The sequence below is a fragment of the Pseudomonas sp. GV071 genome, from assembly GCF_003050835.1.
Taxonomy (GTDB): domain Bacteria; phylum Pseudomonadota; class Gammaproteobacteria; order Pseudomonadales; family Pseudomonadaceae; genus Aquipseudomonas.
Genome location: NZ_QAOJ01000004.1, coordinates 223,043 through 279,942, shown reverse-complemented (window position 1 = coordinate 279,942; position 56,900 = coordinate 223,043). Strand labels below are relative to the sequence as shown.

The 56,900-nt window shown below is 61.4% G+C and carries 50 protein-coding genes and 1 pseudogene (2 of these 51 running past the window's edge); 30 read left to right on the top strand and 21 right to left on the bottom strand.

From position 1 onward, the window contains the following. Positions 1–599, top strand: the 3' portion of a protein-coding gene (locus C8K61_RS10035) for a TetR/AcrR family transcriptional regulator (protein ID WP_108096102.1). The gene continues 76 nt to the left of window position 1, outside the view; the window shows 599 of its 675 coding nt (coding positions 77–675); its start codon lies beyond the left edge, outside the window; it ends in the stop codon at positions 597–599. A gap of 68 nt (positions 600–667) precedes the next feature. Continuing rightward, entirely contained in the window at positions 668–1,609 is a 942-nt protein-coding gene (locus C8K61_RS10030) for an alpha/beta fold hydrolase (protein ID WP_108096101.1), read from the top strand. A 202-nt stretch (positions 1,610–1,811) separates the two neighbouring features. Here the strand turns inward: C8K61_RS10030 and C8K61_RS10025 are convergent, their stop codons facing one another. Next, complete coding sequence (locus C8K61_RS10025) at positions 1,812–2,648, bottom strand: metal-dependent hydrolase (protein ID WP_108096100.1); 837 nt, start codon at positions 2,646–2,648, stop codon at positions 1,812–1,814. A 242-nt stretch (positions 2,649–2,890) separates the two neighbouring features. Between C8K61_RS10025 and C8K61_RS10020 the strand changes: the two genes are divergently transcribed. Continuing rightward, entirely contained in the window at positions 2,891–3,910 is a 1,020-nt protein-coding gene (locus C8K61_RS10020) for an AraC family transcriptional regulator (protein WP_108096099.1), read from the top strand. A 16-nt stretch (positions 3,911–3,926) separates the two neighbouring features. Here the strand turns inward: C8K61_RS10020 and C8K61_RS10015 are convergent, their stop codons facing one another. Next, on the bottom strand, positions 3,927–4,145 hold the full coding sequence (locus C8K61_RS10015) for a type II toxin-antitoxin system MqsA family antitoxin (RefSeq protein WP_108096098.1): 219 nt from the start codon (positions 4,143–4,145) through the stop codon (positions 3,927–3,929). Positions 4,146–4,253: 108 nt separating this feature from the next. Between C8K61_RS10015 and C8K61_RS10010 the strand changes: the two genes are divergently transcribed. The 7 genes from C8K61_RS10010 to C8K61_RS09980 all read left to right on the top strand — a co-directional run bounded on the left by C8K61_RS10010 (position 4,254) and on the right by C8K61_RS09980 (position 15,223). Beyond that, the gene (locus tag C8K61_RS10010; protein WP_108096097.1) at positions 4,254–4,889 is read left to right on the top strand and encodes an MBL fold metallo-hydrolase; all 636 of its coding nucleotides are present in this window, start codon (positions 4,254–4,256) and stop codon (positions 4,887–4,889) included. Positions 4,890–5,040: 151 nt separating this feature from the next. Beyond that, positions 5,041–5,571 carry a helix-turn-helix domain-containing protein gene (locus C8K61_RS10005; RefSeq protein WP_108096096.1) on the top strand — a complete coding sequence of 177 codons (531 nt, stop codon included), beginning with the start codon at positions 5,041–5,043 and terminating at the stop codon, positions 5,569–5,571. Continuing rightward, positions 5,568–6,695, top strand: a complete 1,128-nt coding sequence (locus tag C8K61_RS10000; RefSeq protein WP_108096095.1) for an HlyD family secretion protein — start codon at positions 5,568–5,570, stop codon at positions 6,693–6,695. Before C8K61_RS10005 ends, C8K61_RS10000 begins: the two co-directional genes overlap by 4 nt. A gap of 32 nt (positions 6,696–6,727) precedes the next feature. Continuing rightward, on the top strand, positions 6,728–8,272 hold the full coding sequence (locus tag C8K61_RS09995) for a DHA2 family efflux MFS transporter permease subunit (RefSeq protein ID WP_108096208.1): 1,545 nt from the start codon (positions 6,728–6,730) through the stop codon (positions 8,270–8,272). 89 nt (positions 8,273–8,361) lie between these two features. Beyond that, positions 8,362–9,054 carry an OmpA family protein gene (locus C8K61_RS09990; RefSeq protein WP_108096094.1) on the top strand — a complete coding sequence of 231 codons (693 nt, stop codon included), beginning with the start codon at positions 8,362–8,364 and terminating at the stop codon, positions 9,052–9,054. A 291-nt stretch (positions 9,055–9,345) separates the two neighbouring features. Next, a complete protein-coding gene (locus C8K61_RS09985; RefSeq protein WP_108096093.1) occupies positions 9,346–13,110 on the top strand; it encodes a PAS domain S-box protein in 3,765 nt (1,254 codons plus the stop codon). Then, positions 13,091–15,223, top strand: a complete 2,133-nt coding sequence (locus C8K61_RS09980) for a bifunctional diguanylate cyclase/phosphodiesterase (RefSeq protein ID WP_108096092.1) — start codon at positions 13,091–13,093, stop codon at positions 15,221–15,223. Before C8K61_RS09985 ends, C8K61_RS09980 begins: the two co-directional genes overlap by 20 nt. Positions 15,224–15,365: 142 nt before the next feature. Here the strand turns inward: C8K61_RS09980 and C8K61_RS09975 are convergent, their stop codons facing one another. From C8K61_RS09975 to C8K61_RS27200, 4 genes and pseudogenes are all read right to left on the bottom strand, one after another. After that, positions 15,366–16,274, bottom strand: a complete 909-nt coding sequence (locus tag C8K61_RS09975; RefSeq protein WP_108096091.1) for an acyltransferase — start codon at positions 16,272–16,274, stop codon at positions 15,366–15,368. 193 nt (positions 16,275–16,467) lie between these two features. Then, on the bottom strand, positions 16,468–18,546 hold the full coding sequence (pta, locus tag C8K61_RS09970) for a phosphate acetyltransferase (RefSeq protein WP_108096090.1): 2,079 nt from the start codon (positions 18,544–18,546) through the stop codon (positions 16,468–16,470). An 88-nt stretch (positions 18,547–18,634) separates the two neighbouring features. After that, positions 18,635–19,819, bottom strand: coding sequence for an acetate kinase (locus C8K61_RS09965; RefSeq protein ID WP_108096089.1), 1,185 nt, complete (start codon positions 19,817–19,819; stop codon positions 18,635–18,637). After that, positions 19,819–20,171: pseudogene (locus C8K61_RS27200) on the bottom strand (DUF3565 domain-containing protein). The gene C8K61_RS09965 and the pseudogene C8K61_RS27200 overlap by 1 nt, the downstream one beginning before the upstream one ends. Here C8K61_RS27200 and C8K61_RS09955 point away from each other — a divergent pair. Then, positions 20,140–20,625 carry a peptidylprolyl isomerase gene (locus C8K61_RS09955; protein ID WP_108096087.1) on the top strand — a complete coding sequence of 162 codons (486 nt, stop codon included), beginning with the start codon at positions 20,140–20,142 and terminating at the stop codon, positions 20,623–20,625. The pseudogene C8K61_RS27200 and the gene C8K61_RS09955 sit on opposite strands and share 32 nt — an antisense overlap. A gap of 93 nt (positions 20,626–20,718) precedes the next feature. Beyond that, on the top strand, positions 20,719–21,201 hold the full coding sequence (locus C8K61_RS09950) for a glutathione peroxidase (protein WP_108096086.1): 483 nt from the start codon (positions 20,719–20,721) through the stop codon (positions 21,199–21,201). Between the two features lie 198 nt (positions 21,202–21,399). Here the strand turns inward: C8K61_RS09950 and C8K61_RS09945 are convergent, their stop codons facing one another. Next, positions 21,400–21,678 carry a hypothetical protein gene (locus C8K61_RS09945; protein WP_108096085.1) on the bottom strand — a complete coding sequence of 93 codons (279 nt, stop codon included), beginning with the start codon at positions 21,676–21,678 and terminating at the stop codon, positions 21,400–21,402. Positions 21,679–21,881: 203 nt separating this feature from the next. Here C8K61_RS09945 and C8K61_RS09940 point away from each other — a divergent pair, with 203 nt between their 5' ends. Both C8K61_RS09940 and C8K61_RS09935 read left to right on the top strand, forming a co-directional pair. After that, entirely contained in the window at positions 21,882–22,490 is a 609-nt protein-coding gene (locus C8K61_RS09940) for a TetR/AcrR family transcriptional regulator (RefSeq protein ID WP_256589400.1), read from the top strand. 54 nt (positions 22,491–22,544) lie between these two features. Next, entirely contained in the window at positions 22,545–23,654 is a 1,110-nt protein-coding gene (locus tag C8K61_RS09935) for an NADH:flavin oxidoreductase (RefSeq protein ID WP_108096083.1), read from the top strand. A gap of 208 nt (positions 23,655–23,862) precedes the next feature. Here the strand turns inward: C8K61_RS09935 and mqo are convergent, their stop codons facing one another. Then, the gene (gene mqo / locus C8K61_RS09930) at positions 23,863–25,377 is read right to left on the bottom strand and encodes a malate dehydrogenase (quinone) (protein ID WP_108096082.1); all 1,515 of its coding nucleotides are present in this window, start codon (positions 25,375–25,377) and stop codon (positions 23,863–23,865) included. 521 nt (positions 25,378–25,898) lie between these two features. Here mqo and C8K61_RS09925 point away from each other — a divergent pair. Further along, positions 25,899–26,483 carry a YajG family lipoprotein gene (locus tag C8K61_RS09925; protein WP_108096081.1) on the top strand — a complete coding sequence of 195 codons (585 nt, stop codon included), beginning with the start codon at positions 25,899–25,901 and terminating at the stop codon, positions 26,481–26,483. 74 nt (positions 26,484–26,557) lie between these two features. Here C8K61_RS09925 and C8K61_RS09920 read toward each other — a convergent pair whose 3' ends face one another. The 3 genes from C8K61_RS09920 to C8K61_RS09910 form a co-directional block, all read right to left on the bottom strand. Beyond that, positions 26,558–27,496: a GGDEF domain-containing protein gene (locus tag C8K61_RS09920; protein WP_108096080.1), complete on the bottom strand. Its 939-nt coding sequence runs from the start codon at positions 27,494–27,496 to the stop codon at positions 26,558–26,560. Between the two features lie 313 nt (positions 27,497–27,809). Next, complete coding sequence (locus C8K61_RS09915) at positions 27,810–29,723, bottom strand: acyl-CoA synthetase (RefSeq protein WP_108096079.1); 1,914 nt, start codon at positions 29,721–29,723, stop codon at positions 27,810–27,812. 27 nt (positions 29,724–29,750) lie between these two features. Then, positions 29,751–30,407, bottom strand: a complete 657-nt coding sequence (locus C8K61_RS09910; RefSeq protein WP_108096078.1) for an alpha/beta hydrolase — start codon at positions 30,405–30,407, stop codon at positions 29,751–29,753. A 565-nt stretch (positions 30,408–30,972) separates the two neighbouring features. Here C8K61_RS09910 and C8K61_RS09905 point away from each other — a divergent pair. From C8K61_RS09905 to C8K61_RS09890, 4 genes are all read left to right on the top strand, one after another. Continuing rightward, entirely contained in the window at positions 30,973–32,001 is a 1,029-nt protein-coding gene (locus tag C8K61_RS09905) for an amino acid ABC transporter substrate-binding protein (RefSeq protein ID WP_108096077.1), read from the top strand. A gap of 111 nt (positions 32,002–32,112) precedes the next feature. Further along, the gene (locus C8K61_RS09900) at positions 32,113–33,291 is read left to right on the top strand and encodes an amino acid ABC transporter permease (protein ID WP_108096076.1); all 1,179 of its coding nucleotides are present in this window, start codon (positions 32,113–32,115) and stop codon (positions 33,289–33,291) included. Between the two features lie 10 nt (positions 33,292–33,301). Beyond that, a complete protein-coding gene (locus C8K61_RS09895) occupies positions 33,302–34,399 on the top strand; it encodes an amino acid ABC transporter permease (protein WP_108096075.1) in 1,098 nt (365 codons plus the stop codon). An 11-nt stretch (positions 34,400–34,410) separates the two neighbouring features. After that, the gene (locus C8K61_RS09890) at positions 34,411–35,175 is read left to right on the top strand and encodes an amino acid ABC transporter ATP-binding protein (RefSeq protein ID WP_108096074.1); all 765 of its coding nucleotides are present in this window, start codon (positions 34,411–34,413) and stop codon (positions 35,173–35,175) included. Positions 35,176–35,237: 62 nt separating this feature from the next. Here the strand turns inward: C8K61_RS09890 and C8K61_RS09885 are convergent, their stop codons facing one another. From C8K61_RS09885 to C8K61_RS09875, 3 genes are all read right to left on the bottom strand, one after another. Further along, on the bottom strand, positions 35,238–35,654 hold the full coding sequence (locus tag C8K61_RS09885; RefSeq protein ID WP_108096073.1) for a GNAT family N-acetyltransferase: 417 nt from the start codon (positions 35,652–35,654) through the stop codon (positions 35,238–35,240). 4 nt (positions 35,655–35,658) lie between these two features. Further along, positions 35,659–36,606, bottom strand: a complete 948-nt coding sequence (locus C8K61_RS09880) for a sensor domain-containing diguanylate cyclase (protein ID WP_108096072.1) — start codon at positions 36,604–36,606, stop codon at positions 35,659–35,661. A gap of 121 nt (positions 36,607–36,727) precedes the next feature. Beyond that, positions 36,728–37,714: an NAD(P)/FAD-dependent oxidoreductase gene (locus tag C8K61_RS09875; protein ID WP_108096071.1), complete on the bottom strand. Its 987-nt coding sequence runs from the start codon at positions 37,712–37,714 to the stop codon at positions 36,728–36,730. A 338-nt stretch (positions 37,715–38,052) separates the two neighbouring features. Between C8K61_RS09875 and hemH the strand changes: the two genes are divergently transcribed. Together hemH and C8K61_RS09865 are read left to right on the top strand one after the other, a co-directional pair. Continuing rightward, the gene (gene hemH / locus C8K61_RS09870; RefSeq protein WP_108096070.1) at positions 38,053–39,093 is read left to right on the top strand and encodes a ferrochelatase; all 1,041 of its coding nucleotides are present in this window, start codon (positions 38,053–38,055) and stop codon (positions 39,091–39,093) included. 333 nt (positions 39,094–39,426) lie between these two features. Continuing rightward, positions 39,427–40,791 (top strand): MFS transporter, encoded by a 1,365-nt coding sequence (locus tag C8K61_RS09865; protein WP_108096207.1) that lies wholly within the window; start codon positions 39,427–39,429, stop codon positions 40,789–40,791. Between the two features lie 180 nt (positions 40,792–40,971). On the opposite strand, the gene C8K61_RS09860 is transcribed toward C8K61_RS09865, so the two are convergent. The 7 genes from C8K61_RS09860 to C8K61_RS09830 form a co-directional block, all read right to left on the bottom strand. Next, positions 40,972–41,580, bottom strand: coding sequence for a putative glycolipid-binding domain-containing protein (locus tag C8K61_RS09860; RefSeq protein ID WP_256589399.1), 609 nt, complete (start codon positions 41,578–41,580; stop codon positions 40,972–40,974). Between the two features lie 146 nt (positions 41,581–41,726). Next, positions 41,727–42,068: a HopJ type III effector protein gene (locus C8K61_RS09855; RefSeq protein ID WP_108096069.1), complete on the bottom strand. Its 342-nt coding sequence runs from the start codon at positions 42,066–42,068 to the stop codon at positions 41,727–41,729. Next, the gene (locus C8K61_RS09850) at positions 42,068–42,358 is read right to left on the bottom strand and encodes a DUF1244 domain-containing protein (protein WP_108096068.1); all 291 of its coding nucleotides are present in this window, start codon (positions 42,356–42,358) and stop codon (positions 42,068–42,070) included. The genes C8K61_RS09855 and C8K61_RS09850 overlap by 1 nt, the downstream gene beginning before the upstream one ends. 108 nt (positions 42,359–42,466) lie before the next feature. Next, complete coding sequence (folX, locus tag C8K61_RS09845) at positions 42,467–42,838, bottom strand: dihydroneopterin triphosphate 2'-epimerase (RefSeq protein WP_108096067.1); 372 nt, start codon at positions 42,836–42,838, stop codon at positions 42,467–42,469. A 20-nt stretch (positions 42,839–42,858) separates the two neighbouring features. Further along, complete coding sequence (folM, locus tag C8K61_RS09840; RefSeq protein WP_108096066.1) at positions 42,859–43,566, bottom strand: dihydromonapterin reductase; 708 nt, start codon at positions 43,564–43,566, stop codon at positions 42,859–42,861. A 69-nt stretch (positions 43,567–43,635) separates the two neighbouring features. Beyond that, positions 43,636–44,211: an antibiotic biosynthesis monooxygenase gene (locus tag C8K61_RS09835; RefSeq protein ID WP_108096065.1), complete on the bottom strand. Its 576-nt coding sequence runs from the start codon at positions 44,209–44,211 to the stop codon at positions 43,636–43,638. 145 nt (positions 44,212–44,356) lie between these two features. After that, positions 44,357–44,962: a hypothetical protein gene (locus tag C8K61_RS09830; protein ID WP_108096064.1), complete on the bottom strand. Its 606-nt coding sequence runs from the start codon at positions 44,960–44,962 to the stop codon at positions 44,357–44,359. A gap of 213 nt (positions 44,963–45,175) precedes the next feature. Between C8K61_RS09830 and C8K61_RS09825 the strand changes: the two genes are divergently transcribed. The 9 genes from C8K61_RS09825 to cptA all read left to right on the top strand — a co-directional run. Then, positions 45,176–45,631 (top strand): flavodoxin, encoded by a 456-nt coding sequence (locus C8K61_RS09825; RefSeq protein ID WP_108096063.1) that lies wholly within the window; start codon positions 45,176–45,178, stop codon positions 45,629–45,631. Between the two features lie 268 nt (positions 45,632–45,899). Further along, on the top strand, positions 45,900–46,667 hold the full coding sequence (locus tag C8K61_RS09820) for a class II aldolase/adducin family protein (protein ID WP_371919984.1): 768 nt from the start codon (positions 45,900–45,902) through the stop codon (positions 46,665–46,667). Next, positions 46,667–47,563 (top strand): alpha/beta fold hydrolase, encoded by an 897-nt coding sequence (locus C8K61_RS09815; RefSeq protein WP_108096062.1) that lies wholly within the window; start codon positions 46,667–46,669, stop codon positions 47,561–47,563. The genes C8K61_RS09820 and C8K61_RS09815 overlap by 1 nt, the downstream gene beginning before the upstream one ends. Positions 47,564–47,590: 27 nt before the next feature. Continuing rightward, a complete protein-coding gene (locus tag C8K61_RS09810) occupies positions 47,591–48,139 on the top strand; it encodes a hypothetical protein (protein ID WP_108096061.1) in 549 nt (182 codons plus the stop codon). A 133-nt stretch (positions 48,140–48,272) separates the two neighbouring features. After that, a complete protein-coding gene (locus C8K61_RS09805) occupies positions 48,273–49,187 on the top strand; it encodes an SDR family oxidoreductase (RefSeq protein WP_108096060.1) in 915 nt (304 codons plus the stop codon). Between the two features lie 338 nt (positions 49,188–49,525). Then, positions 49,526–51,322 carry a DUF1302 domain-containing protein gene (locus C8K61_RS09800; RefSeq protein ID WP_108096059.1) on the top strand — a complete coding sequence of 599 codons (1,797 nt, stop codon included), beginning with the start codon at positions 49,526–49,528 and terminating at the stop codon, positions 51,320–51,322. 37 nt (positions 51,323–51,359) lie between these two features. After that, positions 51,360–52,727 carry a DUF1329 domain-containing protein gene (locus tag C8K61_RS09795; protein WP_108096058.1) on the top strand — a complete coding sequence of 456 codons (1,368 nt, stop codon included), beginning with the start codon at positions 51,360–51,362 and terminating at the stop codon, positions 52,725–52,727. Positions 52,728–52,916: 189 nt separating this feature from the next. Beyond that, a complete protein-coding gene (locus C8K61_RS09790; RefSeq protein ID WP_108096057.1) occupies positions 52,917–55,520 on the top strand; it encodes a LuxR C-terminal-related transcriptional regulator in 2,604 nt (867 codons plus the stop codon). 158 nt (positions 55,521–55,678) lie between these two features. Then, positions 55,679–56,900: the 5' portion of a phosphoethanolamine transferase CptA gene (gene cptA / locus C8K61_RS09785; protein WP_108096056.1), read on the top strand. Its footprint extends 512 nt past the window's final position; only the first 1,222 of its 1,734 coding nucleotides appear in the window; its start codon is at positions 55,679–55,681; its stop codon lies beyond the right edge, outside the window.

The window sequence follows — 56,900 nt, the reverse complement described above, 5'->3', positions numbered from 1 at the left end:
GGCAACAGGGTGAAGTGGCGGACGGGCCCCTGGTCGGTCATCTGCAGCGGATCAATATCCAACTGACCGCCATTCCCGTGTTTGCCCGCAAGGGTTTGAACGACACCACGGTCAACGACCTGCTGGCCGCCGCCAACGTGTCGCGGCGCACCTTTTACAAGTACTTCGACAACAAGATGGACGTGCTCGAAGGCATCTACCAGACCGCCGTGATCCTCCTGCTGGCGCGCTTTCGCGACATGCAGCAAGGCGCCGGCAGCCCACAGGAATGGCTGCGTAACATGGTCGGCTGTTTCTTCGATTACCACTCGGCCGTGGGCCCGATCATTCGCCTGATGCAAGAAGAAGCGCTGCGCGCCGATTCACCCCTGGCTCGCCATCGCCAGCGGGCCCATGTGGAGATGACCGCGCTGTTGGTGGAGCGCTTGAAGCAGAGCGACGAGCCGCGTGACCCACTGACCTACCGCGCGCTGATATGGGCACTGGAGGCCACGTCGCTGGAGCTGCTTGGGCGCAGCGCCACGCGGGTAGAAATCGAACACGCGAAGACCGTGCTGAGCGAGTTGCTGATCGCCTCGCTGTGCCCCGTCACAACCTAGGTTGGGCGCCACGGGCACAGGCCCATGCTTTGATGCGGGACCTATAACAAGACTGTCGAGGTCCCCGCATGACTGCTTCCAGCCTGACTCTGACGCCACCTCTGGCGGTCGGTTTTGCCCGTTTGGGTTTCGGTGCCTTGCCCCTGGAACGCCTGAAATCCCGCTACGCCAACGCCGACAGCGGCTCGCGGTTTATCGAGCTGGACGGCTTCAATGTGCACTACCGCGACGAAGGCACGCGCGACAAGCCGGCGCTGGTGCTGATCCATGGTGTGGTCGCCTCGTTGCACACCTGGGACGGCTGGATCAGCGCCTTTGCCGACCAGTACCGGATCATCCGTTTCGACGTCCCTGGCTTCGGCCTCACCGGCCCGGCGCGTGACGGCGAATACAGCGCCGAGCGCATGGTGCAAATCTTCAGCCTGCTGCTCGATCACCTGGGGGTGAGCAAGGCGGTGGTGGCGGGCAACTCCCTGGGCGGTTACATCGCCTGGAACTTCGCCTTGGCCCAGCCGCAACGGGTGGAAAAATTGATACTGATCGACCCAGCCGGTTATCACATGCACAAGGTGCCCTTGATGATCGCCGCCGCTGCCTTGCCAGGGGCGACCTGGGCGATGCCGATGTGGATGCCGCGGGCCTTGATTGCCCAAGGCATCAAGGAAGTCTATGGCGAACCGGGGCGGATCAAGGCGGGCGTGGTCGACCGTTACTACGACCTCAGCCGCCGCCCGGGCAACCGCCGGGCGATGATGGATATCTTCCGCGTGCTGCTCAAAGTAAACCGCGAAGAACTGCACGGCACCCCGGCGCGGGTGGCGCAGATCACCACGCCAACGCTGCTGATGTGGGGCGAGCGCGACCGCTGGATTTCGCCCAAGCATGTGCCGCTTTGGCAGCGCGATTTGCCGGGGATTCAGGTGAAGACTTATCCAGGTGTCGGGCATATTCCGATGGAGGAAATCCCCGAGCAGAGTGCGGCGGATGCGTTGCGCTTCCTTCAAGGTTAAAAGCAGCAGGGTTGAACCGAACGTTGCAATGAAAGCACCGTCATTCCGGCGTAGGCCGGAATCCAGAATGGATGAGGGAGCGGTGATCGTTCCGGAACTCTGGGTCCCAGCCTGCGCTGGGACGACAAAGTTAAGGTTGAAAAATTCGGCCAATAAAAAACGCCGCCAACGTGAAGGTTGGCGGCGTTTTTTATTGGGTTACTCAAGCCGTCTGCGCCACCGGCGCATCAAACTCATCCCGCGTGCTATGCAGCAAATCGATGTTGTTGTGCTGCCACGGATGGAAACCGTCCTTGAAGAAGTCCAGGTAGGTTTTGATCAGCGGGCGGAACACGCCGTTCTTGCCCCACATCCAGGTGATGCCGTCGCGCCACACGCGCCAGTTCCACAGCAGGCCGTCCTGCTTGAGCATGTGGGTCATGCCGCGGAAGGTGTCGAAGACAAAAAAGAAGGTTCCCATCATCATCGCCCTGCGCAGCAGTTTGCGGCTGCCGCACACCTGGTTGTATACGTCGAAAGCCACCGCTTTGTGTTCGGTTTCTTCCAGCGCGTGCCAGCGCCACAGGCGGATCAATTCCGGGTGCGCGCCTTCGAGGTGACGCGGCTCACGCAGCAGGCCGTCGGCCATGATCGCGGTGATGTGTTCCAGTGCTGCGGTGGCCGCCAGCTGCCGTTGTGGCGAGAACTTTTTCTGGGTGTAGCGGATGCGTGCCTGGGCACGTTTTTCGATGCGGGTGATGTTATAGCCGAGGTCGCGCAGGCGGTTGCTGTACTCCGCATGCTCGCGGCTGTGGTGACCTTCCTGGCCGATGAAGCCGCGGATCTGCTCCTTCAGCGCCGGGTCAGTGATCTGGTCGCGGAACTGGCGCACCGAGTCGATAAAGAAGCGCTCGCCATCGGGAAACAACACCGACATGGCATCGAACAGGTGAGTCTTGAACGCATCGCCGCTGTGCCAGTGCCGTGGCAGTGGATTGGGCAAATCGAAATCCAGATGGCGTGGGCGAATCTGCAGTCCTTCGGGTGTGGTGCTGACCATGCTGACTCCCTGAGTCGTTGCTTAACCATGGTTGTCACTATGGGCGGCGAGGGCAACGGCGCACAGGTTGAGAGCTGCCAATGTGGCGGTCATATGTGGCCATTGCTGGTCTCCCGAGCGCAATTCCAAACCTTTGGGAGTGGTAGTGCGCCTTGTCACGCCAGACTATCCATGGGGCGCGCGTCATTTCTGGCCACGGCAACGGTGCCCAAAAACAACAACAACGATGAAGTCTAGTCACGATGAAGCAGTCCATGAATTTCGCTGCCGAGCTGGTGCCCATCGCCTATGCCAGCGCCCTGATCGACCTGGCTGCCGAGCTGGGTGTGCCCCGCGATGAGCTGCTGCAAGCGGCACGGATAAAACCCCAGGTGCTGGAAGCGCCCAACGGGCGGCTGTCGTTTATCGACTTCAACCTGCTCGCCAGCGCCGCCCTCACACGCTGCAACGAACCGGCGCTGGGTCTGTTACTGGGGCAGCGCTTGAACGTCTCGACCCACGGCATTCTCGGCTACGCCGTGCTCTCCAGCGCCACCCTCGACAAAGCCATCCAGTTCGCCCTCAAGTACTACCGCGTGCTCGGTTTGGCCTATGAACTGGAACGCATCGAAGGCGACGAACGCTCGGAACTGCGCGCCAGCGAATCGATGCCCCTGGGCGCGCTAGGACGCTTCGCGGCAGAGGGTTTGATGTGCAGCCTGCACAGCATTGCGCAGTTTCTGCTCGGGGAAAAAATGCACGGCATCGAAGTCGGCTTCGCCTACCCGGCGCCGCTCTACGCCGAGCGCTATCAGCAGGTGTTCGGTCCACGCGTGCAGTTCGACCAGCCGTACCACCGCATCAGCATTCCGCAACACTACCTGCAGCGCCCCATGGCCCTGGCCAACCCGGCCACCGTGCAAATGTGCGAACAACAATGCGAAGCCCTGCTGGCCAGCCTCGATGTGCAGGACGCCTTGCTCACCCGCGTGCGCCGCCTGCTGCTGGCCCGCCCCGGCGACTTCCCCGACCTCAGCAGCGCGGCCAAAGCGCTGCACACCAGCGGGCGCAGCTTGCGCCGGCACCTGTCGGCGATGGGCACCAGTTATCAACAGGTGCTGGATGACGTGCGCAAACGGCTGGCCCTGCAATACCTCAGCACCACGCAGCTGCCGTTGTACGAGATCGCGTATTTGCTCGGGTTTAGCGATGCCTCGAATTTTCGTCGGGCGTTCAAGAAATGGACGGGGAAATTGCCGAGTGATTATCGGGGGGAGGAGTAGCCACTCACCGAGAGCTTCAAACAGGATCAACCAGGGAGGAGTTGATCTGTTTGGCGAGCGCTCTCATCGCGGCAATTACGCGATCTGACTCTTCGAGCATCGTGAGTGATTCGTTGCAGGCTGGGCAGTAGTCTGCGGTAACGGCGGCAATAGTCGTTGTTTGGCCTTTGTAGCTATAGGTGTGGTCGCGGGTGTCGCGCCCGAGTTCAGCAGCGCCGCATTCTGGGCATTTCATTGGCGTGGTTCCTTCAGGGGGACGGTCAGCGACCGTGAGCTGCCAGTTAACGCTTGAAGCCCCAATCTATGAACCGGAGAATGGGCCGGATTACTTGAAGGAGATTTCATGAACACCGCCCTGATCCGCGAAACCTTCCCCGTCGGCCCGTTGCAGTGCAATTGCACGATCATTGGCGACCCGGTTACCAAGAAGGCCATCGTGGTCGATCCGGGTGGCAATCCGGACCTGATCATGGCGCGCCTGGAGGCCCATGGGCTGAAGGTGGTGAGCATCATCCACACCCATGCGCATCTGGATCACTTCCTCGCTTCCGGGCAGATGAAGGAAAAGACTGGGGCGACATTGCATCTGCATGAAGAGGACGGTTTTCTCTGGGACAACCTGGAGATGCAATGCCGGATGTTCGGCGTGCCGTACACGCCGGTGCCGGCGCCGGATCAGTGGCTGCGTGATGACGAGGAACTGGCCTGTGGCTGCGGGGTGGCGCTGCACACGCCGGGGCATACGCCGGGGTCGATGAGTTTCTGGTTTCCCGAGGCCAAGCTGCTGATTGCCGGCGATACGCTGTTCCGCCGTGGCATCGGTCGTACCGATCTGTGGGGCGGGGATTACCCGACCATCGAGCGCTCGATCAAGCAGCGTCTGTACACGCTGGATGAGGACGCCACGGTCGTCACCGGCCATGGTCCTGACACCCGCCTGGGTGATGAAATGCGCGAAAACCCCTATATCCGCGCCTGACCGCTAAAGCCCCTTTCCCTTGCTGAATAACCCGCGCCTTCGAGTGCGGGTTTTGCCGTTGGTCCCGAAAGCGCAAAAGGTTACTTGCATGATGCAAGTGACAAGTTATATGTTGACTGTAATTTAAAGATGAGCGCCGTCAGGTGAAGCGATGAAACGCACGAGTCTGCACAGTCGACAATGCCCGGTAGCCCGCAGCCTTGAGCGGGTAGGTGACCAGTGGAGCATCCTTTTGCTGCGCGATGCCTTCTACGGCCTGACCCGTTTTGATGAGTTTCTGAAAAGCCTCGACATCGCTCCGAACATGCTCACCCGGCGTCTCAACCAGATGGTGGAAGACGGCTTGTTCGAACGCCGTCAATACAGCGATAGGCCGCCGCGTTACGACTACCTGCTAACGCCCCGTGGCTGGGATTTCCGCCCGGTGATGCTGACCCTGATGAACTGGGGCAACCGCCATTTCGCTCCCGAGGGCACCAGTGTGTTTCTCGCCGAAAAAACCAGTGGTGCGGCGGTGCAGTTGCAGTTGATTGATGCCATCAGCGGCCAGCCGATCAGCAGTCAGCACGCCATTACCGCCGGCCCCGCCGCCAACCCGCGCATGCGCCAACGCCTGGAGGCCGGCCGCCTGCGCCGCGCCCAGAACCTTCACTCCCTTCCCGCACAGGACACCCAGCCATGAACAGCGTGACCACCGCCGAACTGCCCAGCGCCGCGCTGCTGCCGGTCAAACCTAAACGCAGCGTGGCCCGGCGCCTGTGGTTGCCGCTGGTGGCCATCGGCGCACTGGTGGCACTCGGTGTGTATGGCAACCATTGGTGGACGGCGGGGCGGTTTATCGAGGAGACCGACGACGCCTATGTCGGTGGCGACGTGACGGTGATCGGCTCCAAGGTGGCCGGCTATATCAGCGAGCTGATGGTCACCGACAACCAGTTCGTCCACGCCGGCGACCTGTTGGCGCGCATCGATGACCGCGACTACCGCGCCGGCCTGCTCAAGGCCGAAGGTGCGGTGGCGGCGGAGCACGCCTTGCTGGCCAATCTGGACGCCACGGCCGAGCTGCAACAGGCGCTGATCGCACAGGCCCGGGCAAGCATCGATGCCACCCAGGCGGAGATGACCCGCGCCCAAGCCGATCACCTGCGTTATCAGCGCCTGGTGAAAACCTCGGCGGTGTCGGTGGAAGCCGCTCAGCGCGCCGAAGCGACGTTCAAAACCGCCTTGGCCGAACACACTCGCGCCCAGGCCACACTGCTGGCCACCCAGCGCCAGCTGGCAGTGATCGGTACGCAGAAACTGCAAGCCAATGCGGCGCTGACCCAGGCCCAGGCAGACCGTGATATCGCCCAACTCAACCTCAGCTACACCGAGCTGCGCGCGCCGGTGGACGGGGTGATTGGCAACCGCAAGGCGCGGGTCGGGGCCTTCGCCGCTGCCGGTACGCAATTGCTGGTGGTGGTGCCGGCCACCGGCCTGTGGGTGGATGCCAATTTCAAGGAAGACCAACTGGCGGAGATGCTCCCCGGCCAGGCCGTGAGCATTCGTGCCGACGTGCTGCCGGGCCGTGAATTCCATGGACACCTGGGCAGCCTGGCGCCGGCCACCGGGGCGCAGTTCAGCGTGCTGCCGGCGGAAAACGCCACCGGCAACTTCACCAAAATCGTTCAGCGGGTGCCGGTGCGCATTCACCTGGATGACGCCGACGGCGTGCTCGGCCACTTGCGCCCGGGGTTATCGGTCATCGTTGAAGTGGATACCCACAGCCAGGTGGCCGAGCCGATCGCCCAGGCGCGTGCCCTGTGAGCAGCGCCGCTGCGCCCTTCAACCCGGCGTCGATGAGTACGCTGCAGAAGACCTTGGCCTTCGCCAGCATGTGCGTCGGCATGTTCATCGCGCTGCTGGATATCCAGATCGTCTCGGCTTCGCTGCGTGACATCGGCGGCGGTTTGTCGGCCGGGGCGGATGAAACGGCCTGGGTTCAGACCAGCTATCTGATCGCCGAGATCATCGTCATTCCGTTGTCTGGTTGGCTGTCGCGGGTGATGTCCACGCGCTGGTTGTTCTGCGCCTCGGCGGTGGGGTTTACCCTGGCCAGCTTGCTGTGCGGCGCGGCCTGGAACATCCAGAGCATGATCGCTTTCCGCGCCCTGCAAGGTTTTCTCGGCGGCTCGATGATTCCGTTGGTATTCACCAGCGTGTTTCTGTTTTTCGATGGCAAGCAGCGGGTGCTGGCCGCCTCGACCATCGGCGCCCTGGCTTCGCTAGCGCCAACCCTGGGGCCAACCATCGGCGGTTGGATCACCGACAACTATTCCTGGCACTGGCTGTTTTTCATCAACCTGGTGCCAGGTATTTTTGTCGCCGTGGTGGTGCCCATGCTGGTGCGCATCGATGAGCACGATTTCTCCCTGCTGCGCGGCGCCGATTACCTGGGCATCGCGCTGATGACGCTGTTTCTCGGTTGCCTGCAATACACCTTGGAAGAAGGCCCGCGCTGGAACTGGTTCAGCGACACAACCATTCTCACCACCGCCTGGATCTGTGGCCTGAGCGGTGTGGCTTTTCTCTGGCGCAGCCTGACCTTTGCCAATCCAGTGGTGGACCTGCGCGCGCTTAAGGAGCGCAACTTTGCCCTCGGCTGCCTGTTTTCCTTTGTCACCGGTATTGGTTTGTTCGCCACTATTTATCTGACCCCGTTGTTCCTCGGCCACGTGCGTGGTTACAGCGCCTTGCAGATCGGCCTGGCGGTGTTCTCCACCGGGGTGTTCCAGATTCTGGCGATTCCGCTCTACGCGATTCTGGCGGCGCGCCTGGATATGCGCTGGATCATGATGATCGGCCTGTCGCTGTTCGCCATCTCGATGTGGGACTTCAGCGCCATCACCCACGACTGGGGCGCCGGCGAGCTATTACTGCCGCAAGCTTTGCGCGGCATGGCCCAGCAACTGACGGTGCCGCCCACCGTGACCCTGGCCCTCGGCAGCCTGGCGCCAGCGAGGCTCAAGCATGCCTCCGGGCTGTTCAATCTGATGCGCAACCTGGGCGGCGCCATGGGCATTGCCGCTTGCGCGACCATTCTCAACGACCGCACCAACCTGCATTTCCAGCGCCTGGCCGAGCACCTGAATGCCAGCAACGAAGCGCTCAATCACTGGTTGGCGCAGGTGGGCGGCAATCTACAGGCGTTGGGTATGGGCGCCGACGAGGCCGCCACCGGCAGCCTGCAGCAATTGGCGCGGCTGACCCTGCGCGAGGCGCAGACGCAGACCTATGCCGATGCCTTTCTGAGCATCATGGTGTGCTTCGTGCTCGCCACTGCGTTGGTGCCGTTGATGCGCAAAATGGCCGCGCCGGCAGCGCCATCGCCAGACGCACACTGAGACCTGGGGGCAGGGAATTTTCAGCTAACTTTAAGCTCCAATGGCGGTCCGCCCAGCGGGGCGGACCCCGCTTTAGGAGTCCCTCATTCATGTTTACCTTCAGTCGCCTGATCATTGCCGCTACCGCCGTTGCGCTGTTGGCTGGCTGTGCTTCGCAAAACCCCTATGACAACCAGCCACCGAGTTCCAACAAAACCGCCAAGTACGGTGGTATCGGTGCCCTGGCCGGCGCCGCGGCTGGCGCCCTTATCAACCACGACAACCGTGGTAAAGGCGCCTTGATCGGTGCCGCTGTCGCCGGCGCAGCCGGTGCCGGTTACGGCTATTACGCCGACAAGCAGGAAGCAGAATTGCGCCGCAGCATGCAAGGCACCGGCGTGCAGGTGCAGCGTGAAGGCGACCAGATCAAGTTGATCATGCCCGGTAACATCACCTTCGCCACCGACTCTTCCGACATCGTCAGCAACTTCTATACACCGCTGAACAACCTGGCGAACTCGTTCAAGCAGTACAACCAGAACACCATCGAAATCGTCGGCTACACCGACAGCACCGGCAGCCGCCAGCACAACATGGATTTGTCCCAGCGCCGCGCACAGAGCGTGGCCAGCTACCTGACCTCGCAAGGCGTGGATGGCTCGCGGTTGTCCACCCGTGGCAATGGTCCGGACCAGCCGATTGCCAGCAACGCCACTGCCGATGGCCGTGCGCAGAACCGTCGGGTCGAGGTGAATCTCAAGCCGTTGCCCGAGGCGCAACAACAGCCGCAGCAGTACCAATAAGCCCCGCAGTAAGTTAGTGCGATTTGGAATGAGGCCTCCCCAGTGGAGGCCTTTTTGTTGGCAATCATAAAGCCCCTCCCACAGGGAACGGGGGCTCTCTGGGAGGGGCTTTAGCCGCGATGCTTTTGTTTTAGCGCTCCGCGACACCTAACCATTCGCTCAACGTTTGATGGCAAAACGCTCAGCGGCAAATTCCTGTCTAGACTTCAGCGCAATGGCCCGGGCGGGCCGTTGCTGGCCAGGTCTCATTACCTAGGGGGTAGGGGCGCTGGCGGAGGATCAGGAGCTTACATGGACGATAACCCCGGGTTTCACTCTCGCCGGCCCTGGCTGCCTTATCTGGTGGCATTGGGTTTGATGGCGGGGCTGGGCGCGCTGGTGATGTGGCAATGGCAGGAGCTCGAAGCCAACAACCGGCGTGAACAGGAGCAACGCTTCAGCATCGCCGTGGATGATGTGCAGCAGAGCATCACCGAGCGCATGCGCGCCTATGAAATGGTCCTGCGTGGCATGGCCGGGTTGCTGGCAGGCAGCGATCAGGTCAGCGCCGAAGAATGGATGCGCGCCACCGACCAGTTGCAGCTGCAAGACCGCTATCCCGGCATCCAGGCCGTGTCCTGGGTACGCTATCTGCGCGGCCCGCAGTTGGCTGCCTTCGTCGCCGCTGAGCAGCGCGAGGGACGTAAGGACTTCCGTATTTTTCCCGCGGGCGAGCGCGAGGAATACCTGATCGTCGACTACACCAGCCCCCTGGACTGGCGCAATCGCCGTGGCCTGGGCTTCGACGTGCTGTCCGAGGCGCTGCGGCGCAAGGCGGTGTACCAGGCTCGCAACGGCGGCGAGGCGGTGCTCTCGGCGCCGCTGAAACTCAAATCGGAAACCGATCAGGACGCCCAGGTTGGCGCCGTGCTGTATATGCCGGTGTATGCCAACACCGCCCCGGTCACCAGCGAGCGGGAGCGCGAACAGGGCTTTCTCGGCGCGGTGTCCGGCTCCTTTCGCATGCAGGATTTGCTCAACGGCATTCTGGGGGGGCGCAGTGAGTTGTACCAAGTCGAGCTGGTGGATAACTCCGACGATGGCGGTTCCTTGCTCAACGGTGGTTACCGCGGCACCTCGGCGTTTCAGCTGACCCGTAACCTCAATGTGTTTGGCCGCGAATGGCAGCTGACGGTGAGCAGCACCCAGCAATACGAGCGGCGCCTGGAAAACCCACGCCTGCAGTTCAACCTGTGGGTCGGCCTGCTGGCCTCGGCGTTACTCGGTTTGATGGTTGGCGGATACCTGTTGCTGCGCGAACGCGCCCTGGCCAATAGCGAAGTGCTGAGTGCCGGCCTGCGTGAGCGCGAAGAGCGTTTCCGCCTGGTGGTGGAAGCCTCGCCGAATGCCATTGTGCTGGTCGACAGCAGCGGCCATATCGCCATGGTCAACCGCCAGGCCGAGCTGATGTTTGGTTACCCGCGCGACGAGTTGGTGGGCGCTGCGGTGGAAAAACTTCTGCCTGAATCCTTGCGCCACGCCCACGTCGGCATGCGCAAGGAGTTCCAGAAGGCGCCCGAACCGCGGCAAATGGGCGGCAACCGCGAGCTGTTCGGCCAGCACAAGGACGGTCATTCGATTCCGGTGGAGGTCGGCCTGTCGCCACTGCGCAGTGGCACCGATGTGCTGGTACAGGCAGTGATCATCGACATCAGTGCGCGCAAGGCCGCCGAGGAGCGTTTTCGTTTGGTGGTGGAAGCCTCGCCGAATGCCATTGTGCTGGTCGACAGCAAAGGCCATATCGCCATGGCCAACCGCCAGACCGAGCAGCTGTTCGGCTACCCGCGCAGCGAACTGCTGGGCCAGGCGGTGGAAAAACTTCTGCCCGACTCTTTGCAGGAGCTTCACGTGGGGCTGCGCAAAAGCTTTCTGCGCTCGCCCGAGCCGCGGCAGATGGGCAACAACCGCGAGCTGTTCGGCCGCCATCAGGACGGCCGGCTGATTCCCCTGGAGGTCGGCCTGTCGCCGCTGCGCAGTGGCGAGGACGTGCTGGTGCAGGCGGTGATCATCGATATCAGCGAGCGCAAGGCCGCCGAAACCCGCCTGCGGGAACAGGCCGAGCAACTGGCGCTGGCCAACCGCTACAAGTCGGAATTTCTCGCCAACATGTCCCACGAGCTGCGCACCCCGCTTAACAGCATCCTGATTCTGAGTGAGCAGCTGAAGCAGAACAGCGTCGGCAACCTCAACGACAAACAGGTCAAACACTCGGACATCATCCACCGCGCCGGCCGCGACCTGCTGCAACTGATCAACGATGTGCTCGACCTGGCGCGCATCGAAGCCGGGCGTGTGCAGTTGAAGCTGGAGCAGATGAACGTCCACGACCTGATGCAGGAGTTGGACGCCAGTCTGCGACCGATGGCCGAGCTCAAGGGCCTGCGCCTGATCAGCACCTTGGACCCGCAGGTGCCACGGGTGATTTTCAGCGACCGTGGGCGCTTGCAACAGATTCTGCGCAACCTGCTATCCAACGCGCTGAAGTTCACCGAGCGCGGCGAGGTCGAGCTGTCTGTCAGCTGTGCCCCGGTGGTGCAGGAAGACGGCCGGGTGATGCTCAAGATCGTGGTCCGCGACACCGGTATCGGCATCGCCGCCGAGCAGCATCAGCGGGTGTTCCAGGCCTTTCAGCAAATCGACGGCTCGACCAGTCGCGCCTTTGGCGGCACCGGCCTGGGGCTGGCCATCACCCGCCAGTTGGTCGAGGTGCTAGAGGGCACGGTGCGCCTCGACAGCGCGCCGGGGCAGGGCTCGAGTTTCACCGTGCAACTGCCGGTGACGGTGGTACAGAGCGCCCAGCTAAGCCACCAACCGGCGGCCGCTGCGCCGACCCGCACCGGGCAGGGGCCGGTGTTGCTGGTGGTCGAAGACGACCCCAATTTCGCCGGCCTGATTGCCGAAGAAGCCCAAGCCCACGGTTTCGCCTGCGTGCATTGCCGCAGCGGCAACCAGGCCATTGAGCTGTTGCAGCGCGAGCAGTTTGCCGCGGTGATTCTCGACATTCTGCTGCCCGACATCAGCGGCTGGCAGATCTACCGCAGCCTGCGCGGCCAGCCGCAACACAACGGCATGCCGGTGCACATCATCTCGTGCGTGCCGCAGCCGGATGACTGGCACGACAGCGGCACCCGCTACCTGGTCAAACCGATTGCCCGCGCCGACCTCGAGCAGGTGTTCACCGACCTGGCCCGCCACGAGCACGAGGAGCACAACCGCTTGCTGCTGGTGGAAGACATCGACCCCGAGCGTGAGTACTACCGCGAACACCTGAGCCAGTTGGGCTTTGTCGTCACCGCCGTGGCCACTGCCGAACAGGCCCGTTCCGCTTACCAGAATGACGAGTTCGCGGCCTTGGTGGTGGACCTTGATCTACCCGATCAGGATGGTTTCGATTTGATTGAACTCATGTCGCGCCAGCGTCCTCTGAGCAATACGCGGGTGGTCGTGAACACCGGCGTGGATGTCACCCAGCAGAGCCTGCAACGCCTGCGTCGCTATTCGGCGGTGGTGGTGCAGAAGAATGGCCAGGACCTGCAAGCACTGAGCCTGGCCGTACAAGGTTTTCTTTCCAGCGTGCGCGAACCGCAGCCCGAGGCCGTGGAGGTCGAGACCAACCCGTTGCAAGGCCAGCGGGTGCTGTTGGTGGACGACGACGTGCGCAACATCTATGCAATGAGTGCCGTGCTGGATGAGATTGGCCTCGAGGTCAGTACCGCCAGAGACGGCTTCGAAGCCCTGGCGGCATTTGCGGAACAAACGTTTGACCTGATCCTGATGGACATGGCGATGCCCAATATGGACGGCTACACCGCCACTCGTCTGCTCAAGCAGGAGAAAGGCTGCACGGTGCCGATCATTGCCTTGACGGCCCATGCGATGAAGGGCGACCGCGAAAAATGTTTGGCCGCGGGCACGGATGACTACCTGGCCAAACCGGTGGCGCGCCAGGACCTGATGGTTCTGTTGCAACGCTGGTTGGCGAAATCGGAGGGACGAAATGGCTCTAGCGCAGCTTAAACCGCAGTCCAGCGAGCAAATTCTGCTGGTGGTAGATGACCGCGAGGAAAACCTCGTGGCCATGGAAGCCCTGCTTGGGGACAGCCCCTGGGAGGTCCGCACGGTGAACTCCGGCGAGGCCGCCTTGCAGTGCCTGCTCGACAACAATGTCGGCCTGGTGCTGCTGGATGTGCAGATGCCGCACATGGACGGCTTCGAGGTGGCGCGCCTGATGCGCGGCAACCCCAGCACCCGCTACACGCCGATCATTTTCCTGTCGGCCATTGCCCATACCGAAGACTCGGTGTTGCGTGGTTACGCCACGGGCGCGGTGGACTTCATTCTCAAACCCTTCGACCCGCAAGTGCTGCGGCACAAGATCAATGTGCTGCTGGAGCATGAGCGTAATCGCCACGAACTGCAGCTGCTGTCCAAGCAATTGGACAGCGCCCGCGCGTTCAACGCCTCGGTGCTGGAGAACGCCGCCGAGGGCATTGTGGTGGTGAACGAGGAGGGCACGATCAACTTCGTCAACCCGGCCATGGCACGCATGCTCAATGGCACGGTGGCGGGTTTGGAAGGCACGCCGCTGCTGGATTATCTCGACACTCCGGGCATCCCCACGGCCTGGAAAGACTCGGAGTTCTACAAGCATTGGCTGCGCGGTGAAGCCTATCGCCTGCACGACGCCAGCCTGCGCGCGGTGAGTGGCCAGGTGTTGCCAGTGGCGCTGTCCAGTTCGCCGCTGCCGCGTTTACAGCGCTCGATGGTGATTCTCGCCCTGGACATGTCGGTGGTGCGCAACCTGTACGCGCAGCTGGAATCCCAGGCGTCCACCGATGCCCTTACCGGTTTGCTCAACCGCCGCGGTTTTCACCAGGCGCTGGAGGCCAACCTGGCGCGGATGGACCGCAGCGGCAAGCGCATGGCGATTCTGTACGTCGATCTCGACGGCTTCAAACGCATCAACGACTCCCTCGGTCATGCCGCGGGCGACCAGGTGCTGCGCCAGGTCGGCGAACTGCTGCGCTCCAGCCTGCGCCCCTATGACGTATTGGCGCGCATGGGCGGCGATGAGTTCACCGCCTTGCTCGACGGATTGGAACACCCAGAAGACGCCGCGCGCATCGCCGAGAAACTGATCGAGTTGGTGTCGGTGCGCCATCGCGTCGACGGCATGGACGTGACCCTTGGCGCCAGTATCGGTATTGCCAGCTACCCCGAGTGCGGGCGTAGCGTAGATGGCCTGATGCGCGCCGCCGACATGGCGATGTACGAAGCCAAGCGTGCCGGCCGCCAGCAATATCGCTTTTTCTCGCCGGAAATGAACGGCCGCGCGCGCTCGCGCCTGATGCTCGAAGAGAGCCTGCGCAATGCCATCGAGCAGGACGATTTTGTGTTGGTTTACCAACCGCAGATCTACCTGGATACCGGCAAGCTGCGCGGTTTCGAAGCGCTGCTGCGGTGGGAGCACCCGGTGTCGGGCACCATCGCGCCGAACGTGTTTATTCCACTGCTGGAGGAGACGCGCCTGATTAATCGCCTGGGCGACTGGATCTTCCGTCACGGTGTGCAGCAATGCCGCGATTGGCGGCCGGCGTTTGGCGAGCAGGTGGTGGTCAGCCTCAACGTCAGCCCGGTGCAGTTCGGCATGCCACAACTGGTCGAAGACCTGCGGCGGGTGCTGGTGGAGTTGGGCTTGCCGCCGCACCAGCTGGAAGTGGAGGTTACCGAAAGCGCGCTGATGCAAGACCTCGACACCACCCGCGAACAACTCAGCCAACTGCGCGCGCTGGGAGTGAAAATCGCCATCGACGACTTCGGTACCGGCTATTCATCGCTGGCGTATTTGCGTCACTTCGAATTGGACACGCTGAAGATCGACCGCCTGTTTATCTCCAACATGCTCAGCTCACCGAAAGACGCGGCGGTGGTCAGCACCATCATCGACCTGGGCCGGAACCTGGGCTTGGAGGTGATTGCCGAAGGCGTGGAAACCATCGAGCAGCGCGACTGGTTGCTGGAACACCGCTGCCACATCATGCAGGGCTTTCTGGTGGCCAAAGGCTTGCCGGTGGCTGAGACCCTGCACTTCCCGGCGCAGATTGATTGGGATGTTTACCGAAAGCCGTGACGGTGCTGGCGGCGCAAGAACTGCAAGCCCCCGTCATTCCGGCGTAGGCCGGAATCCAGAATTGTTCAGGAGGGCGGTGATTGGTCGGCAATTCTGGGTCCCAGCCTGCGCTGGGACGACGGTGGTTTTTGAACGGGCGTGGTTACTTCGAAGGCGGAAACTCTTCGTGTAACCGCCCCAGCTCCGCGTCCTTCTCTTCCCACAAGGTATTCACCCACTGCTGGAACCCCAGGCGGTAGGTTTCATCCTGGTGGTAGTCCTTGCCGAGGAACTCCTGCGGAATTTCCAGGGTGTGGTAACGCACTACCACCTTCGGTACTTCGCCACACAGAAACGCCCAGAAACTCGGGTTGCCGTCGGGGTAGTGGATGGTGATGTTGACCATCGATTTCAGCTGCTTGCCCATGGCGTCCAGCACAAAGGCGATACCGCCGGCCTTGGGTTTGAGCAGGTAGCGGAATGGCGATTGCTGTTGGTCGTGCTTGGCCTGGGTGAAGCGTGTGCCTTCAAGGAAGTTGAATACGGCCACTGGGACGTCCTGGAATTTTTCACAGGCGCGACGGGTGGCAGCGGTGTCCTGACCTTTCTTTTCCGGGTGCTTTTCCAGGTAGGCCTTGGTGTAGCGCTTCATGAACGGGAAGTCCAAAGCCCACCAGCACAGGCCAATCACCGGCACCCAGATCAGTTCCTGCTTGAGGAAAAACTTGAAGAACGGCAGGCGGCGGTTGAGGGTGTGTTGCAGCACCAGAATGTCCACCCAGCTCTGGTGGTTGCTGGTCACCAGGTACCAGCCGTCGTACTTGAATTGCTCGCGGCCTTTGAGGTCCCAGGTGGTTTTTTGCACCAGCCACATCCAGGCGCTGTTGCACGCGATCCAGGCTTCAGCAGCCCAGTTCAGCACCAGGTTGCACACCAGTCGCACCGGCTTGAACGGCAACAGCAATTTGACCAGTGCGGCGACAAACAGAAACCAGCACCAGATCAGGGTATTGGCGAACAACAGAATAGTGGCGAGCACACCGCGTAGCGGCGCAGGCAGAAAAGACAGCATGGGGGCAGATGCCTCCTGAGGCGATTTATTGTTGGCCGCTCTTTTCGGGGAAGTTGGCGGGTTGTTAGGCGCAGAGATTAACCATTGCCGGGGGAACTGCAAGAGTCTCTGCTTTCGTAGAAGCGGCTTTAGCCGCGATGCTTTTGATCTTGAGAGCATCGCGGCTGCAGCCGCTCCTACAAAGAGTGCGGGGTTACGGCAGGTTCGCGGCCTGAATCGCGGTGAGGGCGATGGTGTAGATGATGTCGTCCACCAGCGCGCCACGCGACAGGTCGTTCACCGGTTTGCGCAGGCCCTGCAGCATTGGACCCACGCTCACGCAGTTGGCGCTGCGCTGCACGGCTTTGTAGGTGGTATTGCCGGTGTTCAGGTCGGGGAATACGAACACCGTCGCATGCCCGGCCACCGCGCTGTTCGGCGCCTTCTGCAAGGCCACGCTGTCGATGGCGGCGGCGTCGTATTGCAGCGGGCCGTCGAGCAACAGGTCGGGCCGCGCCTGTTTCGCCAGGCGTGTGGCTTCGCGGACTTTATCCACATCCACGCCAGTGCCGGACTCGCCGGTGGAATAGCTGATCATCGCCACCCGCGGCTCAATGCCGAAGGCGCTGGCCGACTCGGCGCTTTGCACGGCAATTTCTGCCAGCTCGCTGGCCGTCGGGTCGGGGTTTACCGCGCAGTCGCCGTACACCACCACCTGGTCCGGCAGCAGCATGAAAAACACAGACGACACCAGCTTGTAGCCCGGCGCCGTCTTGATCAGCTGCAGGGCTGGGCGAATGGTGTTGGCGGTGGTGTGGATGGCGCCGGACACCAGGCCGTCGACCTCATCCAGGGCCAACATCATGGTGCCGAGCATCACCGGGTCTTCCAGTTGCTGGGTGGCCATCGGCGCGTTCAGGCCTTTGCCTTTGCGCAGCTCGACCATCGGCGCCACGTAGCGGCTGCGAATCAGGTCCGGGTCGAGAATTTCCAGGCCTGGCGGCAGCTCGATACCGTGTGCTTGCGCCACCAATTGCACCTCTTCTGGCTTGGCCAGCAGCACGCACTGCGCAATGCCGCGCGCCTGGCAAATGGCGGCGGCTTGCACGGTGCGCGGCTCGCTACCTTCGGGCAGGACGATGCGTTTGTTGGCTGCCTGGGCGCGCTGCACCAGTTGGAAACGGAAGGCCGGCGGCGACATGCGCTGCTCATGCGGTTCGCCGCAACGCTGGCTGAGGAACTCATGGTCGATGTGGCTGGCGACGAAGTCGGTAACCCGCTCGGCACGCTCGCGGTCGTCGATGGGAATCTCTTTGTTCAGGCGATTGAGGTTGTTTGCCGTGTCGTAGGAACTGGTGGTCACCGACAGCACCGGCAGGCCGCTTTGCAAGGCACCACGGCACAGCTCCATGATCCGTGGGTCGGGCGGGAAATCGCTGCACAGCAGCAAGCCGGCCAGGGGCATGCCGTTGGTGGCGGCCAAGCAGGCGGCGAGAATGATGTCGTCGCGATCCCCCGGGGTCACCACTAGCACGCCGGGCTTGAGCAGTTGCACGGTGTTGGCTACGGCCCGGGCGCACAGCACGATGCGCTGCATGCGCCGCTGCTCGTAGTCGCCGGCATTGATCACCCGGGCACCGAGCAGGTCGGCGATGTCGCGGGTGCGCGGCGCGTTCAACTGGTCGAGCCAGGGAATGCAGCCGAGCAGGCGGAAGTCGTTACGCCGCAGCAGCGGCGAATGGTCGTGCAGGCTGGCAGCGATCTGCTCGTCGCGCACCTTGTTGAGGATCACCCCGAGCACCGAGCTGTCTTGCGCGCCGCCAAACATCTGCACCTGAATTTCCAGGCGGTCGGACAGCTCGCTGACGCTTTCATCGTCTGGCGCGGTGACCAGAATCACCTCGGCATCCAGGCTTTTCGCCAGGTGCAGATTGATTCGCGCGGCATAGCTGGTGTGCGCGGTGGGCACCATGCCCTCGACTATCACCACATCCTTGTCGCGCGCCGCCTCCTGGTACAGGCCGATAAATTCTTCCAGCAGGTCATTGAGCTGGCCTTCGCCAAGCATGCGTTCGACATGGCCGAGGCTGACCGGGGCAGGGGAGTTCAGGCCATGGGTGCGGGCGATCAGTTCACTGGAACGCTCCGGGCCGTGATCACCCGGTTGCGGTTGCGCCACCGGTTTGAAAAAACCGACCCGCAGGCCAACGCGCTCAAGCGCGCCGACCATGCCAAGGCTGATGGAGGTAAGGCCGACGCCAAAACCGCTGGGGGCAAGGAAGAAAGTTTGCATTCAGGTTCCTGAGCAGCGCGTGGTCCACGCTTTTTATAAGAGACCCGCCGGGTAAGGCAGGTTCTGTTTATTGTCAGTTGCGGCGCTGTTAGTGCAGTAGCTGCAAGGTATCGAGGGCGATCTGCCGCTCTTCATTAGTCGGTATCACCAGCACCCGTGGGTGGCCGTAGGCGTGGATCGTACCGGAAAGCCCGCGGATATAGCGCTGGTTGGCTTCGTCATCCAGTTGCAGGTTGAGCAGGCGCAAATGGGCAACGGTCTTGGCGCGAATCAGCGGCGAATTTTCGCCGATGCCGCCGGTAAAAATCAGCCCGTCCAGACGCGGCAACGCGCAGCTCATGGCCGCCAGGGATTTGGCCAGGCGGTAGCAGAACACTTCGATGGCCAGGGTGGCGCCTTCGTGGCCGTCGTGGTGCGCTTGTTCGAGGGTGCGCATGTCGTTGGACAGGCCGGATAAACCGAGCAGCCCGGCGTCGTGGTTGAGCATGTAGTCGATCTTGTCGATGTCCCAGCCCAGGGCCACGGCCAGGTGGCTGTGCAGGTTGGGGTCGACGTCGCCGCTGCGGGTGCCCATCACCACGCCTTCCAGCGGGGTCAGGCCCATGCTGGTGTCGCGGCTTTCACCGTTGACCACGGCACAGGTGGAGCAGCCGTTGCCCAGGTGCGCCGACAACCAGCAGCTGTCGTCGACCGACAGGTTGCTCATCTCCGCCGCGCGGGCGCTGACGTAGCGGTGGCTGGTGCCGTGAAAGCCGTAGCGGCGAATGCCGTGCTCGCGGTACAGGTATTCCGGTACGGCGTAGCGAAAGGCGTACTCGGGCAGGCTGTGGTGGAAGGCGGTGTCGAACACTGCCACTTGCGGCAGGTTGGGAAACTGTTTGAGGGTGGTCTCGATGCCCAGCAGGTTGGCCGGATTGTGCAGCGGCGCCAGGTGGGCGGTGGCGCTGATTTCCGCCAGCACCTGGGGGTCGATGCGCCGCGCCGCGCTGAAGTGTTCGCCGCCATGCACCACGCGGTGTCCGATGCCGTGCAACTTGCCGCCGCAGGCGCTTTGCACAATGGGCAGCAACTGCGACAGGGCGGCGCGGTGGTCGGCGTTGGGAATCATCAGGCTGTCGTGTTCGGGGCCACGGCGCCAATGCAGCTCGGCGTCGTAGGTGCCGAGGTTCTGCGCTTCACCGCTGAGAAAGGTCTGTGAGTGGGCCTCGTGGATCAGGGCGAATTTGATCGACGAACTGCCGCAATTGATCACCAGAATATGCCGTGCTTGCATCACTGCTCCTCGTCTTGCTGATCATCTTCAACCGGGGGCTCCTGCCCCTGGGCGCACCAACCACAGGTAAAGGGTTGGCCGATTTTTGCTTGCCGTTGCACGGGGTCTTGCACCCAGTCGCGGTTCTGCCAGGGCGGTTGGTGGCGCAGGTGTTGAGTATGCCCGCAGGACAGTACCGCCACCCAGTGGCCTTCTTCGTCCTGGCGAAAGCCTGAAATATGCACGGGGCGCTGCGTCCGTCCGTCTGCGCTCGGGTCGCTTTCGGTCGAACCCTTGGTTAAACTTGCCCGTTCTCCACTCTTACGCAAAGGTCCCGCCCCATGCTGATCGCTGCCAATACGGCTGTCTCCATCGACTATACCCTGACCAACGATGCTGGTGAGGTGATCGACAGCTCTGCCGGCGGCGCCCCGCTGGTTTACCTGCAAGGCGCAGGCAACATTATCGTCGGTCTGGAAAAAGCCCTGGTTGGCAAGCAGGCTGGCGACGAACTGAACGTGGCTGTTGAACCTGAAGAAGCCTACGGCGAATACAGCGCTGAACTGGTCAGCACCCTGAGCCGCAGCATGTTCGAAGGCGTTGATGAGCTGGAAGTGGGCATGCAGTTCCACGCTTCCGCTCCGGACGGCAGCATGCAGATCGTCACCATCCGCGATCTGGACGGCGACGACGTTACTGTCGACGGCAACCACCCGCTGGCGGGTCAGCGTCTGAACTTCCAGATCAAAGTTGTTGCTGTACGTGCGGCCAGCGAAGAAGAAATCGCCCATGGTCATATCCATGGCGAAGGTGGTCACCACCATTGATTCAGCTAAGCTGCTTTAGCGGCTAACTGGATTATCAAAAAGGCGCTCAACAGGGCGCCTTTTTTGTTCGTAATGACTGATTGGGAGTTCGTCATGAGTGCTTTTCACGACATCAATTTACGCGCCTTGGATGGCCAGGAATTGCCGCTTGCGCCCCTCAAGGGCAAGGTTGTACTGGTGGTCAATGTCGCCTCGAAATGCGGGCTGACGCCCCAGTACGCGGGTTTGGAAAGTCTGTACCAGCAATACAAAGATCAAGGCTTCAGCGTGCTCGGCTTGCCGTGCAACCAATTCGCCGGCCAGGAGCCTGGCAGCGAAGAGGAGATCAAGGAATTCTGCAGCCTCAACTACGGCGTGAGTTTTCCGCTGAGCAGCAAGCTGGAAGTGAACGGCCCCGGCCGCCACTCCTTGTACCGCCTGCTGGCGGGCGAGGGCGCGGAGTTTCCCGGCGATATCACCTGGAATTTCGAGAAGTTCTTGGTGGGGCAGGATGGTCGGGTGTTGGCGCGGTTTTCGCCGCGCACGACGCCGGATGATCCGGCAATCATCCAAGCTATCGAAAAAGCCCTGGCCTAGTTACGAACTCCTGGGCGTCGGCTATGCTGCGTTGCGTCCTCGCTTTTAATGCTCACGTACTACAGTACGCTGCGCTTAAAAGCTCCGGGGCGCCTGATTCGCTGGCGCTCACCCTTCGGGCCAGCCTGCGGCTGTTACTCCCGCAGGTCGTTGGTCTTGGCTCTAGCCCAGTAGCCCGGAAGAAGCCTAAAAGCCTCGTTAACCCTGATGCGCTTCGCGGTTGCCGTTGCTACGGCCCGCGTTCAGTTCATCCTGCCCATCGAAGTCGAAATCACGCACTGGCTGGCCCTGCAATTGGGCGCGTTTGAGCTGGTATTCGTCGAACGACAAGCCCTGACGGCTCAAGTCTTCCAACGCTTTCTGGCGTAGCTCCAGGGCGGTGTAGGGTTTGAGTTCCAACATCGAGTGGCCTTGGCCAGCACAGCCAGTCAGAACGGTGGCAATCAGTAGCAGGGCGATAGTTGCGAAGCGGTTCATTGGAGCCTCCTATCGGCCCGGTGAGTGAGAGTGAGGCCAGACTATTCCTCGCTCCGCTTCGGTTGAAATCGACCCGTTTGATAGCTGCTATTGATGAAACCGGGCCATCGCGATATCGCGATAAACCGATCCCTTTGTAGTGCTTTATCACTGCCATCAATGATGCTGGGCGAAGCGAGACGACCGGTCATATGATCGCCGCCATGACCAACGCTAACCCCAACATCCGTCTCGACAAGCGCGACCTGATCCTCACCAAAGGCTCGGAAGTGATGCTGCGTCGCGGCTACCACGGCACTGGCGTGCAAGAGATCGTGCAGGCCGCCGGTATCCCCAAAGGCTCGTTCTATCACTACTTCGCCAGCAAAGAAGACTTCGCCGTGCACGCGCTGGAGTTCCTCTATGCGCCGCGCTTGCAGCGTTATGCGCAGGCCCTGGGTGATCGGAGCCTGAGCCCGTGCCAACGCATCCTGACGTTCTACGGCGAGCTGTTGAACCACTTCCGCCGTCAGGAGCGCCCGCAATACCACTGCTTTATCGGCAGCCTCAGTTTTGAAATGGCCGAACCGTCGCAGCCGATTGGTTTGCAGGTGGAAAGCATTCTGCAGCGCTCGGTGGACATCCTCGCCCAGTGCCTCACCGAGGCCCGCGAAGCCGGTGAGCTGAACGCTGCAACTGATTGTGTGGAGTTGGCGGAATTTATCGCCAATGCCTGGGAAGGCACCCTGATGCGCATGAAGGCCGGCGCCAACGCCGCGCCACTGAGCGTGTTTCTGCACCAACTGGAGCGTCTGCTGACGCCCAGCCCTTGATCACCGACTGGCCAGCCTTGGCTGCCCACATCTGATGCCTGTTAGGAGAATTGCATGACCGCTCTTGTGAAAGCCCTGTTCGAACCCTTCCGCCTCGGCGAACTGGAACTGCCGACCCGTGTGGTGATGGCGCCAATGACCCGTTCGTTCTCCCCGGGCGGCGTGCCGAATGCGGGCGTGATCGAGTACTACCGTCGCCGTGCAGCGGCAGGCGTGGGCCTGATCGTCACCGAGGGCACCACTGTCGGCCACAAAGCGTCCAACGGTTACCCGCACGTGCCGCGCTTCTTCGGTGAAGACGCCCTGGCCGGCTGGAAACAGGTGGTTGATGCGGTACACGCCGAAGGCGGCAAGATCGTTCCGCAGCTCTGGCACGTCGGCAGCGTACGTCGTATCGGCACCGAGCCGGACGCCAGCGTTCCAGGCTTCGGCCCAAGCGGCAAAACCAAGGACGGTGTTGAAGTTGTGCATGGCATGACCAAGCAAGACATCGACGAGGTCATCGCCGCCTTTGCCCAGGCCGCCAAAGACGCCCAGGCCATCGGCATGGACGGCGTGGAAATCCACGGTGCCCACGGTTACCTGATCGACCAGTTCTTCTGGGAAGGCTCCAACCAGCGCGACGACGAATACGGTGGCAGCCTGGCCAACCGTTCGCGTTTTGCCATTGAGCTGATCAAGGCCGTACGCGCGGCCACCAGCCCGACCTTCCCGATCATCTTCCGTTTCTCGCAATGGAAGCAGCAGGACTACACCGCGCGCCTGGTCACCACGCCAGAAGCCCTGGGTGAATTCCTGCAGCCGCTGGCCGATGCCGGCGTGGACATTTTCCACTGTTCCACCCGCCGTTTCTGGGAGCCGGAATTCGACGGTTCCGACCTCAACCTGGCCGGCTGGACCCGCAAGCTCACCGGCAAACCGACCATCACCGTCGGCAGCGTCGGCCTGGATGGCGAGTTCATGCAGTTCATGGTCAAGACCGACAAAGTCGCGCAGCCAGAAAAACTCGATGCCTTGCTGGAGCGTTTGAACAAGCAGGAGTTCGACCTGGTGGCCGTGGGCCGTGCACTGCTGGTTGACCCGGACTGGGCAGTGAAAGTGCGTGATGGCCGTGAAGACGAGATTCTCGCCTTCAGCCGTGATGCGCTGACCACCCTGGTTTAAGACACGCTTTCCCTTTGCTGCGCCCTCGTTGGCGCAGCACTTTCAGGCCTCACTTCGGTGGGGCTTTTTTTTGTCCGCATAAAAACATCGCGGCTAAAGCCGCTCCTACGAAATGTGCGATCTGGTAGGAGCGGCTTTAGCCGCGATGCGTTTGTATAGGCATAAAAAAAACGGCGCACCAGGCGCCGTTTTTTTCAGTTATTTGCCATCACACGGTTGCAGCTGTTTCTACCTTGCGCGGCGTCAAACCCAGCAGCTCGTTGCTGCGAGCGTTGACTTCGCGATACAGCGTGGCATCGCTTTCCAACACCTTCTCGCGTGCCGGGAAGATCGCCTTGAGCTTCTCGGCCCAGGCCGCGTTGACCTGTTCAGGGAAGCAGCGCTCGATCAGTTCCAGCATGATCGACACGGTCACCGAAGCACCTGGGGAGGCGCCCAGCAAGGCGGCGATGGTGCCGTCCTGGGCCGCAACCAGTTCGGTACCGAACTGCAGGATGCCGCCTTTTTTCGGGTCTTTCTTGATGATCTGCACGCGCTGGCCAGCAATCTCCAGGCGCCAGTCGGCGGCTTTGGCGTTCGGGAAGAAACGCTTGAGCGACTCCATGCGTTGTTCGCTGGACTGCAACACTTCGCTGATCAGGTACTTGGTCAGGTCGAAGTTGTCGCGCGCCACGGCCAGCATCGGGCCGAGGTTGCTCGGGCGAACCGACAGCGGCAGGTCGAGGAACGAGCCGTGCTTGAGGAACTTGGTGCTGAAGCCGGCGTAGGGCCCGAACAGCAAGGATTTCTTGCCGTCGACCACACGGGTGTCCAGGTGCGGCACCGACATCGGTGGCGAACCCACTGCGGCCTGGCTGTACACCTTGGCTTCGTGCTGTTTGACGATTTCCGGGTCATCGCAACGCAGCCACTGGCCGCTCACCGGGAAACCACCGAAACCTTTGCCTTCCGGAATACCGGACATCTGCAGCAGCGGCAGGGCCGCGCCGCCGGCGCCGAGGAAGACGAACTTGGTGTCGACTTCGCGGCTGGCACCGGACTGGGTGTCCTTGATGGTGACACGCCAGCCTTTGTCGGTGCGCTTGAGGCCGACAACCTTCTGGTTGTAGGTCACGCGGCAGTCGCTTTGCTCGGCGAGGAATTTCAGCAGTTGATTGGTCAGGGCGCCGAAGTTGACGTCGGTACCGGACTCCACACGGGTGGCGGCGATGGCTTCATCGGCGGCGCGGCCCGGCATCATCAGCGGCATCCACTCGGCCATGGTGGCCTTGTCTTCGCTGTAGAGCATGTCATCGAAGGCATGGTGTTTGACCATGGCGGCGTGACGGGTCTTGAGGAAGCTGATGCCCTTTTCGCCCTGCACGAAGCTCAGGTGCGGAATCGGGTTGATGAAGGCTTTCGGCGAACCGAAATTGCCTTGCTGCATCAAGTGCGCCCAGAACTGCTTCGACACCTCGAACTGGGTGTTGATCTGCACGGCTTTCTTGATGTCCACCGAGCCGTCAGCGGCTTCGGGGGTGTAGTTGAGTTCGCACAGACCGGCGTGACCGGTACCGGCGTTGTTCCAGGGGTTGGAGCTTTCAATGGCCCCGGACGCCTGCATTTCAGCGACTTCCAGCTTGATGCTGGGGTCGAGCTCTTTCAACAGCACGGCCAATGTCGCGCTCATGATGCCGGCACCTACCAGCAGCACATCGACAGCCTCGTAATCGTTTTGCGCCATTTGCTCGCCACACTCTTGTGAAGTTGTGAAACCGTTTTTTCACGCTCTTTTGGAAACGTGAACCTCAAAAGTTCGGGTGCCAAGGGTACGTTCTGCGCGCTTTTACCCCCCGTAAGTAGCAGGTGTGCAAGCAAGGGCAGTGGTGCCGGAAGGTCACGCGAAGTGGGCGACTCTCTGGGGCGGTGCGGGCTGATGCTGAGTTCATCAGGGTAGCTGCGAGGCCCGAGCAGGAGACGTCCTTATAATCGGGGCGCGATTATAACGGCGAAATGACAAAAGTTGGTTTTTTAGCGTGACTTTTCTTCACCCACCGGTCAGCCCGCCAACGCCAACCCCTGACTTCGCACCGATGCCGACCGGTATTTCAACCGTCTGACATGCTAAAACGCCACTATCGTCGGAACCTCGCCAGGCCTGCTGTGTCTGACATTTCAGCGCTGTCAGGCCGGGTTCGCGCTGGGTATACTGCGGCCACTTCAAGCGGCCCAATCGGGCGTTCTAATCCCTGTGGAGAGATGAGCATGCTGCACCGTCTGTTGTTTGGTCTGATCGCTGTAACCAGTCTGACGCTGGTTGGCTGTGCCCACAGCCCGCAACAACTCAGCCCGACTCCAAAACTTACCAGCAACCTGACCCCGGTCGGCCAAGGCCAGCCTGTGGTGGTGCGTGTAGTGGATGGTCGTCCATCGCCGGTACTCGGCACCCGCGGCGGCCTGTACCCGGAGACCAGCGCCATCAGCGTTGCCGGCGCCGACATTCTGCCGAAGATCCAGCAGCAGGCTGAAGCTGCGGTTCGTCTGCTCGGCTTCACTCCGTCGCCGGGTGCGCTGAACGCTCCGCAAATCACCATCACCCTGGCCGAGCTGAAGTACCAGTCGCCCAAGGAAGGCCTGTATGTAACAGAAGCCAGCATTGGCGCTACCTTCCGCGCCGACGTGCAGAACGCTACTCGCCGTTACAGCGGCCGTTACGGTGCAACCCTGGACCAGAAGTTCGGCATGGCGCCAAACCAGGACACCAACACCAAGCTGGTCAGTGACGTGTTGAGCGATGCCCTGACGCGCACCTTCAAAGATCCAACCATTGGCCAGATCCTGTCGCAGTAAGGTTTTCGCAGACACAAAAAAGCCCGGCAACTAGCCGGGCTTTTTTGTGTCTGCGAAAACCTACGGGATCGTGGTTAACCGCACAGGCAATTACGCCCCTGCTGCTTGGCCTGATACAGCGCACTGTCGGCCCGGGCAATCAACGTTTGCAACGTATCGTTCGGCCGAATCTCCGCCAGGCCAATCGACATCGTCACCCCCGGCAACACACCTACCGGCGAATAAAACGAGCTCACCTGCTCCAGCGCCGCGCGCAGGCGTTCGCCGATTGCGCGGCCTTCGTCGGCGTTCATTTCCGGCAGCAGAATGACGAACTCTTCGCCGCCATAGCGGGTCAGGCTGTCTTTCGGGCGCAACTGGTTGCGCAGGGTATGCGCCACCAGGCACAGGGCGTAATCGCCGGCCAGGTGGCCGTGGTTGTCGTTGTAGGCCTTGAAGTGGTCGACATCCAGCATCAGCAGGCACATCGGCTGGCCGTTGAAGGCGCAGCGGGTGTTTTCCCGTTCGAAGATGTGTTCCAGCCAGCGCCGGTTGAAGGCGCCGGTCAGGGTATCGACGTTGGCGTTCTGCTCACTGTCGATGATGATCTGGTTGCCCTGGCGCACCCGTTCGCACAGCAGCTCCAGAAGGTTCTGCATCAGCTCCGGCGATTGCGCGAACAGGCTGAACAGCGACTCACGGTGCAAGCGCAGTACCAGGCAGCGGGTAGCCGCCACCACGTAGGCTGAAGGGTGGTCGTTGTCGATGAAGCTGATTTCGCCCACGCACTCGCCCGCTTGCAGCGTTTTCACCGCCGGGTTGTCCAGGGAGGCGAGAAACACCTTCAGTTCGCCCTCCAGCAACACATACAGGTGCTGGTTACGGTCGAACGGGGAGAGGAGCACTTCCTCGGCGTCCAGTTCAAAGGCGTGAAATTGCTCCAGCAGGCGCCCCAGATTATGGGCGGCGACATTCTGGAACAGACGCATGTCATGAATGGAATGCAGGTCGGCCTGCCACTGCGCGTCTTTCATCGCAATTGAAGCGTTCCGTGTGAATAAGCAAAAGGGAATGGCATCGCGACGCATCCTTTCGTAAGTGCGAAAATCCGATTTAGCTGAACAGGATCTGACCCGTTGCAAGCTCGAGCGAAATGCTGCGGTGGAGGCGGGCGATCATCATGTTCGCCGCACTACCTGATGGCATTTCGCCGCTTGAGGTTGCTAGGGAAAAGACCCAGGTGAACCATAGCTGGCAAGGCAGCAATCTGCTGCTCAGCGGTTCACAGCCCGGCAACAATTCTGAGTGTGCTACCGGTTTTTCCGTTCCCTGTTTATTTCGGTAGTCTCAGGCGCCGATCACTACCTCATAGCGCACGGCATATCCGGCCAGGCACGCCTCAATGGCTGCATGGCGCGCCGCGTCTAGCTCGGGGAAGTACAGGCGTGCCAATTGGCCGAAGCTGTCGTGGGCGCTGACCTCAACACGCACCTCTGGGTCGATATGCCGTAGGTCGGCCTCGAAAACCCGACGGATGGCGTCGTAGCGCAGGCTCGGTTTGAAGGTTTTACCCACAGCAGTGAGCGGAATGGCCTCGATGATCCACACATCCTTGGGCACTGCCGCGCGCTCTGGAATGTGCGCGGCGGCATGGCTGAGCAGTTCCTCGGTGCTGACGGTGGCACCTGGCACCAATTGCACATACACCACCGGCAACTCGCCGGCTTTCACGCAAGGTTTGCCGACAGCCGCGGCCATGGCCACGGCCGGGTGCTTGTGCAGGGCTTCTTCGATCATCTGCGGGTCGATGTTATGGCCGCCACGAATGATCAGGTCCTTGCTGCGGCCGGTCAGCCAGATGAAACCGTCGGCATCGATGCGCCCCAGGTCGCCGGTGTTGAACCAGTCGCCATCCACCCAAATGCCTTTGTTCTTGTCGGCCTGCAGGTAGCCGTTGAACACCGTAATGCCACGCAGCACCAGATTGCCGATTTCATTTTCGGCGGCGTCGCGCAGGTAGTTGCCGTGTTCGTCGAGCACGGCGATTTTCACTTCGCAATAGGGCATGCGAATGCCAATGGAGCCTGGGCGACTGGCACCCGCCGGTGGGTTGCCGCAACTGCCGCAGGTGCCTTCGGTAAGGCCGTAACCCTCGATGATCTTCAGCCCGGTTTTGCTTTCGAACTGGCGGATCAGCTCCACCGGCATCGGTGCTGCGCCACACAGTGCATAACGCAGGCTGGAGAGGTCATGGCCAGCGCTCGGCACCTGCAGCAAACCGGCATAAATGGTCGGCACGCCGCTGAAAAAACTCACTCGGTAACGCTCGATGATCTTCCAGAAGTTCTGGATCAGGCTCGGGCTGCGGTAGCCCTGCGGGGTGGCCAGCAGCACTTCGGCGCCGACGTAAAACGGCGCCAGGCCGGTGACCATCACGCCGTTGACGTGAAACAGCGGCAGGCCGCAGAGGGTGACGTCGCTGGCGTGCAGGTCGATGGCGTAGGCCAGAATCATCGCCATCGCCACTTCGTTGCGGTGGGTGTGTGGCGCCAGTTTCGGCGTGCCGGTGGTGCCGCCGGTGTGGAAGTACGAGGCAATGTCGTCCGGGCTGATGACCCGGCCGCTTTCCAGGTGGTCGGCGGGGCAGGCGGCAATCAGCTCGTCGAAGTCCAGCACGCCGGCCGGCAGCCCGCCACGCTGCGCTTTGACGCCACTGCGTTGTGGTTCGGGCAGGTAGTTGGCCATGTCCACGGTAATGATGTGCTTGAGCTCTGGCAGGTGCTCACGCAGGTCGGCGACCTTGTCCCACAGGTCGGTGCCGGGGAAGGGCGCCAGGGTCACCAGTACTTCCGAGTCGGAGGCGCGAATCAGCTCGGCAATGTGCTCGCTGTCGAGCAGCGGGTTGATCGCATTGACCACCCCGGCCGCTTCGCCGCCCCACAAGGTGAAATGGGTGTGGGGCAGGTTGGGCAGCAGGAACGACACCGCCTTGCCTGACCGCACACCAAGGCGGTGCAGGGCGTTGGCAGTCTGGGTGACCTTGGCGAACAGCTCGCCGTAGCTCAGGCGTTGGGGCTGTTCTTCAGGGTTGCCGTGGAGCACAAAGGTCAGCGCCGTGGCGTTGGGGGTGCGCGCCGCACTGCGCTGCAGCAGTTGGTAAGTGCTGGCGGGCATGTCGCGGTCTTGCAAGGCCACTTGTTCAATCGCCAGGGTGTCGCGCAACGAGGCGATAGCGGGTACGGGAGCTACGGCTGGGTTCATCTGCTGACCTTTTCTGCGGGGTGGTGTTCAGCCCAGTCGTGCTGCCAGCCAGGTGCCGATGTCACGGATCTCCTGGGGCAACACTTCATGGCTCATCGGATATTCCTGCCATTTCACCGGCACGCCTTGTGCTTCGAGGCAGTCATGCGCAGCGCGGCCCATGGTGCGCTGCACGATGTCGTCATGTGTGCCATGCAAACAGTAAACCGGCAGTTGTTTTTTTGTATCTGCCAGCACCACGTCAGGGGTCAATGTTGGTGAGTAGGTGGACAACGCGAGTACGCCGCCGAGCGGCCCCTCCCAGCGCAGGAAGGCGGCGTGGTAGACCACCGCGCCCCCTTGGGAAAAACCGGCGAGGAAGATCCGCGCCGGGTCGATACCGCTGTCGCGCTGCTCTTCAATCAGGGTGATCACCTGCTGCGCCGAGGCTTCCAGCTGGTCATGGTTGATGGCCCGGGCCGGGCTCATGGCCAGAATGTCGTACCAACTGGGCATGGCGTAGCCGCCATTGATGGTCACCGGCTGGGTGGGCGCTTGGGGCAGAACAAAACGGGTGCTGGTCAGCGCCTGTTGCAGGGCTTCGGCAACGGGCAGGAAATCGAAGCGATCAGCGCCGAGGCCGTGCAGCCAGATGACGCAGGCGTCGGCATTAAGTGTGGGCTCAAGTATCAGATTTTCGTGCATGCTGGGCTCCAGTTCGGTGCGCGCGCTCCGCGATGGGGCGCTGGCTGAATGAGGGTTTGGTGTATCCGTTAAGAACTTGTCGCAAGGTTACAAGTTTTGCTCTTGACCTGCCTAAATCGCCCTTTTCAGGGGCGTGTGGTACGGGGTTTGCTATAACTGAATTAACCGATTGCGTGCCCCATTATGGGTAACACTCCACCGTTTATGTGGTCCGACTCATGCAAAGTAGAGCGGCTGCAACTAGAGCGGCAAAGAAAGCAGGCAATCGAGTTACGCAGGAAACACGCTATAAAAAAAGAAGCCACGGGAAATTCCCAACAGATTCGCCGCGGGTCATCACGAAAATGACTAAGCGAACGGGAAAATCCCCAACCCGTTTATTTTGCGCAAACCCATGCAACAAAATGAACGGGGGGTGAGTTTTGGCCGGTGGGGGCATCGCCAACTAGACTCGCTCCCAGGTCTGCACCCCGTATTAACCGCCCCATGGTGGTTGAGCGTGCCTCAAAAGGGTACGGCGGTGGGGCCAAGACTCCACACACAACAACAGCAACTGGAGGTTTTAATGAAGATGGTGAAATCCACCCTGGCTATCCTGACCGCAGCGACCATTCTTGGCGCCAGCGGCTTCGCTCAAGCGGGCGCGACTCTGGATAAAGTCAAGAAACAAGGCTTTGTTCAGTGCGGTGTAAGTGACGGTCTGCCGGGCTTCTCGGTTCCAGATGCCAAGGGCAACTACCAGGGTATCGACGTTGATATCTGCCGCGGTGTTGCTGCCGCCGTGTTGGGCGATGCCTCGAAAGTAAAATACAGCCCGTTGACCGCTAAAGAGCGCTTCACCGCGATCCAGTCCGGCGAAGTCGACATGCTCTCGCGTAACACCACCTGGACCAGCTCCCGCGACGCGGGCATGGGCCTGGTGTTCACCGGCGTAACCTACTACGACGGTATCGGCTTCCTGGTTAACAAGAAGCTCGGCGTTTCCAGCGCCAAGGAACTCGACGGCGCGACCATCTGCATCCAGGCCGGTACCACTACCGAACTGAACGTGTCCGACTACTTCCGTTCGAACGGTCTGAAATACACCCCGATCACCTTCGATACCTCCGACGAAAGCGCCAAGTCGCTGGAAGCCAGCCGTTGCGACGTGCTGACCTCCGACCAGTCGCAGCTCTACGCTCAGCGTATCAAGCTGGCTCAGCCGGGCGACTACGTGGTTCTGCCGGAAGTGATCTCCAAGGAGCCACTGGGCCCAGTCGTACGTAAAGGCGACGAAGAGTGGTTCAGCATCGTCAAGTGGACTCTGTTCGCCATGCTCAACGCTGAAGAAGCCGGTGTGACTTCGAAGAACGTTGAAGCTGAAGCCAAAGGCAGCAAGAACCCAGACGTTCTGCGTCTGCTGGGTGCTGACGGCGAATACGGCAAAGACCTGAAACTGCCGAAAGACTGGGCCGTGCAGATCATCAAGCAAGTGGGTAACTACGGCGAAGTGTTCGACCGCAACGTCGGTGCCGGCAGCGAGCTGAAAATCGAGCGCGGCCTGAACGCACTCTGGAACAAAGGCGGCCTGCAGTACGCTCCACCAGTACGCTGATCGGTCTTCCAGGCCGAGTGAAAACGTCTGCGCTCGGCTAGGTGGCCTGCCCAGTGATCGGTATCCGGTCACTGGGCTTTTCCGTTTCAACGTTCCTGGGGCACTCACTCCATGCAAAATCAAATCGGCTCATCGCGGGGCTTTTCGCTAAGCGACCCGCGTATCCGTGCCTGGCTATTTCAGATCATCACCATTGTGGCGGTGATCTCCATGGGCTGGTTTCTGTTCGATAACACACAGACCAACCTGCAACACCGGGGCATCACCTCGGGTTTCGGCTTTCTGGAAAACAGCGCCGGTTTCGGTATCGCTCAGCACCTGATCAGTTACACCGAGTCCGACACCTACGCACGGGTGTTCGTCATCGGTCTGCTGAACACCCTGCTGGTGTCGGCCATCGGTATCGTGTTTGCCACCATCCTCGGGTTCATTCTCGGTGTGGCGCGGCTGTCGTCCAACTGGATGGTCAGCAAGCTGGCAACTGTTTATATCGAGACTTTCCGCAATATCCCGCCGCTGCTGCAGATTCTGTTCTGGTACTTCGCGGTGTTGCTGCCGCTGCCAGGGCCGCGCAACAGCCTGAATATCGCCGACAGTTTTTTCCTCAGTAACCGCGGTCTGTACATGCCCGAAGGCACCATGGCGGAAGGCTCCGGCGCCTTTGCCGTGGCCGTGCTGCTGGCGATTGTGGCGACCACGCTGATGGTGCGTTGGGCCAACAAGCGCTTCGAAGCCACGGGCGTGCCGTTCCACAAGTTCTGGGTGGGCCTGGCGATCATGCTGGTGATTCCTGCGCTGAGCGTGTTGGTGTTCGGGGCTCCGGTGCACTGGGTGGCGCCGACGCTGAAAGGCTTCAACTTCGTTGGCGGCTGGGTAATGATCCCCGAGCTGTTGGCACTGACCATCGCCCTGACGGCGTACACCGCTGCGTTTATTGCGGAGATCGTGCGGTCGGGCATCAAGTCGGTCAGCCATGGCCAGACTGAAGCGGCTCACTCCCTGGGTCTGCGCAACGGCCCGACGCTGCGTAAAGTGATCATCCCGCAAGCCCTGCGCGTGATCATTCCGCCGTTGACCAGCCAATACCTGAACCTGGCGAAAAACTCCTCTCTGGCGGCCGGTATCGGTTACCCGGACATGGTTTCGCTGTTTGCCGGCACGGTGCTCAACCAGACCGGTCAGGCCATCGAAGTAATTGCCATCACCATGAGCGTGTACCTGGCCATCAGCATCAGCATTTCGCTGTTGATGAACTGGTACAACAAGCGCATTGCGTTGATCGAGCGGTGAGGAAAGGCGCATGACGACTCATACTTTCAAACCCGACATGCCACCGCCGCGCAAAAGCGTCGGCGTGGTGGCGTGGATGCGGGCCAATCTGTTCTCCAACTGGCTCAACACGCTGCTGACACTGTTTGCCATCTACCTGATCTGGCTGATCGTGCCGCCGCTGCTGAACTGGACCCTGTTTGACGCCAACTGGGTCGGCACCACCCGCGCCGACTGCACCAAGGAAGGCGCTTGCTGGGTGTTTATCCAACAGCGCTTCGGGCAGTTCATGTACGGCTTCTACCCCAGCGAATTCCGTTGGCGCGTAGATGCCACCGTGTGGCTGGCGATCATTGGCGTGGCGCCTTTGTTCATCAACAAGTTCCCGCGCAAGGCCGCTTACGGCATCGGCTTTCTGATCATCTACCCGCTGGTTGCCTTCTGGCTGCTGCACGGCGGTTACTTCGGTCTGGAAAACGTTGCCACCAGCAAATGGGGCGGCCTGATGCTGACCCTGGTGATCGCCACCGTCGGTATTGCCGGTGCGTTGCCGCTGGGCATTCTGCTGGCGTTGGGACGGCGTTCGAACCTGCCGGCGATTCGAGTGGTCAGCGTGACCTTCATTGAATTCTGGCGCGGCGTGCCGTTGATCACCGTGCTGTTTATGTCCTCGGTGATGCTGCCGCTGTTCCTGCCTGAGGGCATGAGCTTCGACAAACTGCTGCGGGCGCTGATCGGCGTGATCCTGTTCCAATCGGCCTACGTGGCCGAGGTGGTACGTGGTGGTCTGCAAGCCATTCCCAAGGGCCAATACGAGGCAGCTGCCGCGATGGGCCTGGGTTACTGGCGCAGCATGGGCCTGGTGATCCTGCCGCAAGCCCTGAAGATGGTGATTCCCGGCATCGTCAACACCTTCATTGCCCTGTTCAAAGACACCAGCCTGGTGATCATCATCGGCCTGTTCGACCTGCTCAACAGCGTCAAACAAGCCGCTGCCGACCCAACCTGGTTGGGCATGGCCACCGAGGGCTACGTGTTTGCAGCCCTGGTCTTCTGGATTTTCTGTTTTGGTATGTCCCGCTACTCCATGCACCTGGAGCGCAAGCTGGACACAGGCCACAAGCGTTAGGAGTCGATTAAATGAGCGAAGCGATCAAACAGCCTGTGAGCCCTGAAGGCATTATCCAAATGCAGGGCGTGAACAAATGGTACGGCCAGTTTCACGTACTCAAAGACATCAACCTGAACGTGAAGCAGGGTGAGCGGATCGTTTTGTGCGGGCCCTCGGGCTCGGGCAAGTCGACCACCATCCGCTGCCTCAACCGCCTGGAAGAACACCAGCAGGGCCGCATCGTCGTCGATGGCGTGGAACTGACCAACGACCTCAAGCAGATCGAAGCGATCCGCCGCGAAGTCGGCATGGTGTTCCAGCACTTCAACCTGTTCCCCCATCTGACCATTCTGCAGAACTGCACCCTGGCACCGATGTGGGTCCGCAAGATGCCCAAGCGCAAGGCTGAAGAAATTGCCATGCATTACCTGGAGCGCGTGCGCATTCCAGAGCAAGCGCACAAGTACCCGGGCCAGCTCTCCGGTGGTCAGCAACAGCGTGTGGCGATTGCCCGTGCCCTGTGCATGAAACCGAAAATCATGCTGTTCGACGAACCCACTTCCGCCCTCGACCCCGAGATGGTGAAAGAGGTGCTCGACACCATGATCGGCCTGGCCGAAGACGGCATGACCATGCTCTGCGTAACCCACGAAATGGGCTTTGCCCGCACCGTGGCCAACCGCGTGATCTTTATGGACAAAGGCGAAATCGTTGAACAGGCACCGCCAAACGACTTCTTCGACAACCCGCAAAGCGACCGCACCAAGCTGTTCCTGAGCCAGATCCTGCACTAGTAGGTGATGAGTCAGAAAAAAGGAGCCGAAAGGCTCCTTTTTTATTGGGGCTGACGCTGCTGTTAGTGGATGTAGATACCAGGCACGTGGCGTTCCATGAATACCTGCGGGTTGGCCGGAGCGGTAAAACCGAATTGGGCGTACAGGCTGTGGGCATCCGAGGTGGCCAGCATGAAGCGGCGCAGGCCTTGCAGTTCCGGATGGTCGAAGACGGCGGCCATCAGTGCTTTGCTGTAGCCCTTGCCGCGTTCACTGGGCAGGACGAATACGTCCACCAGGTTGGCGAAGGTGGCGTAGTCGGAGACCACGCGGGCGAAGGCGATCTGCTGGCCGTCGAGGTAGCCGCCAAAGCACAGCGAGTGAGCAATGGATTTGTCCACCGTGGCGCGTGGAATGCCTTTGGCCCAATACGACTGCTCGCTGAGAAACTGATGAATCAGTGGCACATTCAGTTCGCTTTTATCGGTGCTGATACGCAACGCCTTACTCCTCTGCCTTGTTCTGTTCGACGCGGTTGCGGCCCTTCTGTTTGGCCTTGTATAGCAGTTTGTCGACCTCGGCGATAAAGGCGCTGGGTTGGCTGTGGGCGGTGGGAATCAAGGTGCCGACGCCGAGGCTGATGGTCAGGTGCGGGCCGACCTGAGATTGCTGGTGCTCGATGTGCTCATCCAGCAGCAATTGCCGGCAGCGTTCGGCCACGGTCATGGCGGCGGCACGGTCGGTTTCCGGCAAGACCAGGACGAACTCTTCGCCACCAAAACGCGCGACGAAATCCCGCGAGCGGGTAGCCGCGCGGCTCAGTACCTGGCCAACGCGCTTGAGGCAGTCGTCGCCGCCCAAGTGGCCGTAGTGGTCGTTGTATTGTTTGAAGTAGTCGATATCCAGCAGCACCACCGACAGCGGTTGGTGGTTGCGCTGGGCGTTGCTCCATTCCACTTCGATGATCGAGTCGAACATGCGTCGGTTGGCCACCCCGGTCAGGCCGTCTTTGAACGACAGCTCTTCCAGCTCCTTCTGTAGGGCCAGCAGCTTCTCTTCGGTCTGCTTGCGTTCGCTGATGTCGAACATGAAGCCGATCAACGCTTCCACTTCCTCGCCCTTGCGTACCACGTGCACCACATCGCGAATCCACACGTAGTCGCCGTCTTTGGTCAGGGCGCGGTAGTCGGCCTCGTGGTCGGTGCCGGCCTGGGACTGCGACACGCAGAAATTCACCACATAGTCGCGGTCTTCCGGGTGCATGCGGGTGGCCCAGTCGTCGACGGTTTTCCAGCTGTCTGGCGTCCAGCCTAGCAGCGCTTCAATCTGCGGGCCGATGTAGGTGAACTGCAGGGTCTTCCAGTCGATGCGCCAGGGAATGGCTTTGGTCGACTCGAGCAGGGTTTTGTAGATGGAGCTGTCGGTTTCCAGCTGATTGGCGAGGTCGGTCATGGGCAAGGACTGCTGGGGGAGGGGCAAAGCGAGGGTAGCATTTGCCTATGGATCGCGTAACGGCTGGCCCTCACCCCTGGCCCCTCTCCCGTTTGCGGGAGAGGATTGGGGTTAGGGGCTTTTAATGCAACCGATCCAACAAGCGCTTGGCCGCCTCCTGGCCACTCAGCCAGGCACCCTCGACCCGCCCGGACAAACACCAATCGCCGCAGGCATACAGCCCCAGATCAGCATCCAGCAAGGAGCCCCATTCGTGGTTGCTCGCCGGCCGCGCATACAGCCAACGGTGCGCCAGGCTGAACACCGGCGCCGGCAAGGCGCAGCCGATCAGTTCGGCAAAGGCGCCGTGCAACAGTTCGATCACCGCTTCCTTGCTCAGGTCCAGGTGCTGACGGCTCCAGGCACTGCTGGCGTGTAGCACCCAGGTGTCCATGCTCGAGTCGCGGCCGGGCTTGCTGCGGTTGCGGGCCAGCCAGTCGAGCGGGCCTTCACGCACGAAGCAGCCTTCCACTGGGGTGTTCAAGGGCTCGGCGAAGGCCAGGGCCACCGCCCAGGTGGGGTCCATGGCGACGCTGGCTGCAGTCCCGGCCAATTTCGGTGCCGCCGCCAACAGCCCGCTGGCCTGGGAGGCGGGGGTGGCGATGATCACGTGGCTGAACGGGCCGTGGGTTTGTCCTTCGGCATCTTGCAGGCTCCAGTGTTCGGGGCCACGGAACACCTCGGTGATGCGACAGGAAAACTTCACCGGCAGCGCCCCGAGCATGGCGCGGGTGATCGCGCTCATGCGCGGCGTACCGACCCAGCGCACCTGCTCGTCGGGCGAGGCGCCGAGCAGGCCATTGCTGAAGGTGTAGAGGGTCGGTGACCATTCGGCGACCCAGCCGCGGGCCTGCCACTGGTGGACGATTTCGACAAACCGGCGGTCGCGGGCGGTGAAGTACTGGGCGCCCATGTCCAGCGCGCCGGCATCGCTGCGCTTACTGGCCATGCGGCCGCCGCTGCCGCGGCTCTTATCGAACAGTTGTACGGACAGACCTGCATCGTGCAGGGTTTGTGCGGCAGAAAGACCGGCAATGCCGGTGCCAATAATGGCGATGGGAAAACTCATGTCTGACCTCTAATGTTGCAAGCCTGATCTCGCAGGCTGGGGACTGTCTCCTGGTTCTGGCCATGGGGCGTGAAAGCAATGGGACCGGGCACGGGCAGCGCAGCGGTTACCGGGTGTGCTTCAGCGAGGACCTTGCCTCGCTCTGATTCGCGGATTGGCCACAGGTTCGACGGCCTGTGTGCCTGTAGTTAGGTATAGAACGCTTCACCGGCAGATGCCTGCTTTGTTTGTTCTGCTCATCGACGCCCCATTAATTCTTATAATGCCCGCGCTAGCAGACCTGCTTGTATAGTTCGCCGGTCTTTTTCAGCATCGTTTTGCTTAGCTCTGGAGTTTGCATGACCGATCACGCTCTGCTTCTGGTCAACCTCGGTTCGCCGGCCTCGCCGCAAGTGGCCGACGTACGCAGCTACCTCAATCAGTTTCTGATGGACCCCTACGTAATCGACCTGCCTTGGCCGATCCGCCGATTGCTGGTGTCGCTGATTCTGATCAAACGCCCGGAAGCCTCGGCCGAAGCCTATGGCTCGATCTGGTGGGAGGGCGGTTCACCACTGATCGTGCTCAGCCAGCGCCTGCAGGCGGCCATGAGCGCCACCTGGAAACACGGTCCGGTGGAACTGGCGATGCGCTACGGCGAGCCCTCATTGCAGACCGTGCTGACCCGCCTGGCCAAGCAAGGCGTGAAGAAGGTCACCCTGGCGCCGCTGTATCCACAGTTTGCCGACAGCACCGTGACCACGGTGATCGAAGAAGCCAAGCGGGTGGTACGCGAGCAGAACCTGACGCTGGAATTTGCCACGCTGCGGCCGTTCTTCGCCGAGCCGGCGTATATCGACGCCCTCGTGGCCAGCGCCCAGCCGTATCTGGAGCAAGGTTTCGATCATCTGCTACTGAGTTTCCACGGGCTGCCGGAAAGCCATATCCGCAAGCTGGTGCGCGATCCCAAACACGACCTGCGCGCGCCCGATAGTAAAGGCGTCAGCGACGAGATCATGGCCTTCTGTTACCGCAGCCAGTGCCAGCGCAGCGCCGAAGCATTTGCCGAGCGTTTGGGGCTCAAGCCGGGGCAGTGGTCGGTGTCGTTCCAATCGCGTCTGGGCCGCAACAAATGGATCGAGCCCTACACCGAAGCGCGCCTGGATGAGTTGGGCAAGCAGGGGGTGAAAAAGCTGCTGGTGATGTGCCCGGCGTTCGTTGCCGATTGCATCGAAACCCTGGAGGAAATTGGCATCCGCGGGCAGGAGCAGTTCCACGAAGCCGGCGGCCAGGAACTGGTGCTGGTGCCGTGCCTGAACGACCACCCGCAGTGGGTACAAACCCTGACCACGCTCTGTGAACAGGCGCCGGCAGGGCTGGGTAACCCTCTTAATTCGTAACAGGTTTTTGCCTGGCGCTGAAAAGCCCCGCCTCGGCGGGGCTTTTTTATGCGTTTTAACAGCATCGCGGCTGAAGCCGCTCCTACAAAAGCACCTCGTTTGCTCTGTAGGAGCGGCTTCAGCCGCGATTTGGCGGCCTGAAAATCACTCGTCAATCAACCCTAAGAGGTATTCCAGGAAGTAAAAAATGGGTGCTGACTAGCGAGTCATTCGCCAAAGGCTCGTCCCTGCATTCGCTTGGCTGATAACCGCCAAATGGCAGGGTGGATAGGGCTACTCTGCGAGCACTTTCAACGGCCGCGCGTTGCACTGGCAGCGCCGAAGGAGACCATGGTGCATAACAACAATAATGCCGGTTATCCCTCCAGCCTCCGCGCTTGGGGCACTGTCACCATTTTGATGGTGGCGTACGTTTTGTCGTTCATTGACCGGCAGATTCTCAACCTGCTGGTCGGCCCGATCCGTCGCGACCTGGAAATCAGCGACACGCAGATGAGCCTGCTGATGGGCTTGTCTTTTGCGCTGTTCTACACCGTGTGTGGCATTCCACTCGGGCGCCTGGCCGACACCAAAAGCCGTCGCGGCCTGATCGCCATTGGCGTGCTGTTCTGGAGCGCGATGACCGCTGCCTGCGGCATGGCCCGTCTCTACTGGCAATTTCTGCTGTGCCGAATCGGCGTGGGTGTCGGTGAGGCGGCCTTGTCGCCAGCGGCCTATTCGCTGATCGCCGACAGCTTCCCCAGTGATCGCCGTGCCACGGCCATCAGCGTCTATTCCATGGGCGTTTACCTGGGTTCGGGCCTGGCGTTTCTGCTCGGCGGCCTGGTAATCAAATTCGCCTCGGCGCAAGGCGATGTGGTGTTGCCGGTGCTGGGGGAAGTGCGCCCCTGGCAACTGATCTTCCTGCTGCTCGGTGCGGCCGGCGTGTTGTTCACCCTGCTGATGCTGGCCGTGCGTGAACCGGCGCGTCGTGGTGTCGGTGCGGGGGTTGCCGTGCCGCTGAGCGAAGTGGGGCGCTACATTCGCGCCAACCGCAGCACGGTGCTGTGCCACAACTTCGGCTTCGCGGGTTTGGCCTTTGCCGGCTACGGCAGTGCGGCGTGGATTCCGACCTTCTACATCCGCACCTATGGCTGGGACGCCGGCCACGTCGGCGTGGTGTACGGCAGCATCGTCGCCGTGTTTGGTTGCCTGGGCATCGTCTTCGGTGGTCGTCTGGCCGACTGGATGAACAAGCGCGGGCGTACCGACGGCAACATGCGCGTCGGCCTGATCGCCGCCATCGGCGCCTTGCCGTGCGTGCTGGCGTTCCCACTGGCCAGCTCGGGCAATATCGCTTCAGTGTTCATGTGCCCGGCGGTGTTCTTCCTGAGCATGCCGTTCGGCGTGGCGCCGGCAGCGATTCAGGACATCATGCCCAACTCGATGCGCGGCCAGGCTTCGGCTATCTACCTGTTCGTGATCACGCTGATCGGCCTGGGCATTGGCCCGACGGCGGTGGCGATGGTGACCGACTACGGTTTTGGTGATGACAACGCGCTGCAGTATTCGCTGCTGATCGTCACCACGGTGGCGGTGCTGTTCTCGATCGCGCTGCTGGCTAAGGGGTTGAAGCCGTATCGGGCGAGTGTTGAGCGGTTGAAAGGCTGGTCGGCGGAGCCTGCGGTTGAGGCGATGGGGGTTCCAGCCAAGGCGTAGGTTGGGCTGAGCGCAGCGAAGCCCAACGATACGAAGATGTACGCCCCAACACAGCTACCAAACAGGACACCCCCGAGTTATCCAACGTTCTGTTTGGCAGCGGTGCCGGGGCTTAGGGATGGGTATCGTTGGGCTTCGCCTTTGGCTCAACCCAACCTACGCCGCGATGCTTTTAAGCGGTCAAACCCAGGTATTCAATTCCAGCGCCAGCTTGGACGTCAGCCGCAGGTACTGCTCGCTGGCTTTGGTCACAAACGCCTGGCTGTCCATGGTCAGTTCGCGGCTCTGTTTACCTGCCGTCTCAAAGCGATACAGGGTGTGCTCCCCCTGCTGGCGCAGGCACAGGTAACGCTGCGTGCGGGCCTGCACGGTGAAGCTGAGCATGTCGACGAACGCCACCTGTACCTCTTCGCTTTGCCCCACTTCCAGCGCGCTGCGCTGCAGGATCGGTGTGTGGGTGAAGGGCGTGGCCGACAGCATCACGTGCTGGCAGTCGTTGAGGTCGTCGCGCGGTTGGCCATTGAGGAACCAATGGCCGCGGATGTCGCGCTCCAGGGTCAGGGTGCGTTGGCCGAGGTTGTCGACCTTCAGCCACAGGCGGCGAAAGTGCCAGCGTGGGTCGCAGTTGATCACGTAGGTGGCGGCGATGCTGTTGCCGCGCACGCTCTGGATCAAATGGCTGCTGGCATGAATGCCGCTGTCGTCCTGGCGCAGGCGCAGGTTTTCCACGCCAGGGTTGAGCCAGGGTTTCCACACGAGGGTTTGTTGCTGCATCAAGGTAGGCTGCATCCGTGCAACTCCAGGGAGCGGACGGTGGGGCGCATTCATGCAGCCGCAGGGCACCGTCCATGGTGTGTTCCGGCGGGCAGAATAAGCGTTGATTTCTGTGATGTATGTAGGATTTAAGCTACAAGATATTATTTATTTGCGACGCGCTAAGCCTTGCGCTTGAGCGGTTGCTGCTCGAAATTGACCCCGCTCAAGCCGGTTTCCATCAGCGCACGAATATTGCCGTGGTCGCTGCCGGTCGGAGTGGCCAACACGCTGCGGTAATGCTCGCCAAAAGCACGCAGTGTTTCTTCCAGATTCAAGCCTTCAATCAAGGCCAGACCAAGGGTCTTGCAGGAGCCTTCATTCTGCCCGCTGGCGTTGTTCTGGTTGCCATTCACAAAGGCGCTGGGCTGGTAGTCGTAGTGCTCGGCAATGAACGCCAGGGTGCTGGCAAACAGGTGCTGGTCGCTGCGCAAGGCAGCGCGGAAATCGGTGAGTGCAGTCATTACTTGTGACCCTTGTTGAACGCCGCCTGCTGATCGCTGCTGGCTTCTTTCTGGTATTTGCTTTTCCACTCGCTGTACGGCATGCCGTACACCTCTTCGCGCGCCTGGTCGATGGTCACCGGCAGGCCGACATCATCGGCGGCGGCCTTGTACCACTTGGACAGGCAGTTGCGGCAGAAACCGGCGAGGTTCATCAGTTCGATGTTCTGCACGTCGGTGCGGTCGCGCAAATGCTGGACCAGTTGGCGAAAGGCAGCGGCTTCGAGTTCGATCTGTTCTTGCTCGGTCATGGCGAGGTACTCCGAGAACGTGCGGGGGAAGGATGGCGCAATGAATGGGCGCGATGATAGAAGCGCCGGGCCCGCAGGGCAATGCGGGCGCGCGGGCAAAAACGGCGGTCAGCGATGGCCGGCGAGGGTGATCGACACCGACTCGGCAAAGCGCAGGGCATGCAGCTTGTCCACTTCCACCTCGGCATAACGCACCGCCGGGTGGGCCATCACCAGGTCGAGCAATTCCTGAGTCAGGCGCTCGAGCAGGGCGAAGCGGTTGTTCTCCACGTGGGCAATGATCGCCTTGGTGATGGTGCGGTAGTTCAGTGCGTGCTCAATGTCATTGACCTGCACGGCGTCCACGGCGGGGTAGAGGATGGTCAGGTTGATCAGCACGTCCTGCTTGTTGTCGATCTCTTCCTGCTTGATCCCGATGAAGGTGCGCAGGCGCAGGTCTTTGACCCGAATGCGCGCCATTCCAGGCTCCAGTCTGGGCATAGCGGTGTACTCCAATCCAGTTATTTCAAGTGCCGGCCGCCGTTGACGCTCAAGGTGGTGCCGGTGACATAAGGGTTGTCGAGCAGGTAACGCAGGCTCTGGTAGATCACCGCAGCGCCGGGCTCGATAGCCAGCGCCGACTTGGCCAGGGCCTTGGTGCGGTACTCGGCATCATCGCCATCGTTGAACAGAATCAGTGCCGGGGCGATGCCGTTGACCTTGATCGCCGGTGCGTACTTGGCGGCGAACGACAGCGTCAGGTTTTCCAGGCCAGCCTTGCTGGCGCAATACGCCAGGTGCTTGGCGCTGCCCTTGTGCACCACGTCATCGCTGATGTGGACGATATCCGCCGGGCTCGACTGGCGCAGCAAATCGGCGCAATGCAGGTTGATCAGGTAGGGCGCGAGCATGTGCACGCTGAACATCTGCTGAAAGATCGCACCTTCATCGCCCGGCGTTTCCGCCAGCCACTGCGACGCGTTATGCACGATGGCACGCAGGCTTTGCGTATGGGTTTTCAGCTCGGCGACGAAGGCCAGAATGCTGGCTTCGCTGGAAAAATCCGCCTGCAGGGTGATTGCCCCCCGCTCGCGCAGCCGCTGCAGGCTGTCGCGTTCCTGGCGGTAGGTGACGATCAGTGAATGACCGTCATCCAGCAAACGCTCGGCGCAGAACAGGCCGACACGTTGGCCGGCACCGGTGAGCAGAATGGGGGCAGCAACAGGCATGGGCGACTCGCTGGTTAACAGGCCCGGCAACGTTAACCCAGTCTGCCTCCCGGCACAAAAGGCGGCGCGTTACTTGGCGCCGCTGGCCAATGCCGAACCTTGCACCGCCTGCAGCGCCTTGCGCTTATGCAGCCACGGCGCCAACAAGCGGGTGGAGAGTGGGATAAACCAGTAGGTCATCAATGGCGTCAGTGCCAGGGTGCTGAGCAGAATGCGCACGGCCAGTGGCAGCTCGCCGAGCAGTCCGCCGAAAATCAGGTTGAAGGCCAGCGACACCGGGAAGAACGCCAGCCAGATCGCCACGCTCTGTTTCCACCGTGGCACGTTGCGGCTGGCGCTGCCGAACCAGGCGTCGATGCCTTGTACGCGGTGCTCCAGCGGTTGGGCGAACAGGCCTTGGCCACGTTGCAGCCAGGCGCGGCGCGAGGCGGAGTGTTCCCAACTGGCGAGCAGCTCGGCGTCGGCGAAGCGGAATACGATCTGGAATTCGTCATCATCGGCCGGAGGGGCGAGTACGCCGGAGCCGAGATAGCCGGGGAAGTCGGTGGCCAGTTGTTCGCCTTCGCGCAGCCAGAGCATGAAGTCCTGGTAACGCTCGCGGGGCACGCGGCGAGCCACCATCAGGGTGACGGGGGAAGCAGACATTGTGTATCTCCTGAAGCCTTGCCGCCGCTCGGGTAGAGCCTTGGCAAAAGAGCGCCCCGGGGTGGTGGGGCATCAAGGGGCGAAGCGTAGTGCTTTTACCCACCTGAATGCCAGCAAAAGGCGCGCCAGACGGCCCGACGGGCAGTCAGATCGCGGGCTCGAGCTGATTGAGCAGGCGGTGCTGCTGATAGATGTACTGGCGCAGACGCTCGCTGTGCACTGTTTTGCGCCCACTCAGGCGGTAGGCGACCAACCGCTGCTCGGTGCGGCGGGCGAGGATGCCTTGCAGCCGAATCGGCTCGCTACCGGATTGCGGTAGCCACAGGGTGAGGTTGTTGGGCACCAATTGATGGCGGACCTCTACGAGTATCCCGGTGGTCGACAGGCTGTGCAGCCATACGCCGCTGGGTTTGCCCTGTTCGTCCACCAAGGCGATGGCAGGGTCCAGGCGCTGCCGCCACGGCCGTTCGCATTGGCCTTGCTCGACCACTTGGGGCAGGCCGATTTCCAGGCTCAGGCTGTGGAATTCGTCTTCGACCAATTGCAGCGGGAAGGTCACGCGCTCGCCGTTGAAGTGCGCTTCGATGGTCAGTTGATCACTGGCCGCCAGGCGGGTGAGAAGTGCTTTGGTCTGGGCGCCGCCATCCACGCGCAAGCTCGGCGTTTGCGCCGGCCCCGGCGGGGGCGCAGGCGTTTGCAGGTCCTGGATAAAGTCCAGTTCCTCGCTGGTGAGAATGGGCGCGTCTTGCATGGTGTAGATGCTCCAGTACTGCAGGCGGGCAACTAAGGGCTGTGACGGTTGTGGGACAGCGCTGCGCTGGCTTTATTAGAAGGTTTTAGGGGCTTTCCGATAAACGGGGCGCTAAGCCGCGCGTTAGACCAGTTTCCAGAGGTTCCAATCCGATACCTGCAGAGCTCAGGCATAATGGCCGCCGTTTTTTCAGCCAGCTAGCGGAGCGTTTTGATGAAAGTTGCGATTTTGTCCGGTTCGGTGTTCGGCACCGCTGAAGAAGTGGCGCGCCACGCCGAGAAGCTGCTCAAGGCCGCCGGGTTCGAAGCCTGGCACAACCCGCGTGCGAGCCTCGACGAACTCAAAGCCTTCGGCCCTGAAGCCTTTCTTGCCGTGACTTCCACCACCGGCATGGGCGAACTGCCCGACAACCTGCAGCCGCTGTTCCACGCCATTCGCGACGTGCTGCCCAGCGACTGGCGCGGCCTGCCAGGCGCAGTAATCGGTCTGGGTGATGCCAGCTATGGCGACACCTTCTGCGGCGGCGGCGAGCAACTGCGTGAGCTGTTTGCCGAACTGGGCCTGCGTGAAGTGCTGCCGATGCTGCGTCTGGACGCCAGCGAAAGTGTGACCCCGGAGACCGATGCCGAGCCGTGGTTGGCGGAGTTTGCTGCTGCATTGAAAGGCTGAGTCAGCGCGTTTTAAAACCCTCTCCCCAGCCCTCTCCCGCAAGCGGGCAGAGGGGGCTAAGCGGCGTTTGGGCGCCATGCTCGGTTGGGCTCCCCTCGCCCGTCTGCGGGAGAGGGGCGGGGGGAGAGGGCGCTTTAGCCGCCACTCCTGACCCACAAGGCCACCAAGCTGGCCGCCAGAGCGACTACCACCCCTGCCATCCCTCGCTAGACTCACCTGCACTAAAAAACAAAAACAAACCGAGGTGATTGCCGTGACTGCTGCGCAAATCAAATCCGTACCGAACGTCAAAGATCAGGTATCCGCTGCTGAATGGCAGGCCCGTGTCGACCTCGCCGCCTGCTATCGGTTGATTGCCCTGCATGGCTGGGACGACCTGATCTTCACCCACATCTCGGCCAAGGTGCCGGGCACCGAAGACTTTCTGATCAACCCGTTTGGCCTGATGTTCCATGAGATCACTGCCTCCAGCCTGGTGAAGGTCGACCTCACCGGCGTCAAGCAGATGGACAGCCCCTACGAAATCAACCCGGCTGGTTACACCATCCACAGCGCCGTGCACGAAGTGCGGCACGATGTTGGTTGCGTGATCCACACCCACACTGCGGCCGGCATTGCCGTGTCGGCGCAGAAGCAGGGCCTGCTGCCGCTGTCGCAGCAATCGCTGTTCGTGCTTTCCAGCCTGTCCTACCACGGCTACGAAGGCGTGGCGCTGAACCATGAAGAGAAGGCTCGTTTGCAGGCAGACCTGGGCGAAAGCAATTTCATGATTCTGCCCAACCACGGCCTGATGACCTGCTCGGCCAGCATCGCCGATGCCTTTCTGATGATGTTCACCCTGCAGCGCGCCTGCGAAGTGCAGGTGATGGCGCAGAGTGGCGGTGCCGAGCTGATCCACATTCCGCAGCAGATCCTCGATGGCGCCAAAGCCATGGTTCAGGGCGTGATGAAAACCGCCCAGGGCATGGGTGGCAACCTGGCCTGGCCAGCGCTGCTGCGCAAGCTCGATCAACAGAACCCTGGCTACAACGCTTGATGGCGCCGGCCAGCGCCGGCATTCCCCTGCGCGACTGGCGCGGGCAGGGGAAGCGCCTGAGTTATCAGGGCCACGAAATTGCCTACTGGACGGCCGGCCAGGGTGAGCCACTGCTGCTGATTCACGGCTTTCCCACGGCCAGCTGGGACTGGCATTACCTGTGGAACGCCCTGGCCCAGCACTACCAGGTGATTGCCTGCGACATGCTCGGTTTTGGCGATTCGGCCAAGCCTCGCGGTCACGACTACCGCTTGCTCGAACAGGCCGATATCCAGCAGGCGCTGCTGCGCCATCTGGATATCGACGCCCCGGTGCATGTGCTGGCCCACGACTACGGCGACAGCGTCGCCCAGGAGCTGCTCGCCCGCCATCACGAAGGGCGTATCCGTCTGGCCTCCTGCGTGTTCCTCAACGGTGGCCTGTTCCCGGAAACCCACCGACCGGTGCTGGTGCAAAAACTCCTGCTCAGCCCGCTGGGGCCGTTGGTGGGCAGGTTGTTCAGCCGGAAAAAACTGGCCGCCAGTTTTGCCCAGGTGTTTGGCCCGCATACCCGGCCGGGTGAGCAGGAATTGGATGACTTCTGGAGCCTGATCGCTCGCAACCATGGTCCGGCGGTGATGCACCGGCTGATTCATTACATCCCTGAGCGTCGGCAACAGCGTGACCGCTGGGTGACGGCAATGCAGCAAGGGGGTGTGCCGCTGAGGGTGATCGACGGGGCGGTCGACCCGATCTCGGGGGCGCATATGGTGGCGCGCTATCGCGAGCTGATTCCACAGCCCGATACGGTGCTGCTGGAAGGCATCGGCCATTACCCGCAAACCGAAGCGCCGTGCCAGGTGTTGCAGCATTACCAGGCTTTTCGTGCCGCCCTGCAGGGCGCTGCTGTAGCCTAGCCGCTGACTTTTTCGGTGAGTGGCAACATGCGCAAGGTAGCGGTTCTATCCACGGTTCTGGCCCTGGGCGGTTGCGTCAGCGACGCGCCCAGTACTTCGCCGGTGTTCGATGCCTGGTACGGACAAACGCCAGTGGGCAAAGCCAATCACGCGCCCGGTTTGTGGCCATTGCTGGCCAGTCGCGCCAATTTCCCGGTGCTGGATGCGCCGGACACCGTCGGCCTGGTGCACCTGCAGATCGAGGCGGACCAGCAACTTACGGTGCAACTGCAGCGTGACGGTCGCTGTGTTGGCCAACTGAGCATCGCCGGCACGTTGGACGGTCAGCGCTATCAATTCGCCGACAGCGATTTCAACGGCATTCCGGTGATCGCCTGGGGCCATAACAACCGTGAAGTCAGCCTCGACCTTAGCCAACCGCAGGCACTGGCCGCCACCGTGCACACCAGCAGTTTTGGCATGTTCCTGATCATCGCCGGCGGCGCGCCGGACCGCGATGTCACCTATCGCTACAACACCGTTCCGGCACCCGCGCACCCCGCGCCGCGCTGCCCAGCGCCAACGCCTGGGCGCTAATCGGTGCACTGGCGAATCATGCCCTAACCTTATTGCGCGCCATTCAGCCTCGGCTGTCTTTATTGTGACTACCGCCCGGCTCCCGGAAACTCGGCGCCATCGCATGTTCTGCTATCTGCCACAGGAGTTTGTTATGAGCGAGTCCGTTCGTTTTGAAGACAAGGTTGTAATCGTCACCGGCGCCGGCGGTGGTATCGGCCGCGCCCACGCCCTGGCATTCGCCAAAGCCGGCGCCAAGGTGGTGGTCAACGACCTCGGCGGCAGCACCCACGGTGAAGGCGCCAACGCTTCGGCGGCAGACCGCGTGGTAGCCGAAATTCGTGAAGCCGGCGGCACCGCCGTGGCCAACCACGACTCGGTCACCGACGGCGAAAAGATCGTGCAGAACGCCCTCGACGCCTTTGGCCGTATCGATGTGGTGGTCAACAACGCCGGTATCCTGCGTGACAAAACCTTCCACAAAATGGAAGACGCCGACTGGGACCTGGTTTACCAAGTGCACGTCGCCGGCGCCTACAAGGTGACCCGTGCCGCCTGGCCGCACATGCGTGAGCAGAATTACGGCCGAGTGATCTTCACCTCGTCGACCTCGGGCATCTACGGCAACTTCGGCCAGTCCAACTACGGCATGGCCAAGCTCGGCCTGTACGGTCTTACCCGCACCCTGGCCATCGAAGGCCGCAAGAACAACATCTTCGTCAACGCCATCGCCCCAACTGGCGGCACGCGCATGACCGAAGGCCTGATTCCCCAACAAGTGTTCGAGCAACTGAAGCCTGAACTGGTCAGCCCGTTGGTGGTGTACCTGGGCAGCGAAAACTGCCAAGACACCGCAGGCCTCTACGAAGTGGGCGGCGGCTGGATCGGCAAGGTCCGTTGGGAACGCAGCAATGGCGCCGGCTTCGACCCGAAAGTCGGCTTCAACGCCGATGACGTGGCCGCGCACTGGAAAGAGATCGGCGACTTCGAAGGCGCCAGCCATCCCGAAGACAGCCTGCAAGCCCTGCAAGCGATGATGGCCAACCTGCAGAAATACGCCGGCAAGTAATTCCGCCAGCAAGGCCAAAAGGTCGATCCCGAAAAGGGGTCGGCCTTTTTTATTGGGCGGTTTCTGGAAGTCAGGTGGCAGATAGGTCTGGCAGTTTGCAGTGACTCGACGGTCACTCAGGAACGGTCGTTCAGCGTTGTAGCTTTTGTAATACAAAACCAAAAGTTCCCGTACTTCCGAATATGCCTCCATTCACTCCAGTGTTGGTGCCCTGTGATGACCGCATGGTGCGGGTATTCATCCTTTCGGGCGACATGAAGAATCAATCCTTCGTGCGCTACTCCGTCTGTCATCCGCTGAGTACGGTGCATCACAGTTTCACCAACTAGGAGAGCCGCATGACAACAACAAAAAGGCCCGGACTGTTCCAGCCAAAGACTCTGGCAATCGCGATCGCACTGGGCACCTGCACCCACGCCAACGCGGTAAGTTTCAACATCGGCGAGATCGAAGGGCAATTCGACTCCTCGCTGTCCCTGGGGGCCAGTTGGTCCACCGCCAAGGCGGACCAGGATTACATCGGCGTTGCCAACGGCGGCAACGCCTTCACCCAGACCAACGACGACGGCCGGATGAATTTCAGAAGGGACAAGACCTTCTCGAAAATCTTCAAAGGCATTCACGACCTCGAGCTCAAATACGGCGACACCGGTATCTTCCTGCGCGGCAAGTACTGGTACGACTTCGAGCTGAAAGACGAAAGCCGCGAGTACGCCGACATCGACGACGACCACGCCAAGATGGGCGCCAAGTCTTCGGGCTACCAACTGCTCGATGCCTTCGCCTATCACAACTACGCCATCGCCGAGCAGCCAGGCAGCGTGCGTCTGGGTAAGCAGGTAGTGAGCTGGGGTGAAAGTACCTTTATCCAGAACGGCATCAACTCGATCAACCCGGTCGACGTGTCCGCCTTCCGCCGTCCAGGCGCGGAGGTCAAGGAAGGTCTGATTCCGGTCAACATGTTCTACCTGTCCCAGAGCTTTACCGAGAACCTCTCGGCCGAGGCCTTCTACCAGCTGGAATGGGACCAGACGGTTGTGGATAACTGCGGCACCTTCTTCTCCAGCACCGACGTGCTGCAGGAAGGTTGCGATACCAACTACCGTATTCTCGATGCGGCAACCGTTCGTACCCTGAACTCGCCAGGCACCAAGGCGCTGTTGTCGAGTATCGGTGTGGACGTCAACTCCCAGGGCCTGGCGGTACCGCGTGGCGGTGATCGTGATGCTCGCGACGGCGGCCAATGGGGCACGGCACTGCGTTGGCAAGGTGACGAGACCGAGTACGGTGCGTACTTCATGAACTACCACTCGCGTACACCGTTCCTGGGTATTCAGAACGGCAGCGCCGACGATATCCAGCGCGCATTCACTACCGCCGGTGGTGCCTTGGCACAACCGATTTTGCTAGGGCGCGGCAAGTACTACTTCGAGTACCCGGAAGACATTCAACTGTACGGTTTGAGCTTCTCCACCACGCTGCCTACCGGTACCGCCTGGTCGGGTGAAATCAGCTACCGGCCGAACATGCCGCTGCAGATCAACACCAACGATATGACACCGTTGGCAGCTACCAGCCCGGCTGGTGCCTATGGTGCTGCGGGTGGCGGTTTAGGGGGCGTTCTGGCTGCTCGTGGCACGGCTTTGGAAGATCACCGCGGCTACAACCGCAAAGAAGTCACCCAAGTGCAAACCACCTTCACCCACTTCTTCGACCAGGTAATGGGCGCGGATCGGGTAACCATCGTTGGTGAGGTAGGTGCCAACTCCATCGGTGGCCTGGAACACATCGACGACCTGCGTTATGGCCGCGATTCCACCTTCGGCAACATGGCCCAGGGCGGCCGTCACGGTTACTACACCAATACTTCGTGGGGCTACCGTGCCCGCGCCATCTGGGACTACAGCGATGCGTTCGCCGGGGTGAACCTGAAACCGAACCTGTCGTGGTCCCACGATGTCGATGGTTATGGCCCGGTCTTCAACGAAGGCGCCAAGGCCGCGAGCATCGGTCTGGATGCCGAGTACCGCAACACCTACACCGCGAGCCTGTCTTACACCAACTTCTTCGGCGGCGATTACAACGTACTCACCGACCGTGACTTCCTGGCCCTCAGCGTTGGCGTGAACTTCTAAGAACTGCTTGCGGAAATAACAGAGGACTACAAGAACAATGAAAACAACGAAAAATCTGTTTGGTGCCCTGGCTCTGTCGCTGCTTGCCAGCAGCGTGTTGGCCGCCGTACCGGCTGCCGAAGTGGCCAAGCTCGGTACTACCCTGACGCCGCTGGGCGGTGAGAAAGCCGGCAACGCCGATGGCAGCATTCCAGCCTGGACCGGTGGTCTGCCGAAGAACGCGGCCTCGGTCAGCGACGGCGGCTTCCTCGGCAACCCGTTTGCCAACGAAAAACCACTGTTCACCATCACCGCTGCCAACGCCGACCAATACAAGGCCAAGCTCTCGGCTGGCCAACTGGCAATGCTCAAGCGTTACCCCGACACCTACAAGCTGCCGGTGTACACCAGCCACCGTACGGTGTCGGTACCGGATGCAGTGAACGATGCAGCTAAAGTCAGCGCAGCCAAAACCACCACGGTGGAAGGCGGCAACGGCCTGCAGAACTTCACTGACAGCCGTTACTACGCGTTCCCGATTCCGCAGAACGGCCTGGAAGTGATCTGGAACCACATCACCCGTTATCGCGGTGGCAACCTGCGCCGCAGCTATACCCAGGCCACGCCGCAAACCAACGGTAGCTACACCCTGGTGAACTTCACCGATGAGGTGTCCTTCCCGCAACACATGTCGGGTGTGGACAGTGATAAGGCCGCCAACGCCTTGTTGTTCTTCAAACAGCAAGTGACTGCGCCTGCACGTCTGGCCGGTAACGTACTGCTGGTACACGAGTCGCTCGACCAGGTTAAAGAGCCACGTATGGCGTGGATCTACAACGCCGGTCAGCGCCGTGTGCGCCGTGCTCCGCAGGTTTCCTACGATGGCCCGGGCACTGCCTCGGACGGTCTGCGGACCTCGGATAACTTCGACATGTTCAACGGTGCGCCTGACCGTTACGACTGGAAGTTGATCGGCAAGAAAGAAATGTACATCCCGTACAACAACTACAAGCTGGAATCGCCGGAAGTTAAGTATTCCGACATCCTCAAGACTGGCCACACCAATCAGGACCTGGCGCGTTACGAGCTGCACCGTGTCTGGGAAGTGGAAGCCACGCTGAAGTCTGGCGAGCGCAATATCTACGCCAAGCGCAAGTTCTACGTCGACGAAGACTCCTGGGTCATCGTGGCCTCGGAAATGTATGACGGCCGTGGCCAGCTGTGGCGCGTGGGTGAAGCCATGCTCTATCAGCAATACGTGGCTCAGGCTCCGGCCTACGCCTTCGAAGCGCTCTACGACATCATCGCTGGCCGCTACCTGGCCATCGGCATGATGAACGAAGAGAAGAAGTCGTATGAGTTCGGCATCAAAACCTCGGCTACCGACTACACCCCGGCAGCTCTGCGTAACGCTGGCGTTCGTTAAACCGTGATGAGGTGGGGCGTGTCTGGCACGCTCCACCATCACACAGCTTGATGATCACCGCTAAGGTGTATGAATAAGGCGGCCCACGGGTCGCCTTTTTCGTCTGCGACGCCCTATTCAGAGCGGATCGTGGGTAAGATCGGTCGCAGCGCATTACCCCATAAAAACAAAAAAGCAGAGGCATCGACCATGCATAACGTCCACCCGATTGGACCGCGTCCCCTGCGTTTATCCGACAGCCCGCTGCCGCGTTTACCGGCCGCCCATTTTCCCCGCCCACGCCTGGTTCAGGCGCTGCTCGCCGGCGACAGTCGCCTGGCGCTGATCTGCGCGCCAGCCGGCTTTGGCAAGAGCGTATTGCTCAACGAATGTGCCCGTCAGGCACCGGTCGGCACCCAGGTGGTGTGGCTGGACCTGCTTGGTCGCGCCCTGACCCCGATGGAGTTGCTCAAGCGCCTGGCCAAGGCCCTGGGTCGCCCGGTGGAAGAGGGCGACACCTATGACGAACTGTGCAGCTTGCTCAGCCGTAGTGAAACGCCGTTGTGGATCGTCCTTGATGACTACCCGCGCGAAACCTGCGCCGAACTCGACGACTGCCTCGACCGCCTGCTGGAGCAGGCGCCCCACACACTGAGGTGGTGGATCGGTGGCCGCCGGCGTCCAGCCTGGAACCTGCCCCGGCTGATGCTGCAGGGCGACTTGCTGGAACTCGACGCACCGGCCCTGGCCTTGGACGAACCCGAGCTCGATGGCCTGCTGCAGCAACATCACCTCGACCTGCCGCCGGAGTTGCGCGGTCAGTTGCTACACACCAGCGAAGGCTGGGTGGCGGGCGTGTGCCTGCTGCTGATCAAGGGCACGGCAGAAAACCTCGCCGAGCGCCTGGCCGCCGGCACGCCGCTGCTCAACGAATACATAACCCGCGAAGTACTCAGCGGCCTGTCGCCGACCTTGCTGCGGGCGCTGTCGCTGCTGGCGCATATGCCGAAGTTTTCCTCGGCGCTGTGCGAGCACGTACTGGATGAAGGTGGTGCTGCGCTGTTCGAAGAGCTGCAGGCACGGCAGATGTTTTTCCTCGGTATGGACAGCTGCGGCGAGTGGTTCCGCCTGTCACGGCCGGTGGCCGCGGTGCTCAAACGTCACTGCAGCGTGCCGGCGCCGACTCAGGCGCATGTGCGTGCCTGCCAATGGTTTGCCAGCCATGGCGATGTGCGCGCGGCGGTGGAGCACGCGTTGTTCGCCAACCAGCCCGATGTGGCGGCCAACTACCTGCAGCGGTTTGGTCAGGAGCAATTGCTGGTGGGCCAGAGCGTCGCGCAGTTTCTGCAATGGCGTCATGAGCTGCCGGCCAGCCTGTATTCCAGCACGCCGCGGCTGATCACCTTGCAAGCCTGGGCGCTGCTGATCTGCGCGCGCCTGGACGAAGTCGATGAATGTCTGAAAGACCTCGGCCGGTTTTTTCCGCAACCGTCGCTGCGCCAACAGCAACAACTGCTCGCCCATTACCAGGCGATTCAAGGCGTGTTGCAGCGTCAACGGGGCCAACGCAGCGCCCGCGAGCAGTCGCTGCAAGCCCTTGAGGTGTTGGCGGACGAAGCCTGGTCGCAGCGCGCGCTGTGCTATCAGGCGCTGGCTCAGCAAGCGTTCTCCGAGAGCCTGCTGGAGGAAGCCCAGGACTATATTCAGGAAGGCCTGAAGCTGGCCCGTCTGAACGGTAGCGTGCTGTTCGAGGCCTTGCTCAGCGTCGACCGGGTGCACCAACTGACCATCCTCGGAGACAACCGCGCCGCGCTGGAGTTGGCCGAGCTGTGCCTGCAGCACCTGCAAGCGGCGGGGCGCCAAGGTCCGGTGCTGGGGCGTTTGCTGCTGCTGCGTGGCAGCCTGCTGGCCAGCCAGGGGCAGATCGAGGCGGCGCATGCCTCGTTCAACGCCGGCTTGCATGCCGCCGAGGCCTGTGAGGACGCCTACGTGATCTTTGGTTATCAGGGGCTCGCCGAGCTGGCTGCGCAGAGCAACGACTTCACCCTGGCCTTCCAACTGCTGCGCAAAGCTGAACGGTTGATGCAGTGGCAACACGTGCCCGAAGTGCGTTACCGCGGTGTACTGCAACTGGCCCAAGGGGTGTTGTGGTTACGCCAAGGCGAAGCCCAGCGGGCGCGCGTGATCCTGCAAACCACGCTGGACAGCTACCACGAGCGCGACCTGCTGGCGCCGTCGGGCTTTTACGACCTGCTCCCGCGCTTGCGCTACCACGTGGCGCTGGCTGATCTGCATCTGGGTGATGCCGGGCCGGCGCTGGAAGCCTTGCAGCAACTCAGTGAATACTGCGAACGCAGTGGTTACCTGGCCTTGCTCAATCGCTGCCGCTTCAGTCTGGTACAGGCGCTGTTGGCCAACGGCCAGGAAAAACCGGCCGAAGCGATGCTGCGTCTGGCCCTGGAAACTGCCCAGCAACAAGGGGTCAGCCCCGAACTGCAAACCCTGCACGCACAGTTCGGCCCGTGGCTGGAGCAGGTCTTGCCGCAACTGGCCGAGCCGCTGGAACTGCGCCTGTTGCTCAACCAGGCCGGCGCCGGTATTCAGCCCAGCCCGGAAAGCTCACCGCTGAGCGCGCGGGAGAAGATGGTGCTGGAGCAGATTGCCCAGGGTTATTCCAACTTGCAGATCGCCGACCGGCTGCATATTTCCCTGCACACGGTGAAAACCCACGCGCGGCGGATCAACGTCAAACTTGGCGTCGAGCGCCGCACCCAGGCTGTGGCACGTGCCAAATCCCTGGGCTGGCTGATGTAGGGCGGCTGTCCGTAACGGCTCGCCGCCCTGCGCTTCATCCTCAACCGACATAATTTTCACACCGCGCCCCGTAGGGTTCATGGCCTAACGATCCGGCGCGGGGTTGTTTATCGATTGCCGCGCCTCCGGAAACCCGTTCATTGGCGGAGCAATGCGGTATGCAAGTACGAAGTGAGAAGGGGTGGGGAGTCGACTGGGCTGGCATCGGCTGGTTGTTTCTGTTCTTTTGGTTTTTCTCCTGCGTTCCGCAATTACTCATTCAAATCACCGGTACCTCCGGCTTCACCGGTTTTCGCCAAGCCTTTCTGATGAGCGCGCTGTGGTTGGTGCCGGTGTTGATGTTCCCGGCTAAAACCCGCGCCATCGCCGGCAGCATCGGCGTGCTGCTGTGGGCGGCCTCGCTGGTCAGCCTGGGTTACTTCTTTATTTACGGCCAAGAGTTCTCGCAGAGCGTGATTTTCATCATGTTCGAATCGAACATGGCTGAAAGCAGCGAGTACCTGACCCAATACTTCGCCTGGTGGATGTTGCCGGCCTTCGCCCTGCATAGCGTGGTGGCCTACCTGTTGTGGCGCCGCGTGCGGCCGTTGCAGATGAACCGTCAGCCAGCCTTCGCCGCCGCCGCGCTGATGCTCATGTGTTCACTGGGCTACCCGCTGATCAGCCAGGGCCTGCGTGAAAAAACCATGGGCGATGCCCTGTTGAAGGTAGAGGCACGCCTGGAACCGGCCGTGCCATGGCAGTTGGTATTGGGCTATCGCCAGTACCGCGAGCAGCTCGACAACATGCAGGGCATGCTTACCGACGCGGCGAAAATTCCGCCGTTGAAAAACCTCAAGAGCAGCCTCGGTGATCAACCGGCCACCCTGGTGCTGGTGATCGGCGAGTCGACCAACCGTCAGCGCATGAGCCTGTACGGTTACCCGCGCAACACCACGCCCAATCTCGACAAGCTGCGCCAGGACATGCTGGTGTTCGACGACGTGGTTACCCCGCGCCCTTACACCATCGAAGCCCTGCAGCAGGTGCTGACCTTCGCCGACGAAGAAAACCCCGACCTGTACCTGAAGACGCCGTCGATTGTCAGCGTGATGAAACAAGCCGGGTTCAAGACCTACTGGATCACCAACCAGCAGACCATGACCAAGCGCAACACCATGCTCACCACCTTCTCCGAGCAGGCCGATGAGCAGGTGTACCTGAACAACAACCGCAACCAGAACGCCCGTCAGTACGACGGCGATGTGCTGGCGCCGTTCGCCAAAGTGCTGCAGGAAGACGCGCCGAAGAAATTCATCGTCGTGCATCTGCTCGGTACGCACATGAGCTACCAGTACCGCTATCCGCCCGAGTTCGACAAGTTCACCGACCGCAGTGGTG

Coding starts and splice junctions, on each gene's coding strand:
- C8K61_RS10030 (WP_108096101.1), top strand. CDS start 668: ATGACTGCTTCCAGCCTGACTCTGACGCCACCTCTGGCGGTCGGTTTT.
- C8K61_RS10025 (WP_108096100.1), bottom strand. CDS start 2,648: ATGGTCAGCACCACACCCGAAGGACTGCAGATTCGCCCACGCCATCTG.
- C8K61_RS10020 (WP_108096099.1), top strand. CDS start 2,891: ATGAAGCAGTCCATGAATTTCGCTGCCGAGCTGGTGCCCATCGCCTAT.
- C8K61_RS10015 (WP_108096098.1), bottom strand. CDS start 4,145: ATGAAATGCCCAGAATGCGGCGCTGCTGAACTCGGGCGCGACACCCGC.
- C8K61_RS10010 (WP_108096097.1), top strand. CDS start 4,254: ATGAACACCGCCCTGATCCGCGAAACCTTCCCCGTCGGCCCGTTGCAG.
- C8K61_RS10005 (WP_108096096.1), top strand. CDS start 5,041: ATGAAACGCACGAGTCTGCACAGTCGACAATGCCCGGTAGCCCGCAGC.
- C8K61_RS10000 (WP_108096095.1), top strand. CDS start 5,568: ATGAACAGCGTGACCACCGCCGAACTGCCCAGCGCCGCGCTGCTGCCG.
- C8K61_RS09995 (WP_108096208.1), top strand. CDS start 6,728: ATGAGTACGCTGCAGAAGACCTTGGCCTTCGCCAGCATGTGCGTCGGC.
- C8K61_RS09990 (WP_108096094.1), top strand. CDS start 8,362: ATGTTTACCTTCAGTCGCCTGATCATTGCCGCTACCGCCGTTGCGCTG.
- C8K61_RS09985 (WP_108096093.1), top strand. CDS start 9,346: ATGGACGATAACCCCGGGTTTCACTCTCGCCGGCCCTGGCTGCCTTAT.
- C8K61_RS09980 (WP_108096092.1), top strand. CDS start 13,091: ATGGCTCTAGCGCAGCTTAAACCGCAGTCCAGCGAGCAAATTCTGCTG.
- C8K61_RS09975 (WP_108096091.1), bottom strand. CDS start 16,274: ATGCTGTCTTTTCTGCCTGCGCCGCTACGCGGTGTGCTCGCCACTATT.
- pta (WP_108096090.1), bottom strand. CDS start 18,546: ATGCAAACTTTCTTCCTTGCCCCCAGCGGTTTTGGCGTCGGCCTTACC.
- C8K61_RS09965 (WP_108096089.1), bottom strand. CDS start 19,819: ATGCAAGCACGGCATATTCTGGTGATCAATTGCGGCAGTTCGTCGATC.
- C8K61_RS09955 (WP_108096087.1), top strand. CDS start 20,140: ATGCTGATCGCTGCCAATACGGCTGTCTCCATCGACTATACCCTGACC.
- C8K61_RS09950 (WP_108096086.1), top strand. CDS start 20,719: ATGAGTGCTTTTCACGACATCAATTTACGCGCCTTGGATGGCCAGGAA.
- C8K61_RS09945 (WP_108096085.1), bottom strand. CDS start 21,678: ATGAACCGCTTCGCAACTATCGCCCTGCTACTGATTGCCACCGTTCTG.
- C8K61_RS09940 (WP_256589400.1), top strand. CDS start 21,882: ATGACCAACGCTAACCCCAACATCCGTCTCGACAAGCGCGACCTGATC.
- C8K61_RS09935 (WP_108096083.1), top strand. CDS start 22,545: ATGACCGCTCTTGTGAAAGCCCTGTTCGAACCCTTCCGCCTCGGCGAA.
- mqo (WP_108096082.1), bottom strand. CDS start 25,377: ATGGCGCAAAACGATTACGAGGCTGTCGATGTGCTGCTGGTAGGTGCC.
- C8K61_RS09925 (WP_108096081.1), top strand. CDS start 25,899: ATGCTGCACCGTCTGTTGTTTGGTCTGATCGCTGTAACCAGTCTGACG.
- C8K61_RS09920 (WP_108096080.1), bottom strand. CDS start 27,496: ATGAAAGACGCGCAGTGGCAGGCCGACCTGCATTCCATTCATGACATG.
- C8K61_RS09915 (WP_108096079.1), bottom strand. CDS start 29,723: ATGAACCCAGCCGTAGCTCCCGTACCCGCTATCGCCTCGTTGCGCGAC.
- C8K61_RS09910 (WP_108096078.1), bottom strand. CDS start 30,407: ATGCACGAAAATCTGATACTTGAGCCCACACTTAATGCCGACGCCTGC.
- C8K61_RS09905 (WP_108096077.1), top strand. CDS start 30,973: ATGAAGATGGTGAAATCCACCCTGGCTATCCTGACCGCAGCGACCATT.
- C8K61_RS09900 (WP_108096076.1), top strand. CDS start 32,113: ATGCAAAATCAAATCGGCTCATCGCGGGGCTTTTCGCTAAGCGACCCG.
- C8K61_RS09895 (WP_108096075.1), top strand. CDS start 33,302: ATGACGACTCATACTTTCAAACCCGACATGCCACCGCCGCGCAAAAGC.
- C8K61_RS09890 (WP_108096074.1), top strand. CDS start 34,411: ATGAGCGAAGCGATCAAACAGCCTGTGAGCCCTGAAGGCATTATCCAA.
- C8K61_RS09880 (WP_108096072.1), bottom strand. CDS start 36,606: ATGACCGACCTCGCCAATCAGCTGGAAACCGACAGCTCCATCTACAAA.
- C8K61_RS09875 (WP_108096071.1), bottom strand. CDS start 37,714: ATGAGTTTTCCCATCGCCATTATTGGCACCGGCATTGCCGGTCTTTCT.
- hemH (WP_108096070.1), top strand. CDS start 38,053: ATGACCGATCACGCTCTGCTTCTGGTCAACCTCGGTTCGCCGGCCTCG.
- C8K61_RS09860 (WP_256589399.1), bottom strand. CDS start 41,580: ATGCAGCCTACCTTGATGCAGCAACAAACCCTCGTGTGGAAACCCTGG.
- C8K61_RS09855 (WP_108096069.1), bottom strand. CDS start 42,068: ATGACTGCACTCACCGATTTCCGCGCTGCCTTGCGCAGCGACCAGCAC.
- C8K61_RS09850 (WP_108096068.1), bottom strand. CDS start 42,358: ATGACCGAGCAAGAACAGATCGAACTCGAAGCCGCTGCCTTTCGCCAA.
- folX (WP_108096067.1), bottom strand. CDS start 42,838: ATGCCCAGACTGGAGCCTGGAATGGCGCGCATTCGGGTCAAAGACCTG.
- folM (WP_108096066.1), bottom strand. CDS start 43,566: ATGCCTGTTGCTGCCCCCATTCTGCTCACCGGTGCCGGCCAACGTGTC.
- C8K61_RS09835 (WP_108096065.1), bottom strand. CDS start 44,211: ATGTCTGCTTCCCCCGTCACCCTGATGGTGGCTCGCCGCGTGCCCCGC.
- C8K61_RS09830 (WP_108096064.1), bottom strand. CDS start 44,962: ATGCAAGACGCGCCCATTCTCACCAGCGAGGAACTGGACTTTATCCAG.
- C8K61_RS09825 (WP_108096063.1), top strand. CDS start 45,176: ATGAAAGTTGCGATTTTGTCCGGTTCGGTGTTCGGCACCGCTGAAGAA.
- C8K61_RS09815 (WP_108096062.1), top strand. CDS start 46,667: ATGGCGCCGGCCAGCGCCGGCATTCCCCTGCGCGACTGGCGCGGGCAG.
- C8K61_RS09810 (WP_108096061.1), top strand. CDS start 47,591: ATGCGCAAGGTAGCGGTTCTATCCACGGTTCTGGCCCTGGGCGGTTGC.
- C8K61_RS09805 (WP_108096060.1), top strand. CDS start 48,273: ATGAGCGAGTCCGTTCGTTTTGAAGACAAGGTTGTAATCGTCACCGGC.
- C8K61_RS09800 (WP_108096059.1), top strand. CDS start 49,526: ATGACAACAACAAAAAGGCCCGGACTGTTCCAGCCAAAGACTCTGGCA.
- C8K61_RS09795 (WP_108096058.1), top strand. CDS start 51,360: ATGAAAACAACGAAAAATCTGTTTGGTGCCCTGGCTCTGTCGCTGCTT.
- C8K61_RS09790 (WP_108096057.1), top strand. CDS start 52,917: ATGCATAACGTCCACCCGATTGGACCGCGTCCCCTGCGTTTATCCGAC.